The following is a 55,698-nucleotide window of genomic DNA, read 5'->3' on the forward strand; positions in this document are numbered from 1 at the left end:
TTTGTTCTGACGGTTCTTGACGAGGTCGTCGACCACGCCGGGATCGGCCAGGGTCGAGGTGTCGCCCAGGCTGCCCGGTTCGTCCTCGGCGATCTTGCGTAGGATGCGGCGCATGATCTTGCCGGATCGGGTCTTGGGCAGGCCGGGCGAGAACTGGATCTGGTCGGGCGCAGCGATCGGGCCGATCTCCTTGCGCACCCAGGTGACGAGCTCCTTGCGTAGATCCTCGGTTGGCTCGATGCCGGCCATCAGGGTCACATATGCGTAAATGCCCTGACCCTTGATGTCGTGCGGGTAACCGACCACGGCGGCTTCCGAGACCTTCTCATGCGCCACCAGCGCGCTTTCGACTTCGGCGGTACCCATGCGGTGGCCGGAGACGTTGATGACGTCGTCGACGCGGCCGGTGATCCAGTAATAACCGTCCGCATCGCGCCGGCAGCCGTCGCCGGTGAAGTACTTGCCCTTGTAGGTCGAGAAATAAGTCTGCTCGAAGCGGGCGTGGTCGCCATAGACCGTGCGCATCTGGCCCGGCCATGACCGCGTCAGGCACAGATTGCCTGATGTCTCGCCGTCCAGCACGTTGCCGTCGGCGTCGACGATCTCAGGCACCACGCCGAAGAACGGCTGCGTCGCCGAGCCCGGCTTGAGCTTCGTGGCGCCGGGCAGCGGCGTGATCAAAATGCCGCCGGTCTCGGTCTGCCACCACGTATCGACGATCGGGCAGCGGTCGTCGCCGACGACGCGGTGATACCACTCCCAGGCTTCCGGATTGATCGGCTCGCCTACCGAGCCGAGCAGGCGCAGGCTGGCGCGCGAGGTCTTCTTCACGGGCGCGTCGCCGCTCCGCATCAGCGCGCGGATCGCGGTCGGCGCGGTGTAGAAGATGTTGACCTTGTGCTTGTCGATGACGTTCCAGAATCGCGAATTATCCGGGTAATTCGGCACGCCTTCGAACATCAGCGTGGTCGCGCCGTTGGCGAGCGGTCCGTAGAGAATGTAGCTGTGGCCGGTGACCCAGCCGACGTCGGCGGTGCACCAGTAGATGTCGCCGTCGTGATAGTCGAAGACGTATTGATGCGTCATCGCGGCGAACACGAGATAGCCGGCGGAGGTGTGCAGCACGCCCTTGGGTTGGCCGGTCGAGCCCGAGGTGTAGAGGATGAACAGCGGATCCTCGGCGTGCATGTGCTCGACCGGGCACTCGGTCGTCACCATCTTGGCGGCGTCGTGGTACCAGAGGTCGCGCGAGGGATTCATTTCGACCGCGCCGCCGGTGCGCTTGACCACGACGACCCAGTCGACGCCGTCTGCCTTGGCGAGCGCCGCGTCGACATTGGCCTTCAGCGGCACCTTCTTGCCGCCGCGCAGGCCCTCATCGGCGGTGATGATCACCTTGGACTGGCAGTCGTTGATGCGCTGGGCGAGGCTGTCGGGCGAGAAGCCGGCGAACACCACGGAGTGAATCGCGCCGATCCGCGCGCAGGCCAGCATCGCGTAGGCCGCCTCCGGAATCATCGGCAGGTAGATGGTGACGCGGTCGCCCTTCTTGACGTTCCGGGTGCGCAGGATGTTGGCCATCCGGCAGACCTCGTCGTGCAGCTCCTTGTAGGTGATGTGCCGGGATTGGGAGGGATCGTCGCCTTCCCAGATGATCGCGGTCTGGTTGGCGCGATTGTGGAGATGCCGGTCGATGCAATTATGGGCGACGTTGAGAACGCCGTCCTCGAACCATTTGATGGAGATGTTGCCGGGCGCGAAGGAGACGTTCTCGATCCTGGTCGGCGCGTGCATCCAGTCGATGCGCTTGGCCTGCTCCGCCCAGAAACCGTTCGGGTCCGAGATCGAGCGGGCGTACATGTCCTTGTACTTGGCCTGGTCGACCCAGGCGCGCTTCGCCCATTCTGCGGGGACGTCGTAGATCTTCTCGGACATGTTTCCCTCCACATACGGCGAGCCGAGCACGGACCACTGGCGAGCCGACTTGATCGTTGAACCGATTATGCGTCGGGCTAACCGGACCCGACAAGGTGCACAAGCTGGACCTTCGGCGAGCAGCCTGCCATGCGGAGGATCAAGCCGTTTCGTGCGACTGTCGCAGTTTTGAAACAGGGCGACGGGCGGCTTTGGGGTCTTCACCCAGATGCTCGGAATGGGCCCGCGCAGAGCGCCATGCATTCAGCAGAGGTATTTAGAAACCGCCTCTCACTGATTCGGGACTCGCAATGCGGTTCGGAACACCCTAAATGGCCAACCCGGGTCCAACGAGACCCCTTGGAACAAAAATCAGAACAGCGGCATTGACCGACAACAGACAGGGCTAAGGCATAAGACTATGATGGATCAGCAGAATCTCGGGACGATACGGCCCGCTTCAGCCGATCCTGCAGCCATCGCGCTGGCCAAAGCCCTCGGACAATGGCCGAAACCGGCCGGTTCCGGCCGTCCCAGCCCGAAGAAAGTGTTCGACGCGGCGCCGTCGACGACGGTCGAGGCCCTCGCCAAGGAACTGGGCCTGCGGCTCGGCGACCAGAACGAGCTGACCATCCGCCGCGTCAGGCGCGGCAAGGGCTATTCGTTCGTGCGGCCTAACGGCGTCCACATCCGCGATGCCCGCACCATTCGGCGGCTGCATTCGATGGCGGTGCCGCCGGCCTATCGCGAGGTGCGCTACTCGGCCGATCCGAGCACGCATCTCCAGGCAGTGGGACGCGATGCCGCGGGCCGGCTGCAATATCGCTATCACGCCGATTGGGAGAAGGTCCGCGAGCAACGCAAGGCGCATCGCCTGGAAAAGCTCGTCGGCGCGCTGCCCAAGATCCGGCGCAAGGTCTCGGCGTTCCTGTCGGGCGACGAGCCGACCCGCGAGTTCGCGCTCTCCGCCGTCATCGAATTGATCGCGCGCACCGCGATCCGCCCCGGCAACGAATCCTATGCCCGTCTCAACGGCACCCGCGGCGCCACCACGCTGCTGAAGTCCAACGTCTCGCTGGAAGACGACAGCTTCGTGCTGACCTTCAAGGCGAAGGGCGGCAAGGCGGTGCGCAAGGAGTGCGACGCGGCCAAGCTCGTGCGCGCCATCGGGATCTTGCAGGGCGTTCCCGGCAAGCGCATGTTCCAGTATCGCGATCCCTATGGCATCGTGCGCGCGGTCAGCACCACGCAGGTGAACGCGTTTCTGCGCGAGATCGCCGGCATCAAGATCTCGCTGAAGGATTTCCGCACGCTGATGGCCTCTGCCGTCGTCGTGGAATCGCTGTCGCGGATCACGCCGGCGACCAGCCAGCGCGGCCGCAAGAAGCAGGTGCTGGAGGCGATCCGCGGCGCTGCCGACCAGCTCTCCAACACGCCGGCGATCTGCCGCAAGAGCTATGTTCACGATACCATCGTCACCGCGTTCGAGGACGGCATCCTGGAACGCTTCGCCGCGACCATGAAGGGCCAGCGCTCGCAGGCCAGGCGCGAGCAGCTTTTGCAGCAGGTGGTGGCGACCGCGGCGGTCTGACCTCGGCGTCGTTACGCCTTGTTGGAAACGCCGTTGTCGGGACCGGGATCGCCGCCCGCGGCTGCCGCCGTGAGCCGTCCCAGATAGTGCGCCCATCCCGTCGCGTGGGCGGCCGCCTGTTCCTCGGTCGGCAGCCCGCTATGGGTCATGCGCAGCAATGTGCCGCCGTCGCGTTCGATCAGGTCGATCTCGATCAGGCTTGAGCCGGGCGGCACTTCCTGGCCGCCCTCCCATCCAAACGTGTAGGCGAGCCGATGCACCGGCACGACTTCGCGGAATGCGCCGCGGGCAACGCCGCCGCGGGGGCCGATGCCTTTGAGCAGATACAGCCCGCCGGGATGTGGCTCCGTGGTCGCGTCGGAACCCATCCAGCTCAAAATCTTCTCGGGGTCGGTCAGGTAGGCGAAAACGGTGGCGCGTGGGGCCGCGATCTGGGTCTCGCGTCGCACTATGAACGGTTCGGTCATCGACGATCACCCCTGGGCTGACACTGGGACATGGCGGCGCTCGAGCGGCCCGTCAAGGATTGCCCGTGACAAAGACCGCCTGCCTTCGTCATGATCGGGCCATGCACCTCTCGCCGACACTCGCCTGGCTTGTCGATGCCGCCGCCGATAGCGCCGGCGCCGACCGCCTGCTCGCGGACCTTGGCGCACATCTGGTCGCCGATGGCGTGCCGCTTGCGGCGGGCAGCCTGACGCTGGAGGTGCCACATCCGCTGATCGCGAAACGGACCTGGTTGTGGCGCGCGGAGAACGGCCGGGTGATCGAAGCGCTCGGCTTCGCACCAGGCGGCCTCGCGCCCGACCCGCCCAACGATGCCGGCCGCCGCTGGCTGCGCGACATCGCGGAGGGTGAAGTGCACGAAGATTTGGTCGGACGGCCCGACGGGCCGTTGCTCGGCTGGATCGGGCCGCGTCCGTTCACCGCGGACGAGACCGAGCAATTGCGCCAGGCCGCGCGCTTTGCCGCCACACCCCTTGCCGTACTTGCCGCGCGTGCAACGTTGCGCGCGACGCTGGATGCCTATCTCGGCAAGCGCAGTGCGGAGCGGGTGCTGGCGGCACCCCTGCGGCGCGACCTCGGCGAGACCATACAGGCCGCGCTGCTCTATGCCGATTTGCGCAACTTCACGCTCCTGTCGGAAACCAATCCGCCTGCCGAGGTCATCGCGGCGCTCGATGCCTGGTTCGATCGCATCGCCGGCGCGGTCCACGCCTTCGGCGGCGAGGTGCTGAAATTCATCGGCGACGGTGTGCTCGCGATCTTTCCGGTGGTCAGGCCGTCACCGCGCCAAGCGTCCGATGCAGCTCTGCGTGCCGCGCGCGCAGCCGAAGCCGGGATGGTGTATCTCAACGCGGAGCGCCGTGCTCAAGGTCTGCCGCCGCTCGCGTTCGGCGCGGCGCTGCATCTCGGCGAGATGCTATGGGGCAATATCGGTGCCGCCAATCGGCTGGATTTCACCGCAATCGGTCCCGCCGTCAATCTCGCCAGCCGGCTCGAAGGATTGTGCAAGCCGCTCGGCAGAACCGTGCTGGTGTCGGGCGCGCTCGCCGCGGAAACCGACATGCCTCTGATCGCGCTCGGATCGCATTCGCTGCGGGGCATCGCCGCGCCATGCGAGATATTTGCGCTGCCGGAGAAACAAGCTCCGATGTCGTAGCCCGGATGAGCGTAGCGACATGCGGGATCGCAGCAGTAGTCCCGGATATCGCTTCGCTCATCCGGGCTACAGCACCCAAGCCTACATCCCGCCCATCTTGCAGACGAGCTTCCATTCCTCGGCCGTCACCGGCTGCACCGAAAGGCGCGAATATTTCACCAGCGCCATGTCGGCGAGTTTCTTCTCGGCCTTGATCGCGGCCATCGTCACCGGAATCTTCAACGGCTTGTCGGCCTTGATGTCGACGCAGACGAATTTCTCGGTCTTGTCGGTCGGATCGGGGTAGGCTTCCTTGATAATCTCCGCGATGCCGACGATCTCCTTGCCCTCGTTGGAATGATAGAAGAACGCCTTGTCGCCCTTCTTCATGGCGACGAGGTTCTGGCGCGCGGTGTAATTGCGCACGCCGGTCCAGGCTTCGCCCTTGGCGCCTTTCGCCACCTGCTGGTCCCAGGACCACACCGATGGTTCGGATTTCACCAGCCAGTACGCCATGTTCATTCCTCCGCCTTGAAAGGTCGCGTCATGAGCCCCGAGATCGCGGCGTCGATCGTGCTTCTGCCGGTCAGGATCGATGCGACGGCTTCCGATACTGGCATTTCGATGTTTTGCGAAGCCGCGAGCTCGATCAGTACCGGCGCGGTGAATTCGCCTTCGGCAAGCTTGCCGGCGGGCGGCTGCTCGCTGCGGCCAAGCGACAGGCCGAGCGCAAAATTGCGCGATTGTGGGCTCGAGCAGGTCAGGATCAGATCGCCGAGGCCAGACAAGCCCGTGAGTGTTTCGCTGCGTGCGCCGAGCGCGCGGCCGAGGCGTGTCAGCTCGGCAAAGGCGCGGGTGGTAAGTGCGGCCTGGGCGGAAGCGCCGAGCTTGCGCCCGACCGCGATGCCGACCGCGATCGCCAGCACGTTCTTGGCGGCGCCGCCGATCTCGACGCCGCGGACATCGGTGGAGTGATAGGGCCGGAACGTCGGCGAGCCCAGCGCCTGCACCAGGTGGCTCGCCAAGGCGTCGTCCTTTGCGGCCAGCGTCACCGCCGTCGGCAGGCCACGCGCGACATCGTCGGCAAAGCTCGGGCCCGACAGGATCGCCGGCTGCGCGTGAGGCGCGGCCTCGGCGATCACGTCGGTCATGAATTTATGGGTGCCGTGCTCGATGCCCTTGGCGCAGGCAATGATCGGCACCGGCTTTTCCAGGTGCGAGGCGAGCATGTTGACAGCACCGCGCAGATGCTGCGCGGGCACTGCGATCAGCAGCATGTCCGCGCGTGCGGCGAGGGCCAGGTCGCTCGTGACGATGATCTCCGGCGCAAGCCGCACGCCCGGCAGCCGCGGATTGTCGCGGCTCGATGCGATTCGCGTCGCGTGCTCGGAATTGCGCGCACACAGCGTCACGTTCCGTCCGGCCCGCGCCGCCACCATCGCCAGCGCCGTGCCCCAGGCGCCCGCGCCGATCACCGCGACAGATCGGAACGCTGTCATTGCTAGAATCCCGCGCGTGTCTTGCCGTATCCGGCCGGTGCCGTCGCGTTCGCATCGAGCAGCCAGCGCGCGCGAGGCTGTGCTTCCATCGTGTCGGTCATGCCGAGCGCGAGACGTTCCGCGCCGGCCCAGGCGATCATTGCACCATTGTCGGTGCAGAGCGCCGGCGGCGGCATGATCAATTGTGTTCCGGCTTTCCTCGCAACGTCATGCAGCGCGCCGCGGATCGCCTGATTGGCGGCGACACCGCCGGCCGCCACCAGCGCACGCGGTGCACCGAACTGCTCGCGGAAGAGTTTCAGGCCGACGCTCAGCCGGTCGGCGGTGGAGTCGAGCACGGCGGCCTGGAAGCTCGCGCAGAGATCGTTGACGTCCTGCGGTGTGATCTCGGCCAACCGGCTTGCTTCGTTGCGCACCGCTGTCTTCAATCCCGAGAGTGAGAAGTTGGCGTCGGGGCGTCCCTGCAGCGGCCGCGGAAACGCAAATCGCGCGGCATCGCCGTTGGCTGCCGCGCGCTCGACCTGCGGGCCGCCCGGATAGGGCAGCCCCAGCATCTTCGCCACCTTGTCGAAGGCTTCGCCGATCGCATCGTCGACGGTGGTGCCGAGCCGCACATACTGTCCGACGCCGGTGACGGCAACGATCTGGGTATGGCCGCCCGAGGCGAGAAACAGGCAATAGGGAAATTCGAGTGCGTCGGTCAGGCGCGGTGTCAGCGCATGCGCTTCCAGATGGTTCACCGCGACCAGCGGCGTGTCGTGCACCATCGCGATCGCCTTCGCGGTGGTGAGCCCGACGATGACGCCGCCGATCAGTCCCGGGCCCGCGGCGGCCGCGACACCGTCGAGCTGGGCGAAGTCGATGCCGGCCTCAGTCATGGCGCGGTCGATGATGCCGTCGAGCAGGTCGACATGGGCGCGGGCCGCGATCTCCGGTACCACGCCGCCGAAACGGGCATGCTCCTCGACCTGCGACCACACGATATTGGACAGGATCTTGCCGCTGCCGTCAGGCGCACGCTCGATCACCGCCGCGGCGGTCTCGTCGCAGGTGGTTTCGATGCCCAGTACCAGCATTGGCGAATTGTTATCCAATTTGCGCCCTTCCCGCCCCCTTGCGCTCATCCGCAAAGCAGAGTTCTGGTACGTCCGGTAGCATTCCGGGGTCGGCCAACGCAATCGTCACGCGCTGCCGTTCCTCGTGAAAGCGCCACCGCCACGTGGTTCGGGAACACAAGCGATGTCCATTCTTGTCACACGGCCGCATCCCGACAATGAGGCGACGTCGGAAAATCTGCGTGCACGGGGTCATGTGGTGCTGCTCGCGCCGGTGCTCAAGTTCGAGCCGGTCGCCTTCCATGACGAGAGTGAAACGAGCTACAGCGCCGTCATTGTCACATCGGCCAATGCGATCCGTGGGGTCGCATCGCAATTACCGGACCTTGGTCTCCTGCAGCTGCCGCTGTTCGCGGTCGGCGAGCACACGGCTGCCGCCGGGCGCGATGCCGGTTTTGCCGAGGTGATCGTCGCCGGTGGCGATGCCGCTGCCCTGCGCGACAAGGTGATGCAGAGCGCGCGCGACAAGCGGCTGAAGAAAAAGAGCACGTTGCTCTATCTCGCGGGCGCGGATCTGTCGCGCGACCTCGGCGGGGAGCTGGGCGCCGAAGGCTTCATCGTCATCACGCAGACGACCTATCGCATGGCGCCAGTCAAGCTGTTGCCGCGCGATGTCTGTGAAGGCTTTGCCGCCCATGGGATCGAGGCGGTGCTGCACTACTCCCGGCGCAGCGCGCGGGCTTTCCTGGAGGCCGCGCGGGCGGAAGGTGTCGAAATCTCGGCTCTGGCGATCCCGCAGTGCTGCCTGTCCGAGCCGGTCGCCGGCGTACTGCGCGAGGCCGGTGCCTCGCAGGTTCTGGTTGCGGCGACGCCGGACGAAAATGCCTTATTTGACACCTTGGAGCGTGCTTTGCGCACCCGTTTGGCGTAAGAGGTCGGGCCGAATCCGACGCAATCGGGTCCGTTCGTTCAGGGCAGGTAAGTGTGAGGAACCGTCACGATGGCCGACGACAAGCCTGAAGACGCAGGATTGGCTCCCGAGTCCGGCCGCGCCAAGCGCATCCCGCCCACCATCGACCTCGAGGCGACGGAAGTCTCGACTCAGCCGCAGCAGGTGACGGGCGAGCCTGAGGCTGGGGCAGCGACCGAACAGGCCGCGCATGAGCAAGCCAAATCTGAAGAGGGCAAGTCTCAAGAGGAAAAGTCTCAAGAGGTAAGGTCCGAAGAAGCTATTGCCGCGCCGCAGCCCGAACCTGCCGAAGAAGAGTCTTCCGTTGCGTCCGCGTCGGTATCGCCGTCGATTTCACCCTGGGTTATCGCTGCGTTCTCCGGCGCCGTCGCAGCCGCAATCGTGATCGCGGTCGGCTGGATGCTGGGCTGGCCTGCCGTGCAGGCGCCGCCGGCTGCTCCGCAAGTGACGGGCGCAACCGTCGAGGCGCTGAGCGGGCGCGTGGCCGCGGTCGAAGCCAAGACGGGCAAGCCGGCCGCCGATCCGGCCATGGTGGCGCGGATCGATGCGCTGGAGAAATCCGCAACGAGCCTGCGCAGCGAGATCGCCAATCTGCGCGCACAATCCGACAAGACTGCCAGCGCCCTAAACGACGCGACATCGGCGCCGCGCGCTGCCGCGCCCGATCTTGCCGCTCTCAACGACCGCCTCGCTCAGCTCGAACGTGCCAGCAAGACCGAACGTGCGGAACTCGCACAGCAAAGCGAGAAGATCGCCGACGCGAAAACGATGGACGACAAGCCGCTGCGCCATGTGGTGGCGGCGGCCCTGCTCGACGTCGCCGTTCGCCATGGCGATGCCTACGAGTCGCAGCTCGCCGCCGCGCGGTCGCTGGCAGCAAAGCCGGAGATGCTGAAGCCGCTCGACACCTTTGCGTCGTCAGGCATTCCGACGCCGGTCGCCTTGAGTCGCGAGCTCCTCAACATCGTGCCAAAATTGTCGCCGCCGGCGGAAGCTCCGGCCAGCGGCACCGGAATCGTCGAGCGCCTTCAGGCGGGGGCGTCGAAACTCGTCCGCATCGAGCGTACCGACGGGGTCGGCAACGATCGCGGCGCGATCGTCGCGCGGGTGACGGCGGCTGCGTTGCGCAACGATTTCGTCGAGGCGCGGCGCGAGTTGAAAACGCTGCCCGAGGCCGATCGTGCACCGGCGCAAGCTTGGCTCGACAAGACCGATGCCCGTGACGCCGCGCTCGCCGCGTCACGCAAATTCGCCGACGCCGCCATGGCGGATCTCGTCAAGCCTGGTCAATAAAGGTTCGCGCAACAATCAGCGCGTATAGGGATCGTCATGCTTCGCATCGTCCTCTTCCTCGTTCTGATCGCACTGGCGGCGGCCGGCGCGGCCTGGGTTGCCGATCAGCCCGGCGACCTCGTCCTGACTGCGGGCGCTTTCCGCGCCACAACGACGCTTCCCCGCTTCGTGTTCTTGCTTGGTCTCTTTGCCGCGGCAGTCGTGCTGGTCTGGAGCCTGCTGACGATGGCCTGGCGCGCTCCGGGGCGTCTGCGCCGCCGTCGTCACGAAAAGCGCCATGCTCGCGGCCGCCACGCCATCACCCACGGCCTGCTTGCGATCGGCCATGGCGACACCGCGCTTGCCCGTCGCCACGCCGATACCGCGCGGCGGCTGGCTGCAAACGATCCGCTCGCGCTTCTCTTGCATGCGCAATCGGCGCAGCTCGAGGGCAATCGCGACGAGGCCCAGCGCGTCTTCCGTGCCATGGCCGAGCGCGAGGACACGCGCCTGCTCGGCCTGCGCGGCCTGTTCATCGAGGCGCAGCGCGCCGACGATGCGGTCGGCGCCGTGATGATCGCCGAGGAAGCGATCAAGCTGTCGCCGTCCTCGACCTGGGCCTCGCATGCGGTGCTCGGCTTCCGCTGCGCGCGCGGCGACTGGAGCGGCGCGCTCGCGATCCTCGATTCGAATCTGTCCGCGGGCCTGATCGACAAGCAGGCCTATCGCCGCCAGCGCGGCGTGCTGCTCGCCGCCCGCGCGCTGGAATTGGAAACAATGGACCGCGACGTCGCGCGCGAGAGCGTGATGCAGGCGGTCAAGCTCGCGCCGACCCTGGTTCCGGCCGCAGTGCTCGCTGCAAAATTCGAGAGCGAGGCGCATCAGGTGCGCCGCGCCATGAAGCTGGTGGAAACCGCCTGGCTCGCCAATCCGCATCCTGATCTTGCGGATGCCTATGCGCATGTGAAGCTCGGCGATTCCGCGCGGCAGCGCCTGCAGCGGGTCGAGACGCTTGCGGCCAAGATTTCTGCCGACAATGCTGGCTATATCGAGGGCCAGCTGGCGATCGCGCGCGCCGCGATCGATGCGTCCGAGTTTGCCCGTGCGCGCGCGGTGCTGGCGCCTTACGTCAACGATCCCACCCAGCGCGTGGCGATGCTGATGGCCGAGATCGAGCGGACCGAGCATGGTGACGGCGGCCGGGCCCGCGCCTGGACCTTGCGCGCGGTGCGCGCCCGCCATGATCCGGCCTGGACTGCGGACGGTTATGTCAGCGACCGCTGGCGTCCGGTTTCCCCGGTCACCGGCCGTCTTGACGCCTTCCAGTGGCAAACGCCAGTCGCGAGTCTTCCTTCCGACAAAGGCGCCATGATCGAATCCTCGGCCTTCGAGGAAGCGATGCTGGCGGCTCCGCCGCCGAAGCGGGTGACGGCGGCCCCGAGCGAGAGCCCGGTGGAACCGGCTGTCATGGCGCCGGATCCGGTGCCCGCTCCGCAGGACAATTCGCCGCCCCTTGAAGCCCAGGAAATCTTAAAGGAAGCCGTCGAGGAGACCGCCAAAGAAACCGTCAAGGAAGAGCCGGTCGTCACGCCTGCCGAGCCGCTCAAACCGGCCCCTGAGATCGCCGAATCATCGTCCGCGGCGGCAACGCCGGTGTTCCGGACCCGCGCCGACCTTGGCAAGCCGGCACCAGCGCCTATTCCCGCCGTCATCCCGATCGTCCGCGCGCCTGATGATCCCGGGATCGATGACGAGGGTCCGAGCGATGAATTTACGGAACAAATCGGCACGCCCAGGGACCACGCAAAGGCCCAGGCCGGCGGCTGGCGCGGATTCTGGTCTCGCTGGGGCGGGTGAGCGGCATTTGGGAGCCGGCGCCACCTTGCCAATTCGGGCCATGCCCGATATCAGGAGCGCGCGTAACGGGACCGGCCTCGCGCGGGCCCCGGCAAGGTTCGCCGCAATAGCTCAGTTGGTAGAGCACGTCATTCGTAATGACGGGGTCGGGGGTTCGAATCCCTCTTGCGGCACCAGCGCCCCAGTGTCCGGCCCGAAGACATGGGTAACGGAACGTACCTAAGACATGGGTGACAGCCTCGCGCCGAACGGGTGTCGAGAGGTTGCAGGCGTCTGCTTCAGGTGCAGCGCGTCTCGCGCGGCGGTTATTAGCTTGCGGTCATCATCCGTCGCCATTGCATCGATCCTCGCTATCACCGCCGGGCATGCACTATCGCTGCGGATGAATTTCAAAGAACGCGTGCAGGCGCTCGGCAGGATCGGCTTTCATTGAGTACGGCCGACGGCCTGCCTTTGATACAGCTTCGTCCAATTGGGCAAACCGTGTTGCCCGCGCTTCAAGGTGATGCTTTTGACTATCTTGGTCGAGATTTGCGGGCAGAGAGATCATGGATCGAACGTTTGCAGCAAACGCTTTTCCGGCTGTCCTTTCACCGGCTCGGGCAATAACTTCTAGATCGACATGTATGTCGGCCAAGTTATAGGCGCTGATCTTTCCCCCGACGTTATCAGCAATTCTTTCGATTGTTTCTGCGCAGGTCTGCGCGATGTCGGGCCAGCCTTTGTCGAGCGCATCGAGTCCAAAGACCGCAAGATTGGCCGTCGCGTCGGACAAGTGGTGTCCCTTTGCAGGACGATCAGCAGGAAAAAATCCTCCCACCCAAGTTATGAGTGGCTTTAGGTCATCCACAACCGTCGAGATAAATTCCTCTGCACCTGAAGGTGGATGCGCGATCTGGCGCATGAGCACTTTCAGAATCGCATCGAGGGAGTCCAGCACCCATTTGGCCAATAGGGTGCCTTGAAAATCGATACTCGACAGGCGTCGGTAATGCCCGCGGACTTCTTCCGCGGCCTCAGATAGATCGGCGAAGGGATCGTTCCATGGCCGCTCTGGATCAACCTTGATCTTTGCCGCGATGCTTTCGACCAGCGCCGGGATGCTAGCTTCAAAGCCGAGTGCGTAAGCCGGGAAAACGTGTAAACGGCGTTTACCTGCGGCGTCAGCCAATATCTCGGACGGAATTAGTTCGGAAATTTGGTCTAACGTCGATTTTAGCGACCCTACTTCGAACAAGTCGTTCTCGATTTCAAAACGGACCGCGAAAAGAATGGCTTCAAACGAGCGGAACACCGAAATCTGATCCGACTTACCGTATCCATCCACAGCAATGTCAAAGAGCGCCTCGTTCGCCTCCATTGTTGTTTCCGTAGAGCCCACATCAGTCGAGCGGTTTTGAAGCACGGCTCCGAAACTGGAAATAGCACGCAATTTTGCGTCGGGCATGTTGGCCGCAAGCACCAAACGCGCCGCGCGGTGAAGGTAAAAGCAAGCACTATAGGCCAGCGGCGCTACTCTCTGCTCTGCCGCGCCGGGCGCGACAACAGACATAGCCTGCAATGTCATCCGGCCCATTGACGAGATTGAATGTTGCACAACTCGCTCGTTCTTGGCGGCAATCGCGTCCTCTATGATGTGCAGTATGCTCTCGTAGATGGGATTCAATACGTCCGATACGTCGCTCAGGTATCCAGCAAATGGAAATTTGGGATCTACATGAAGCGTTATGCTCTTCTTTCGTAGGTCTGAGTATTCGGTAGCGATAGTTTCAAGCGCGCCGAGGGTTTCGATGGTCGCATTCGAGTCGCGGCGAGCAATGAAACGGTGCGCAAATTCCTCAAGTTGCGCAATCGAGTGTTGGAGTCCTTGAGGTAAGCGCGTGCGCACAATTGTTTGTGCGTGGAGTGTCTGATCCATCTTACTCGGCGCGCCGTTAGCAACGACTTGAATTGCGACCACCTTCTCAGCAGCTCGTCCTATCCTGCGAATCTGCGCGCTGCTGACCCGTACGATTTGTCGGATGGCCGACTCTGGTGCAAGCAGGTTAAGTGTTGAAACGTAGAAGCGGCGCAGAGCATCGAATGATATTCCAAGAAGAAGGAATTGCAGCACCAGGGACATCTTCGGATCGAGCCGGACGGACCACCGCGTCCCCAGCAAGAGCGAGAGCATCGTAGTCGCCACCAAAATCAAAAAAACGCCGAGAAGAGCACGATCCTTAGCGAACTGCTGCAAAACAGAGATAGAAAATAATTCGGCGGCGCGTTGCGCAGGAATAATTGAAAGAGACAAAACTAGCGCAAGCGCAGCGCCAATTATTTGGGCGGCGGCTAAGTGCATCTCACTTGCTTTGATATCCGTGCTGTCAGCGATGGTGTAGAAGAGCACCGAGATTATCACGGACACAATTGTCGCGAGGAGCGTTGATCCTTTGGAGGCGACTTGCTGGATCGTTCGTTGCAGGCGCAGGTCTGTAGACAGTAGCGCTTTGATGTACGTCGCATGGGCGCGACGGCGGTACCCAAGGGCGACGCGGCCGAATTTGTGCCATCGCGACTCGCTAATTGGGTCGCTCAGCTTTGTGGGTGGTTCAGAGGTTCGCCCTAGCGGACTAGAGCGGGGTGCTTCCGCACGATGACCATCCCGAGCGGCAGTTGACTGCGGGCGAGACGGTGTAGACTCGCCTTCCTTCATATGTGGAAAGACCTTATACATTAGACAATTCGAAGATCAGCGAGGACGGCCAACTATAGTTGTCGTTCGCAGCGTCCACAACTATCGCACAGAGAGCTGCCGTTCCATCGCAACGGACGCGTTCGGGATCGAGCGCCACCCTGAGTGATCGTGATCACATAAACTCGCAATCGGCTCCCCTAGTGTCCAGCTCACGCCAAACACGGGGAGATTTCATATGCGCAAGATCATTTTGGTGACCGCCATGGTGCTGGTCTCTGCCTCTGCCCAGGCCGGAGGCCCGCGCAGCCTGTCGCTGTCCGCGGTGAGCGAGCCGGCTTCGGTTCAGCAAACGACGCCGGCGCTTGCCGCCGCGCCGACGCAGGTGAGCGAAGCAGCGCCTGCCGCCGAAGCTCCGAAATATCTCGATCGCCCGCCGGCGGTGTCGCTCAATGCGCCCGCGGCGGTTGCCACACCCACGACCACGACGGCCTCAGCGCCCGCGACGACGACGCAACCCGCCGCGAAGACAACGGCCAAGGCAGACAAGCCGAAGCACAAGCGCAGCTGGACCGAAGGCCGCATCATCAGCGAGCTGCATCGCCATGGCATCTACTGGTAAGATGCCCGCTCTCAAAAGGATATGGCCGGGACAAGCCCGGCCATCACGCGAGAGTTTTGAATCTGATCGGGCGCGTTACTGCGAAACCGTCTGCACCACGCTCCCGATCGGACGCGCGCTCGAGGTCGGCACCTTTAGGTCCTTCAGCAGCGCCTCGTCATATTCCGGCAGCGACTGGAGGGTCGTCTTGGCCTTCATCTGCACGATCTTGTAGCCGCCGGCCTTCAGCCGCGCGAGCAGCGCGGGCATGGCTTCGCCGGTGTGCTTCTGGAAGTCGTGCATCAGGATGATGCCCTTGCCGAGCTTGTCGAGCCTGGTCATCACGGTCTCGATGATCTTCTCCGGCGTGGCGCCCTTCCTGAAATCGAAGGAGTCGATGTCGGTCGAGAACATCGCGACGTTTCGGGTGCCGAAATAGCTCACGATCGCCGGATTGTGCTGGAGCTGCGGGAAGCGGAAGAACGGCGCCGGGTTGGTGCCGAGCGCGTATTTCACCGCGCTAATGCCCTTTTCGACCTCGTCCTTGGCCATCTGCTCGGTCATCTTCTTGCCGTTCAGATTGACGTGCGACCAGGTGTGCGTGCCGACCGTATGGCCTTGGGCCAGCACCTGGCGCAGGATCTCCGGGTGGTAGGTCGCATGCTTGCCGACCGAGAAGAACAGGCCCTTGGCGCATTCGTCCGCGAGCGCCTTCAGTACGGCGGGCGTGTTGACCGGCCAGGGGCCGTCGTCGAACGTCAGCACGACCTCCTTGTCGGTGAGGAAGTCGAACTGCTTGAAATGATCGAAGCCGAAGCCCGGACCGCCGGTGGTGTCGATCTCGACCACGCGGGAGACGCCGAGCGCGTTGGGATTGGCGCAGGTCGATTTCTGCTGAACCGGCATCGGCGCGGGTGCGGGCGCCGAGGCGGCTGCCGCCGGCTTGGCCGCAATCGCGGCCGTGATCGCGACGTCGTCCTTGGCGGCGAGCTTCGCCTGTGCCGGCAATGGATCGGCGGCACGGGCGGCAATCGTCTTGGGAGCGGCCTGGTCGGCGCGCGAGGAATAATAAAACCAACCGCCGGCGGCAATCACGACCGCCGCAACTACACTGGCCAGCATCAGGCCCAACGCATTACGCATCGCCATTCTTTCCAATTACGCAACCAAACCGGCGGAATTTCCCGCTCGACGAGCCATTAATGCGAAGGAACAGTTAACGTGACACCAACACGACAGCGGATATGGAGGAATTTCAGCGAGGTGCGCCAGCGTGACCGAGGTCACAGAGGGTGAGCCTCCCGTGACCGTCATCACAGTCGGAACTGTTTTGCTGGAGCATGGTCAATCCCATCAACAACGGCGGGCCCGCTTCCGCGGTGCCAATGGGAGCTTCAAATGACCAACTCGCTGAACATCAAGTCCTTAAGTAGCAAGATCCGCGACGTCAGCCTGGCTCTGGGCTTTGCCGCCATCCTCTCGATCGCCTCGACCGGCTCGAGCTTCGCCTTCTCGTCCGAAGCGCAGCAGCAGTGCACCGGCGACGCTTTCCGCCTGTGCTCGTCGGAAATCCCGAACATCCCGAAGATCACGGCGTGCATGATGAAGCATCGTTCGGATCTGAGCGCCGGTTGCCGTGCGGTGATGGACAAGGATCTCGCCAAGGGCGGCGCGTCACGCAAGGTCGCTGACGCCCAGGACAGTCAATAAGAGTCGATCAGTAACAGCAACGATAGCGTCGTTGCGTCGGTTAGCTCCCCTCGCGATGTGCCCCGGCGTGATGCCGGAGCGCCGCGGCGGCGCAAGCCCGTCTGCCAATAAAGCCGTTGCGGCTTCGGGATCGTCGCTCTAGCTTCGCCCGCACATCTTCCGGGTAAGAGGCATTACGCGATGACCAGATTTCTTTGCATCATTCCATTGATCCTGTTTGCATCGACTGCGTCAGCGCAGCAGCCCGGTCACGACGCCTGCGCGCGCGACGTCACGCGCTTCTGCCGTCCGGTGATGAACAATGGCGATGGCGCCGTGCTCGCCTGCCTCAAGCAGAACCGTACGCGGCTCACCAAGGGCTGCGACAAGGTGCTGACGGATCACGGGCAGTAAGACGTCGCTACGGACTCGCAAAACCTAAGTGCTGCTTCCCGCCGCAGTGGCGACCACGGGCAGCACCTCACTTGCTGCCTGGTCCGGCGTCTCCTCTTTCCAGCGCACCGAGCCGAACGGACGCTCGAGCATGCGGCGGATCCGCACCGGATCCGGGCCGATGTGGAAATCGATCGCCTCCTGATGCAGCGCGCGTTCGGACTGGGTCGAGCGGTTGCGCTGGCGCAGATAGTCGAGCCAGGTCGGGCAATGATAGCGCTCGGTCCACAATTCGGGATCGGCGATGTCGCGCGCGATCGACCAGCCATAGGCGCCGTTGCGCTGGCGAGAGAGCTGCACGTCCTGCATCACGTTGTGAAAGGCGCGGGCGTTCTCTTGGGCGACGCGGTATTCGATCTCGACCACCAGCGGCCCGCTGCGCGCCGTGAGCGACAATTTGACTTCCGGATCGGCCAGCAGATCGGCGTCTTCGTTGCGGGCGCCGACGCGCGGCATCGTGAGCCAGATTCCGAGCACCGGCGAGATCAGCATCAGGCCGGCGGCCGTCAGCAGCGCTACCTCGACGCCGGCATAGTCGGTGAGATGGCCCCAGCCCCAGGCGCCGATCGCGATGCCGCCGGAAATCGAAGCCTGAAACGCCGCGAGCGAGCGGCCGGCGACCCAGCGCGGCGCCGAGAGCTGCACGCCGATATTGAACAGCGCGATGGCGGCCATCCAGACCGCGCCGGCGAGCACCAGCGCAGCCGCGGTCAGCACCGGCTCGGTGCTCACGGCGAGAGCGGCCATCGCAAACGCCATCGAGATGGTGCAGGCGCGGATCGCGGCTTCGCCGCTCATGCGCTTGCGCAATTCGTGGATGTTGAGCGCGCCGATCACAGCGCCCATTCCGAAGGCGCCGAGCATGATGCCGTAGGTTTGCGCGCCGCCATGCAGCAGATCACGTGCGACCAGCGGCATCAACGCCATGATGGCACCGCCAATCAGGCCCATCACCAGCGTGCGCAACAGCACGATCTTGATCGGCGGCGAATTGGTGATGTAGCGGAAGCCCGATACCATGGCGCGGTTGAGCTTCTCCCGCGGCAGGCGCGAGGGTTCGGTGTTGCGCCGCCAGAGCAGCAGCACCACCAACAGCGGCAAATAGAGGATCGCGTTACACGCGAACGCCGCGACAGCACCGAGTGCGGCGACGATGACACCGCCGACCGCAGGGCCGAAGCTGCGGGCGATGTTGTAGCTGATGCCGTTCAGCGCGACGGCTGACGGCAGTGCATCGGGCGGCACCTGCTCGCTGACCGAGGACTGCCAGGCCGGACCGAACAGTGCGTTGCCGCTGCCAACCACGAAGCAGAAGGCGAGCAGCGTTTCCGGGGAAATGAAGTTGAGCCAGGCCAGGACCGTGAGTGCGGTCGCGCCAGTCAGCGCGATCATGAGCGCGATCAGGGTGACGATACGGCGGTCATACATGTCGGCGATGGCGCCCGCCGGCATCGAGATCAGCATGATCGGCAGCATCAGGGCGGTCTGTACCAGCGCCACCTTGTCCGCCGAGGCCGCCATCTGCGTCATCGCCCAGGCGGCGCCCACGCCCTGGATCAGCAGGCCGAGATTGGAGAGCAGGCTGGCGAGCCAGATGCGCCGGAACACGGTGTACCGTAGCGGCGCCATGATGCCGTCGGCGTCAATTTTCTGACGGTTCGTCTGCTCGGTCATATCCCCTTCCAAATGGGCTGGCAGAAGTGGCGTCGGCGTGGTCTTTGGGCGATTTCGGCAAGTTCAGTGATGCCCGCGAAAGTCCTTCGCTGTCCAGTGGTTAGGCCGGTATAAGCGGTGCACAGAGATGCTTTTGCCGGGGAGGAACAGATGAAGCTGTCACGACGGATGATCTTGCAAGGTGCCGGCAGCTTGCCCTTCGCAATTGCGAGCTTGCGCACGGGCGCATTGGCTCAATCCGCACCCACTGCGCCGAGCGAGGTGCCGCCAATCCTGTTCGTCCACGGCAATGGCGACTACGACGCGCTCTGGATGACGACCTTGTGGCGGATGGAATCCAACGGCATTGCGCGCGATCGCATGCATGCGATCAATTTCAACGATCCCAATGCGCGAAGTGACGACAAGGTCGAGCAGGCGGGCCGCTCCTCGACCGAGGACCAGCGCCGCGAGCTCGCCGCCGCCATAGCCGAATTGAAGCGCAGCACCGGCGCCGCCCGCGTGGCGCTGGTCGGCAGCTCGCGCGGCGGCTATGCCATCCGCAACGTCATCAAGAACGGCGGCGCCGGCGATGTCAGCCACGCCGTGCTGTGCGGCACGCCCAATCACGGCGTGTTCGCGACTGACGACCAGCCCAACAGCGAGTTCAACGGCCGCGGCGCGTTCCTGCTCGGCCTGAACGAGGGCGAGAGTGAGGTGACGCCGGGTGTTGCCTTCCTGACCTTGCGCAGCGACGGCATGGACAAATACGCGCAGGCCGATGGCCGCTTCATCGGCAAGCCCGGCACGCCGACCGGCGTCAGCGTCGAAGGTCCGGAGTTGAAGGGGGCCACCAACCTCGTGCTGGGCGCACTCGATCATCGCGAGGTGGCGTTTCACCCCCGAGCCTTCCGCGAGATCTATAAGTTCATTGCCGGCCGCGAGCCCGCGCGAATCTCGATTGTGCCGGAGCAGAGCGTCAGGCTGAGCGGCCTCGTGACGGGCACACCGGGCGGTGCGCCGACCAATCGGCCGGTGGCCGGTGCAACCGTCGATATCTTTCGGGTTGATCCTGAAACCGGTGAGCGCAAGGGCAGCGCCGTGCACAGCGCGAAGACCGGTGCCGACGGCCGCTGGGGACCGGCGCAGGTCGAACCTTCCTGGTCGCTCGAATTCGCCCTCGCAGCGCCGGATGCGCCGACGACGCACATCTACCGCTCGCCCTTCCCGCGCTCGTCCGACGTCGTTCACCTGCGCGCCGCGCGCCCGCTCGGTCCCGCGGACAAGGACGCCGGGGCCGTCGTGATCATGTCGCGTCCGCGCGGCTATTTCGGCCTGCCGCGGGACGTGGTGCTGCTCGACGGCAAGGAGCCGGCGGACGTCAAATCGGGTGTGCCCACGGATTCGACAGCAACACTGCGCCTTCCGGCCGGCGAGGTCGGGCGTAACATCGTGGCCGAATTCAACGAAGAACGAATTGTGGCACGCGCCTGGCCTGCCTCCGAGAACAGGATTGCGATTGCCGAGCTGACTTACTAGCTAACTGCCTGCGCCACCCCTCCGGGAGAGAGCCATGAACATCGCCAGCGTGCGTCGGCCCATCGTCCCTCCGACGCCGCCGCGAGCGCCCGACGACATGTCGTTCCTCGGCCGGCTTGCCGTGATCAAGCGGAATATGATCGCGACCTGGGGGCAGCGCGCCTATGAGGAAGACGTCATTGAAGGCCGCTTCTTCTTCCGCAACAGCTTCATCCTGAACCGGCCGGATGCGATCCGGCATGTCCTGCTCAGCAATTACGAGAATTATTCGCGTACTCCGGCGGGCATCCGCATGCTTCGTCCCGTGCTCGGCGACGGTCTTCTGATTGCGGAGGGCCATTCGTGGACGTTTCAGCGCCGCACCCTCGCGCCGGCGTTCACGCCGCGTGCGACAGCAAATCTCGTTCCGCACATGACGGCGGTGCTCGACGAGACCATCGCAAAGCTCGACGGGCGAACGAGCGAGCCGGTCGATCTGCGCGAGATCATGCAGCGCATGACGCTGGAGATCGCCGGCCGCACCATGTTCTCGTTCGGCATGGACCGGCATGGTCTGACCTTGCGCAACTTCGTCATGGAGTATGGAGCCCGACTCGGACGGCCGTACTTGCTCGACATGGTGCTGCCGCTGTCCTGGCCGAGTCCGATGGATTTTGCCCGCGCCCGTTTCCGCAAGCGCTGGACCGAATTCGTCGCGATGCTGATCGCCGAGCGGCGTGAGATGGGCAAGAAAGACGGCGCGCCGCCGCGCGATCTTTTCGATCTCATGGACGAGGCGCGTGACCCTGAAACCGGCAAGGGCTTTTCGGACGAACAACTGGTCGACGAAGTCGCGACTATGATCCTCGCGGGTCACGAGACCACGGCGACCGCGCTGTTCTGGGCGCTCTATCTGCTCGCGCTCGATCCCGATACGCAGGAGGAGATCGCCTCCGAGACCCGCGGCGAGCACCTCGACAGCATGGCCGACATCGATCGGCAGAAGTTCACCCGCGCCGTGATCGAGGAGACCATGCGGCTTTATCCGCCGGCCTTCCTGATCGCCCGGGCCGCGCGCGAGAAGGACAACGCGGCCGGCGTCGCCATCGGCAAGGGCGACATCATCATGATCGCACCGTGGCTGCTGCACCGGCACGAGAAGCTGTGGGATCAGCCGAACGCGTTCATTCCAAAACGCTTCATGTCCACGGAAGCGCCCGATCGATTCGCGTATCTGCCCTTTGGCGCGGGTCCGCGCGTCTGCGTCGGCGCCCCCTTCGCGCAAGCCGAATCCGTGCTGGCGCTGGCCCGGCTGATCGGTGCGTTCCGTGTCGAGCTTGCCGATACCAGCCCTGTCATTCCGCTCGGCGTCGTCACGACCCAGCCGGACCGGTCGCCGCTGTTCCGCATCACGCGTCGGTGACAGGCGTTCGCCTGGCCGACGGCGTGATCCACTCCAGATAGAGTTGCGCCATGAGCGATATCCAGGCCCAGTTTTCCGTTCTGAAGCAGACCGCCGATGCGAAAGTGGTCGACGCGATCGCGCGCCTCATCGAGGACGGCGAAGATCACGAGCTCAACCGCGTCAATGTACTCGATTTCGCGAAGCAGCACGGTCTCGATGAAGAGCACGCGATCTCGGCATTCCTGCATTCGGCGCGGCTCGGCCTGTTCGATCTGGGCTGGAATGTGCTGTGCCCGGGCTGCGGCGGCGTGTTGGGTGCGCACTCGACCCTGAAGGCGCTCAAGCCAGACAATTATCATTGTGCGCTGTGCGCCTGCGGCTACAAGGCCTCCGTCGATGATCAGGTCGAAGTCTCCTTCACCGTCAATTCACGTGTCCGGCGCATTGCGGCGCATGATCCCGATACGCTTCCGGTGTGGGAGTACTTCAAGCAGGTGTTCTGGAGTTCCGGCGTCGACTTCAACAAGGAATCGTTTGCGACGCTCGCCAACGAGGTGACGCTGGACACGATGGAGCTCCCGGCCGGCGAGAAGGCGACCATGTCGCTGCAACTGCCGGACGATTTCATCATCATCTTCGAACCGGTGACGCACGCGGCGCATTTCATCGACGTGCAGGGCGAGCCCACCAAGGACCGTCAGCAGCTCGCCATCATGTACAACAGGGTGCAGGCGCCGACGGGAACCACGACCATGCGGCCGGGCCCGCTGCGGCTGTCGCTGGAGAACCAGGCCGGCGTACGCGTGCTGCCGTCGGTGTTCATCGCGGCCGAGGCGCTCCATCACCTCATCGGCAAGCGCAAGCCGTTCCTGACCGCCAAGCGGATGCTGTCGAACCAGACGTTTCGTGATGTGTTCAAGGCGGACAATCTCAGTCTCGACCAGCGGCTCCAGATCACCTCGCTGACCTTCCTGTTCACCGATCTGAAGGGATCGACCGCGCTCTATGAGCGCGTCGGCGATCTTGCCGCCTTCGACCTCGTGCGCGCGCATTTCCATGCGCTGCTCGAGATCATCTCCTCCGAGAAAGGCGCGGTGGTGAAGACCATCGGCGACGCCGTGATGGCGACCTTCGTCCGTCCCGAGCATGCGATCGCAGCGGGTTTGCGGATGCGCGCGGCGATGGACGAGCTCAACAAAAAGCGCGGTACTGCCGATCTCATCGTCAAGATCGGCATCCACGAAGGTCCGTGCCTCGCGGTGATGCTGAACGAGCGGCAGGATTATTTCGGCCAGACCGTCAACATCGCCGCCCGCGTGCAGAGCCTCTCGACCGCGCAGGAGATTCACATCACCGGCCCGGTGCTGGATGCGCCGGCGGTTGCCGAAGTCCTCAAGCAGCGCGAAATCAGGCCGATCCAGAAGCAGGCCGCACTGCGCGGCATCGCCGACAAGATGGTGGTGTACGAGATACCGTGACTGGTGTCGTCCCGGCGAAGGCCGGGACCATACCGCGTGATTTCCGAAACAGGCTGGATGGTCGTTACCAAAGCCTTCGCCAAACCGCAGCCTGTGGTTATGGGTCCCGGCCTTCGCCGGGACCACATGTGCGCACTTGCCTTGCCCTACTCCAAAATCACAGACTCAGATTGCCGAAACGTAATGCGACGCGCGGAACTGACGCACGTTGCGCCGGTTGAATTTCCTACTCATATAATGCTGGTAGCGGTCGCGCTCCGCGGCTTCATCGATTTCGGTAGGACCTTATGCTCGACGGCCTGCGCCAATTCATCGCCGACATTGTTGCTCCCCGTGCCCAGGACCGCGCTTTCGGTGACGGTGATTACCGGCTGGCGGCGACCGCGCTGCTGGTTCACGTGATCTCGCTGGACGGCCAGCCGACGGCTGCCGAGCAGCGCAAATTGCACAGCCTGATCGAAAGCCACTTTGGGCTCGATCGCGGCACCGCGGATCGTCTGATCGCGGATGCGACGGAGGTCGAGGGCGAGGCGGTCGACCTCTATCACTTCACCAGCATCATGATGCGCTCGCTCGACGAAGAGGGCCGCAAGCGGGTCGTCCAGATGATGTGGGAGCTGGTCTATGCCGATGGCCAGGTTACCGAGTTCGAGGATAATGTGGTCTGGCGTGCCTCCGACCTGCTCGGGATTTCGCAACGCGACCGGATCGACCTGAAGCACGCGGTCGCAGATCGTGCCGGTGGTCAGGTCAAGGACAGCGCGGTCGGCGGGTGATCACTGCCAATACCGCCAATTGGCGGTTGTGCGGACCACATGACGAAACTTTAATGTAGCCTCGGGGCTGCCCTGGTTCCGGTTTTCTCCTGTAAAAACGGGGTTTTCCTGCTTCCCCCGTTTCCCGCTCAGGTGGCTATGCGGTGGACGCCGCTTGCCTGTCGCGCACGGCCTATGCTCTCGTTCCAGCATTGCGGCGCCAAAAAAACTTCAATTCAAGAGATCTCGATCGTGACTGAGCGGGTAACGTTGATCACCGGTGCCTCGGCGGGCATCGGCACGGAGCTAGCGCGTGTGTTCGCCGCGAACGGACACCGTCTTGCGCTGACGGCGCGACGCGCGGACCGGCTCGAGGCGCTCGCAAACGAGCTCGCTGCCAAGGGTGGCAAAAAGCCGATCGTGATCGCCTGCGATCTTGAGGATGCGGATGCCGGCGAGAAGATCGCCGCCGCACTCGCTGCCGAAGGCGTCGAGCTCGATCATCTCGTCAACAATGCCGGCTTCGGCGTGTTCGGCGACGCAATTGAGCGCGACCGCGTCGAGCAGGTCGGCATAGTGGATGTCAATGTCCGGGCTCTGACGGATCTGTCGCTGCGCTTTGCCGATCAGCTGATCAGGAACAAGGGTGGCCTTCTCAACGTCGGATCGGTCGCCGGCTATCTGCCCGGCCCCGGCATGGCGGTCTATTACGCGTCCAAGGCCTATGTCATTTCCTTCACCGAGGCCTTGCGGGCGGAGCTTGCACCGCACGGCGTTCGCGTCACCGTACTTTGCCCGGGCCCGGTGCCCACCGAATTCCAGGCGCGCGCCGGCGTTGGGTCCGGACATGATACGGCCCTTCTCAATGTTCCTGCCGCTGAGGTCGCACGACAGGCCTATCGCGGCCTGATGGCCAACAAGCGGGCCGTGCTCCCCGGTCTGGGCATCAAGATTGTGCCATTCGCGCTGCGCTTCTTCCCGCGCGGCTTCATCCTGTCCGCCACCAGCCGGTTTCAGAGACAAAGACGCTAGAGGGAGCTCTCGGTCGGTCGTGGCCCGGAGCTTGCTTTCTATCGGGAGTGTGTGTGCGCAAACTCACACGAAATTAACGATCGCTTAGTTATGCTGGCGGTCAGAACCGATAGCAGTCGCAAAGACCATGTCGTTCCGGACGGACAGATTTGGTGGCGCAGATGTGGTGCCCTTCCCCAGAAGGACGCCTGATGTCGCCGCCTTCGAAACCCGGTTGCCGGTTCTGATCATCCTGCATCAGGAATCCTCGACGCCCGGCCGCGTCGGCAATGCGCTGCGCGCCCTTGGCCACCGCCTCGACATCCGCCGTCCCCGCCTCGGCGATCCGCTGCCTGAGACCCTCGACCAGCATGCCGGCGCTGTGGTCTTCGGCGGTCCGATGAGCGCCAATGATCCCGACGACTACATCCGCCGCGAGATCGACTGGATCGAAATTCCGCTCCGCGAACAGCGGCCGTTCCTCGGCATCTGCCTCGGCGCGCAGATGCTCGCGAAGCAGTTAGGAGCCCGCGTCGCGCCGCATGCCGATGCGCTGACCCAGATCGGCTACTACCCGATCCGCCCGACACCCGCGGGACACGGGCTCTGCCCGAATTGGCCGGCACGGGTCTATCACTGGCATCGCGAAGGCTTCGAGCTGCCGGTTGGCGCTGAACTGCTTGCCGAAGGCGATGATTTTCCGGTGCAGGCGTTCCGCACCGGCAACGCTTTCGGCGTGCAGTTTCATCCTGACGTGACCTACGCCATGATGCATTGCTGGACCACGCGCGGCTATGACGGTCTCAGCGCGCCCGGCGCGCGGCAGCGGCATCATCACTTCGCGGACCGTGCCGTCTACGATGCCGCGGAACGGGCCTGGCTTGATCAATTCATCGACGGCTGGCTGGCGCGTCGGCCGTTGCTGGCGCAAGCCGCCGAGTGATCGCGCCCTCCCAGGCCGTTGGCACAAGCCCTTGTCTCATCCCTTGATATGCTAGGCTCATGTCAACGAGCGCGCGCGAAACTGCGCCGGCAAACAAAGGGAGAGCACCATGGCTTACGAACACATTCTCTATGAGGTCAGCGACAAGGTCGCGACCATCACGCTCAACCGTCCCGATCGCATGAATGCGTGGACGCCGATCATGGAGCGCGACGTGCGCCATGCGATGGAAGCATCGAGCGCCGATGACAATGTCCGCGTCATCGTGATCACCGGCGCGGGCCGCGCCTTCTGCGCCGGTGCCGACATGGACGCATTGAAGGGGCTCGACCCCGATGATGTCAGGCGCGCGTCGAACCTGCCGCCCTTCGACATGAACCGGCGGCCGGACTGGCAGACGCGCCATGGCTTCTACCCGTCGATCGGAAAGCCTGTCATCGCCATGCTCAATGGCGCGACCGCCGGCATCGGCCTCGTCCACGCGCTCTATTGCGACCTGCGCTTTGCCGCCGACAACACCGTGTTCACCACCGCCTTCGCCCGGCGTGGTCTGATCGCCGAGCACGGCATCAGCTGGATGCTGCCGCGAATCGTCGGCCACGCCAACGCGATGGATCTGTTGCTCTCGGCGCGCCGCGTTTCGAGTGACGAGGCGCTGCGGATCGGGCTGGTGAACCGGCTCTGCTCGCCCGAGAAGCTGCGCGAGGAGACCTATGCCTATGCGCGCGACCTCGCCGATTTCGTCTCGCCGAGCGCGATGGCCGTGATCAAGCGGCAGCTCTACGAGGTGCCGTTCCAGACGCTGGCGGAGGCGACGATCGAAGCCAACCGGGACATGATGGTGGCGCTGAACGGCAGCGATTTCCGGGAGGGGGTCGCGAGCTTCATGGAGAAGCGGCCGCCGAGGTTTACGGGGAAGTAGGGAAGCTTAAGGGGCAGTCCGTCTTCGCCCTGCGGGCTACGCCGGACACCACGCTTCGCCCCTCGAGCTCCGCGCGGCTGCGCCACGCGTAGCCCGAAGGGCGAAGCGTGGTGGAGCCAGGCGGGATCGAACCGCCGACCTCGTCATTGCGAACGACGCGCTCTCCCAGCTGAGCTATGGCCCCTTTTGTAGGCCGCTCTGGTCAATGCGGCCGACAACCGGGCGCCATTTAAGTCCCCGCCAAGGTCAAGTCAAGGACGGGTGTAACCCGGTTTTAGCCATCCCGGCACCGACTTCCCTTGTTTGGACCGGGGGGAACCGATATCTAGCAGCAGGCGTCAATCCCGACCGCAGCCAGAATTTTCAAAAGTCAGAGTCTTCAAAAGCCATGCGTGCCGTTCTCGACATCGTCATCATCGTGCTCGACCTCTACGTCTGGCTGCTGATCGCGTCCGCGATCCTGTCCTGGCTGATCGCCTTCAACGTCGTGAACACCCGCAACCAGTTCGTTTCGGCGGTGGCGGAGTTCCTGTACCGAATCACCGAGCCGGTCCTGGCTCCGATTCGCAATTTCCTGCCCAGCCTCGGCGGCCTCGACATCTCGCCGATCATCCTGATCCTGCTCATCATGTTCATCGAGCGGGTGATCCTGTATTACATCTACCCGAACGTGATCTAAGCAAGCTGGAGCGCCCTGGGTTGCCAAAGAACCTTGTCATCAAGGAACCTTGGCGTTACGGGGCCGCAGGTATCAGCATCGCGCTGCGGGTGACGCCGCGCGGCGTCCGCGACGACATCGACGGGATCGAGCAGCTCTCCGATGGCCGCAGCGTGCTCAAGGTGCGGGTGCGCGCTATCGCAGATGGCGGCGAGGCCAACAAGGCCGTTCTGGTGCTGCTGGCGAAATCGTTGGGCGTGCCCAAGGCCAGCGTCAAACTCCTGTCGGGAGCGACCTCGCGGCTGAAGCAGATCGCGGTCGACGGCGATCCGGCGCGGCTCGGCGAAGCCCTGCGCCAGCTCGCATCAGCCAAATCGACAGACTGAGGGAACTGACATGACCGCCAAGATCATCGACGGAAAAGTCATCGCCGCAGAACTTCGCGCCCGCGTCGCCGACGAGGTCGCACGCGTCAAGCGCGAGCACAATCTGGTTCCGGGCCTTGCGGTGGTCCTGGTCGGAAGCGACCCGGCGAGCGAGGTCTATGTCCGGTCGAAACACACCCAGACCCAGGCCGCCGGCATGGCCTCGTTCGAGCACAAGCTGCCGGCCGACGTCTCGCAAGCAGATCTCCTGGCGCTGGTCGCAAAACTCAACCGCGATCCCGCCGTGCACGGTATTCTGGTGCAACTACCGCTGCCCAAGGGCCTCAATACCGAGGCGGTCGTCAATGCCATCGACCCCGCCAAGGATGTCGACGGGCTGCATCCGAACAATGCCGGCCGCCTCGCCGGCGGTTTCGAGGCGCTGTCGCCCTGCACGCCGCTCGGCTGCATCATTTTGACCAAGAGCGTGCATGCTTCGCTTGAAGGCATGAACGCCATCGTCATCGGCCGCTCCAACCTCGTCGGCCGACCGCTGGTGCAGCTGTTGCTGAACGAGAACGCCACGGTGACCATCGCGCATTCGCGCTCGCGTGACCTGCCCGGGCTCGTGAGGCGCGCAGACCTCGTCTATGCCGCCGTCGGAAAGTGCGAGATGGTGCGCGGCGACTGGCTGAAGCCGGGGGCGACCGTGATCGACGTCGGCATCAACCGGATTCCGAGGGACGACGGCAAGACGCGTCTCGTCGGCGATGTTGCCTATCAGGAAGCGCTCGCCGTGGCTGGCGCCATCACGCCGGTACCGGGCGGCGTCGGTCAGATGACAGTCGCCTGCCTGCTCGTGAACACGTTGCGCGCGGCCTGCGCGATTGCAGGGCTGCCGAAGCCGGCGGTGTAGTTCACCTCGCCCCGCAAGCGGGGCGAGGGAGCAGAGCTCAGGCCTTCTTCTTTTTCTCGCGATCGATGCCTTCGAGGATCAGCTTGTGCGCATCTTCGGGGCCGCCCCAGCGCAGGATCTTCACCCACTTGCCGGGTTCGAGATCCTTGTAGTGCTCGAAGAAGTGCTGGATCTGCTGGAGCGTGATGTCCGGCAGGTCGGAATACGACTTCACCTTGTCATAGCGCTGCGTCAGCTTCGACGACGGCACCGCAAGAATCTTCTCGTCGCCGCCGGCTTCGTCTTCCATGAACAGCACGCCGACCGGGCGCACGCTCATGACCGCGCCGGGAATGATGGCGCGGGTGTTGATGATGAGGACGTCGCAGGGATCGCCGTCGTCGGACAGCGTGTGCGGAATGAAGCCGTAGTTCCCGGGGTAACGCATCGGCGTGTAGAGGAAGCGGTCAACCACCAGCGTGCCGGCTTCCTTGTCCATCTCGTACTTGATCGGTTCGCCGCCCACGGGGACTTCGATGATGACGTTGACGTCGTGAGGGACGTTTTTCCCGATCGAGACCGCATCGATACGCATTCAAGGCTCCGTTGTTGCCGAGGTTAAATCGCACCCGGCAGCGATTTTGGCGCTGTCATACGCGGGCTTGGCCCGCTGATCCATCGCGTTTTTGTGAAATAATGAATCCGGCGATCACCGGCTCAAGGCAGCGGTATCGACGGAAGGAAAACGCTGCCGGCGGGACTTCAGCAGCTCAATTGGTCCAAGCGAAGGCAACCTTGTCGAGCGACTTCGGCCCGAAACGCTCCGAGGACCGCGCCACCATGCGGCCGCCCAAGGCGCGGTAGAACTCGGTGGCCGGATCGTTGTCCGAGAGCGCCCACACCACCATGCTCTTCAGGCCGCTCTGCATCAGGTCGCGGCGGGCCGCGGTGAACAGGCGGCGACCAAAGCCCAGGCCCTGGAATTCGGGACGCAGATAGAGCTCGTAGACCTCACCGTCGAAATGCAGGCTGCGGGCGCGGTTGCGGCCGTAATTGGCGTAGCCTGCGATCTTGTCGCCGAACACCAGCACGCTGACGCGGCTGCCCTTGCGGATCGCGCTGTCCCACCATTGCGGACCGCGGCGGTTGATCAACTTCTCCAGTTCGGCGCCGGGAATGATGCCCTGATAGGCGGAGCGCCAGGCTTCGTCATGGGTGGACGCCACCGCAGTTGCATCTGCGGCTTTGGCCGGCCGGACCTCGATCAGGGTTGTGCTCATGGACGTGATCAAACCAAGTCGCCGCGCCGGCGGCAAGACCTATCGTTAATTATCGGTTAACGTGTGGACTTTCTGCATCAGTATTTGAACCATGTTGTACCGAAAAAAGACAAGACGCCGATTCGAATGGCACCGGGGTGCTCTGCGCCGGTGCAAAACTGCTTTGCGGCAACGAATGAACGGCAATGGCAACGCAGAAAGTCTGCCGATATTGATTCGTTCCTACTAGTCTAACTGTCGCTGTTCTCGCCTCCGGCAATTCATGCGGATCCCCAACATCCTCGTGCCTTTGGCTCTGCTGGCCTTGCTGGCTGCGCCGCCGGTGTGCGCTCAGGTTTTTGGTTCGTCCGGAGCGGAGGGCGATCCGTTTCGCCGTCAGCAATGGCGCGTGCCGTCGCCGGATACCGACATCGCCGCTCATGCCCGGCTGTTTCGCCCGCCGGGTGCCGGCCCGTTCCGGCTTGCGGTGATCGCGCATGCTTCGACGCAAAATGGCTTGCGGCGCGCGCAAATGTCTCAGCCGGAATACCGCGCACTCACGGCATTCCTCATCGCGCGCGGCTTCGCCGTGCTGGTGCCCGAACGGCTCGGCCATGGTGCGACCGGTGGCCGCTATGTCGAGGACCAGGGTGGCTGCGACGAGGCGGACTACGTGCGCTCGGGCCGCGCAACGGCCGACGAAATCGCGCTCGCGCTGGACTATGTGCGAAAGCAGGATTTTATCCGCAAGGACGCCGCGATCGTGATCGGCCATTCCGCCGGCGGTTGGGGCGCGCTGGCGCTCGCGAATGCCGATCCGAAGGCGATCTCCGCCATCATCGCCATTGCGCCGGGCCGCGGCGGCCATGCCAATGACGAGCCGAACCGGATCTGCGCGCCGCATACGCTTCTCGCCGCGGCGGCTGAATTCGGCAAGGCCGCGCGCATCCCCATCACATGGCTCGTTGCCGCCAATGACAGCTACTTTGCACCGGCATTTTCGCTTGCGTTGGTCGATGCGTTTCGCGGCGGCGGTGGCAAGGTCGACTTCCGAACGACGCCGGCCGTCGGTAGCGAGGGCCACTGGATGATCGAAACCGAGGCAGGCGTCAAAGCCGCGAGTGCCGAGCTTGCGCGTGGGTTGAAGCCGGCGGCTGCCAAAAAGCCATGACGCCGTATTCCTGGTCACGCACCTGATATTGGACAATCGCTAATGCCCAAATGGCCCGACGATGACGTCATCCTGTTCGACGGCGTCTGCATCTTCTGCTCGCGCTGGGTCCGCTTCGTCGCCAAAAGGGACCCGGCGAAGCGGTTTCGCTTCACGCCGATTCAATCTGACTATGGCGCCCGGCTCGCGCGCACGTTCGGCATCGATCCCGCTGATCCCGACACCAATGCCGTGGTTCACGGCGGCGCGGTGTTCATGAAGTCGGACGCTGCGCTGACGGTGCTGTCGCAGCTCCCCGGCTGGGGCTGGGTGCGCGCGTTGTTCGCTGTGCCCAAGCCGCTACGGGACCCGCTCTACAATCTCGTCGCGCGCAACCGATACCGCATCTTCGGCAAGTATGATTCGTGCTTCGTACCGGATGCCGACTTGCGGGCGCGGGTGATCGAGTAGGACGTGGTCAGCGTTGGATTTTCTCTACAAGAGCCACAAATTCTTGCAGGTCCAAAAGGGCTCTTTGTTGAGTCGACTTGTACGTTTCGTGAAGCTTTTTTGGCAAGACAAGTTGCAACGATTTGGTGCGCATTTCGGATGTTTGATTTTCTGAAATTCCGGGCTCTAACGTCAAGAGATGCTTCGTCTTGATCCGGTTCGCTTCAGCTAACACTTGACGCCACCGATCCTTGCAGGTCGATTTTGCGCCGAGCATTACAAGGCGATTTTCTGAAAACGCTGACGAATTGTATTCCTTCGCCCCCGGGAACAGGAAATCCGGTCTATTGTTATTTTCGGTTCGCGCCCCTCTCTCGAACCTTAGCTTGCGGGCAGAAAAAATTGCAGCGAGATGATGCTCAAGAGCCGATCCGGCGCGCGACTTGCGGCGATTCTGGACGCTCAGCGAATGAAGCCTTCAACGTCAGCCTTCTTGCTGAGCATGAAACCGTCGGCCAGCCTTTTCGAGACAATGTGCCGCTCTAGGGTACGGAACAACCTTTCCTCAAATTCGATCCATGTCATGAGCGCGTGATCAGGATCGTCTCTAACACTCGTCTCGGGAGCATGCTTCCTAGCAAACTCAGAGAAGATGCCCGTTGCGGGGAATTCTGCACCAAATTTCTTTAGGAGCGCGTCGAGCCACTCATCCTCAGTAACGATAGCTTCGATTTCGATGAGCTCAAGAATATAGCGAGCCGTGAAAGAAAGTTCCTGACCGCGCTCTCGGCGAAAGTCTCGCTTATTGTCGTCGAAACGGTCTCCGGTTGCACGCAGACCGAATAGCCAAAAGAGTTGCTGCTCAATTGCGCTGCCCGCGGTGCAACTCATCGCAAGCAGTGGACCAGATTTTGGCTTGCAGAAAAACAGCGTGTCGCCAGCGCGCGCCTTCCGAACGACTTCTTCGGCAGCCGCCGGATAATATAATCGATACTCAGGCTCCCTATGGGGTTGGTTCTTTCGACTGTTGTACCATGTGCCGTCGAGTTCGAGTCGGAGCGGTAGCTCGTCATCCTCAAGTCGGATATAAGTAACGTCAATCTTCTTCTTGGTCTCGGGTGAACCAAGGAACTCGCGGAAAGCGTCAACGCCCTGATACTCGTGACCCCGCGACGTGTTGGGATCGACCTCGGTCGCGGCCAGTGTCTTGGCGGCAACTCCTATGAAATACTCTGAGAGATATCCCCGTTTCATCTTTTCGGTGTCCCGCGCAACTCGGTTGAAGGTCGATTTGAGCGAAGCCAACTTGAACATCTGTCCAAGAGCGAGTGGATGGGAATAGCCCCACGTCCCTTGAGGCTGCATTCCCAAATGATGCAACAACGCCAGCCGGCTTCCTTGAGGGCAACAAGGGCTTTGCGATCGACCTCTCTATTGCGGTTGATCTTCTTGCGCCAGAAATCTGTACGTGTCGTCGGCCATCTGAATAAGTGACAATCATGGCCGTGCCAGAAGCAACCGTGGACGAAGATTGCGGCCCGATATTTGGGAAAGACAAGATCTGGCTTACCTGGCAGGCGCTTGTCGTGCAGGACGTAGCGGAAAGCCCTTGCATGTAGCCCTCGCCGGATAATTAATTCAGGCTTCGTATTCTTCCCTCGGATGCCCGCCATCATCCGGCTTCGAACCTCGACCGATACGACGTCAGCCATAGACGAAGGCCCGGTCAGGCTCCATCGCAAAAGGCAGTTCGGGATGCTTTTGCAGCTTCCTTACGGCGCGGTTTTCGACGGCGCTGATAATATGCGGCTTCATCAACTCTGCGACCGAAGCCACTACTGGAACGACAACCGCATTTCCAAACTGTCTGTAGGCCTGCGTGTCCGAGACGGGGATACGAAAGTCCGATCCGTCAACATGCCTGAAGCCCATAAGCCTTGCACATTCGCGAGGTGTCAGACGTCGTGGCCTCTTGCGCGGCTGTGCGATCAGAACTTCCGATCCATCCTTGAAGTATCGAGCCGAAAGTGTACGGGCTACGTCATCTGGGCCAAACAGGCTATAACCAAAGCCGTTACCTTTGGCGGCATGCTTGTCTTTGTAGTTCTTGAGGTAATTCCAGAGGTGGGCCGTGAGCGTATATTTCGGATCGACGCTTTCGTGCGAATCCAGAATTGATCCAAGCTTCGGGCTATTCTCCGGAACAACAAGGCGGTCGAAATCGAAGCTACTTTCCTTCTTGAATCCTACGATGAAAATTCGCTCGCGCTTTTGTGGGACCCAGGGCGCCGAATTGATGACGCGATGATGAATCTCGTAACCAAGCTCGTTGCGTAGAACGTTGATGATGGTCGCGAATGTCCGTCCCTTGTCATGTCGCTGGAGGTTTTTCACATTCTCCAGCAGGAATGCAGAGGGTTGATGATGTGCGATAATTTGCGCGAGATCGAAAAACAACGTGCCTTGCGTGTCGCAGAGAAATCCGTGAGGTCGCCCGAGCGCGTTCTTCTTCGAGACACCTGCAATCGAAAAAGGCTGGCACGGAAAGCCTGCAAGAAGAACATCATGCGCAGGGATCATTGAAGGATCTTTCGAGTATTCCCTGATGTCCCCGGCAATGGGGTGGTCGTTCCCGAAGTTCTCGCGATAGGTAGCTTGCGAATACTTATCCCACTCGGACGTGAAAACGCACTGTCCGCCGATGGCATCGAAGCCAATTCTCAGACCCCCGATACCAGCAAATAAATCGATAAATCGGAAAGCGGCGGGCTTGAGGCGCTTCTCGGGTAATCGGGCCAAATGCTCTTGGAGCCATTTGATAGCAATCGGGGACGGTCGTGAGTCACCGTTCTCATATCGAATGACAGTGCGCTCTGTAACGCCCAGGAGATTGGCAGCTTCGGAGCGCGACAACCCCGTTTTCAGCCGAAGGGCTTCGAATTCGACCGAGTGGGGCGAGCGGGTCATATGCGAACTTTCGCTGGGACAAGAATTGGCAAGTTGTCCTTGATTCTTCCCAGAAAGCATAGTTGTTCATGGTATGTTCCGTCAAGCCAAGTCGCTAGGACGTCGCCGTCCCCAGCACTTCCCTCGCCGCCCGCTCCCCTGAGTCCCGCGCCCCATGCGCCGTCGAGAAAAAGTTCGGCGACGTCGCTTCTCCCGCAAAGAACAGCCGCCCATCGGTCGGTGCCGCCAGCACGGCGCGGTCACCGGCGTGGCCGGGCAGGGCGTGCGAGTAGGAGCCTCTCGCGAAGGGGTCGTGGGCCCAGCGCGACTCGTAGAGCGGCTTCAGCTTTCGCCTGATGTCGTTGCCGAGGAAGCCTGCGATCTCCTCGATGCTTTGGGCGGCAATGGCGCCGTCGCCCGCGTCTTCCAGTTCGCGTGCAAAGCTGCCGCCGAAAAAGCCTTCGATGCAGGGCTGGCCGAACGGGCGGATATGATAGGTGCCCATGTCAGTGCGCATCGTGGCGCCGCGCAAATTACCTTCCTTCGGGAAGGCTTCGGCATCGTCGAGCGCCAGCGTCACCTTGTCATCGACACCGAGCGGCAGGCCGGCCGCGGCGTCGACCTTGGCGGGGAGAGGTGGCGAGAAGCGGATCGCCTCATTGGCGATCAGATTGGTCGGCACGGTGACGATCACCTTGTCCGCGGTCAGCGTGCCCTGCGATGTCTCGATGCGGATGCGCTGGTCGGAATGATCGATCAGCGTGACGTTGCAGTTCAGCGCCACCGGGCATGGCGCGCCATAGGCCGCGATCAGCGCGCCGTAGCCGCGGCGGACGCGCCAGTTGAGGTCGCTGTCCTCATACGCGTCCCAGTCCAGCGTCGACATGTCCTTCAGTTCGCAGCCGTTGATGTAGGTCGAGATCGCGTCGATCATGGGATTCCAGCGATTGCCGGGCTCCAGGCTGAAGCTCGCGGGGACATCCTGGCCCTTCTGGGCGGTCTCCCACAGCCGCTGATAGAAGGCGTCCATGGCGTGCATGAAATCATCGCGCTCGGCTTTCGGAAACGCGTCGCCATAGGCGCGCTCGCGCCAGGGCGGGAGGTCCTTGTTGACCTCGAAATCGAGCTGCTTTGCAATCGCGACGAAGGAGTTGTTGTCCGCCGAATGCAGCCAACCGCAGCCGACGTCGAAGGTGACTTCGGGCGAGGCCTGCACCGTCCAGGCCCGGCCACCGAGCCGGTTACGCGCCTCGAGCACGATCACGGAGAGGCCGGAGCCTGCCAGCGCATGCGCCGCGCCGAGACCGGCGGCGCCCGCACCGATGATCGCGACGTCGACGGAGGAGGGGAGGGACATAGCGGTCAATTTCATCGTCATGCCCGGGCTTGTCCCGGGCATCCACGTCATTGACACCAGTATCGAAGACGTGGATGGCCGGGACAAGCCCGGCCATGACGCATTCGTCGTGTGTCCGAGTGGCCTTAAGCCACCGCTTCCTTGGATTTTTCCGCGCGCTTGCGCTCGTTCGGGTCGAGGTGCCGCTTGCGCAGGCGGATCGACTTCGGCGTGATCTCCACCAGCTCGTCGTCCTCGATATAGGCCAGCGCCTTTTCCAGCGTCATGCGGATCGGCGGGGTCAGGCGCACCGCTTCGTCCTTCGACGTGGTTCGGATGTTGGTGAGCTGCTTGCCCTTGAGCACGTTGATCTCGAGGTCGTTGTCGCGGGTATGCTCGCCGACGATCATGCCCTTGTAGACCTTCCAGCCCGGCTCGATCATCATCGGGCCGCGATCTTCCAGCTTGAACATGGCGTAAGCCACCGCTTCGCCCTGGTCGTTGGAGATCAGCACGCCGTTGCGGCGGCCCTGGATCTCGCCCTTGTACGGCGCGTAGCCGTGGAACAGACGGTTCATGATCGCGGTGCCGCGGGTATCGGTGAGCAGCTCGCCCTGGTAGCCGATCAGGCCGCGGGTCGGCGCGTAGAACACCAGCCGCAGACGGTTGCCGCCGGACGGCTTCATCTCGATCAGCTCGGACTTGCGCTCGCTCATCTTCTGCACGACGACACCGGAATGCTCCTCGTCGACGTCGATGACGACTTCCTCGATCGGCTCGAGGGTGGCGCCGGTGGCCTCGTCCTTCTGAAATACGACACGCGGACGCGACACCGAAAGCTCGAAGCCCTCGCGGCGCATGGTCTCGATCAGGATCGCGAGCTGCAATTCGCCACGGCCTGAAACTTCCATCGCGTCCTTGTCGGAGGCTTCGACGACCCGCAGCGCAACGTTGCCCTCGGACTCGCGCAGCAGGCGGTCGCGGATCATGCGGCTGGTGACCTTGTCGCCTTCGGTGCCGGCGAGCGGCGAGTTGTTGACGATGAAGGACATCGACACGGTCGGGGGGTCGATCGGCTGCGCCACCAGCGGGGTGTCGACCGACGGATCGCAGAAGGTGTCGGCGACGGTGCCCTTGGTCAGGCCGGCGATGGCGACGATGTCGCCTGCCTCGGCTTCGTCGAGAGGAGTGCGCTCGATGCCGCGGAAGGCGAGGATCTTGGTGATGCGGCCCTGCTCGATCGTCTTGCCGTCGGCGCCCAGCACCTTCACGGCCTGGTTCGGCTTGATCGAGCCTGAGGAAATACGGCCGGTGATGATGCGGCCGAGATAGGGGTTGGCTTCCAGAATGGTGCCGATCATGCGGAACGGGCCTTCCTCGACGGCCGGCGGCGCGACATGGCGCACGATCAGGTCGAACAGCGGCTGCATGCCGGCTTCCTGCGACCCGTCCGGGCTCTCGGCCATCCAGCCTTGCTTGGCCGACCCGTAGAGGATCGGGAAGTCGAGCTGCTCCTCGCTGGCGTCGAGCGCCGCGAACAGGTCGAACACCTCGTTGATGACTTCGGTTGCCCGCGCGTCGGGACGGTCAACCTTGTTGATCACGACGATCGGCTTCAAACCGACCTTGAGCGCCTTGGAGACCACGAATTTGGTCTGCGGCAGCGGCCCCTCGGCGGCGTCGACCAGCACCAGCGCGCCGTCCACCATGTTGAGGATGCGCTCGACCTCGCCGCCGAAATCGGCGTGGCCTGGGGTATCGACGATGTTGATGCGGGTGTCCTTCCACTGCACCGAGGCCGCCTTGGCCAGAATGGTGATGCCGCGCTCGCGCTCCAGATCGTTGGAGTCCATGGCGCGCTCAGTCACCTTCTGGTTCTCGCGATAGGTGCCGGATTGCTGGAGGAGGCGGTCGACCAGGGTCGTCTTGCCGTGGTCGACGTGGGCGATGATGGCGATGTTGCGAAGATTCATGAGTGGGCTTCTTTGCGGTCGGACAATGGGTTAAGCGCGATCTCGCCGGTCAGACCGGGACCTCTTCTCGAAACAACGCTTGAAGACTGGAAACGGGGCGCTTTCCGCCCAAAAGGGAAAGCCCGGCATATCGACCGGGCACCCTACGCGTTGCGGCGCAATATAGGCAAAAACCGCCAAAAAACAATGTGTTCTTTGGCCGTTGGTTGATTGAATTTTGTCCGGGAATTCCCGGGGGTTAGGCGAAAAGCCGGGCTCAGCCGCGCCGGCCCTTGATCGCGGCCCAGATCAGGGCGACCCCGCCCAGCCCCACGACCAGGCCTACGAACACCAGCGGTGCCACGTCGGAACCCATCCGGCCGCCCTCGATCACCGACATTCCGCCGAACAGCAATGCGCAGGCACCGGGTAGCAGCATGAGGATCCCGAAGATCGCCATGATCGCGGTCAGGCAGCCGCCGCGCTTGTTCGGCGGGGCAGGAGGCGGTCCCGGAGGGGCTGGCGGCGGCGTGTCGCTGATGCTCATGCCTGCAGGACTCCTGCGGTTGACTGCGCCGCCAGTTCGGCGCGGATGCCGTCGATCTTTCCGTTTCGGTAGAACAGATTGTAGGTGTCGAACGGGATGATCGCGCCGTTCTCGGTGACGAAATGGATGCAGCTGCGCTTGACGTTGCCGACGCAGAAATTGAAGCGATCGAGAAACTGCACGATGGTGACGCGGAATACGTTCTCGTACGTGATTCCCTGCGGCACCTCGAAGCTCGGCAGGCAGCACAGCAATTCGCAGACGCGCTCGCTCGTGTTCAGCGGTCCCGAGGACAGCGAGAACAGATCGATGAATTTCTCCCTCAGCGCCGGATGCTTCTCCGGGCTTATCGTATTGGGCAACAATGCGACGAGTTGCTCCTGCGGGATCAGCGAGGTCAGCGGCAGCACTTTCTTGCCGTTGCGCAGGCCGTAACCGATCGAGATGCTTTCGGGATTGCAGGGCAGCGGGATCATGTCCTTGTCGCCGAACACGCCGGTTTCGACCACGCGCTTGCGGATCTCCGACAGCATGATGCGATCGGTGTTCTTGTCGAAATTTTCGTTGCGGCCGGCGTCCTGCACCGGCTGCAGCGTGACGCCGCGAACGCACTTCCAGGTCAGCGCGTGGCGGACGATGTCGCCGATCTCGGCATCGTTGACACCGCGCTTGATGGTCGCCACCAGCGTGGTCGATACGCCGTAATGCTCGAGATTCTCCAGCGCCTGCTGACGGATCTTGCGCAAATCCGCGCCGCGCAGATTGATCAAAGCGTCGCGTTCGAGCGAGTCGAACTGGAGATAGACCTCGAGCCCGCGCTTGTTCTCGGCGAGCCGCGCCACGAAATCCTTTTCGCGGGCGATACGCAGGCCGTTGGTGTTGATCATGACATGGCGGATCGGGCGGGCGCGCACCGCATCGAGGATCGCGAAGAAGTCGGGATGCAGCGTCGGCTCGCCGCCGGAGATCTGCACCAAATCAGGCTCGCCCTCGCTCGCGACCAGCGCGTCCAGCATTCGCTCGACCTTGGCCAGCGGCGTGAAGCTGGTCCGCGCCGGCGAGGAATCGGCAAAGCACACCGGGCAGGTCAGATTGCAATGCTCGGTGATCTCGATCAGCGCGAGGCAGGAATGCTGCTCGTGGTCGGGGCACAGGCCGCAATCATAGGGGCAGCCGAATTCGGTATGCCGTTGAAAGGCCAGCGGCCGGTCGCCCGGCTTGATGAAATCCTTGCACAGGCGCCAATACGCGGCGTCCGTCGACACGAGCGTGGACTGGACGCCATGCTCCTTGCAGCGCTTCTCGTACCAAACCTCGTTGTCGAGGATCTGGATCTTGGCCGGCACCAGCTTCAGGCAGGTCTCGCAGAGAGATTGGGTCTGGCCCCAGAAGATATAGGGACGCGACTTACGCAACGGCGCGTTCATGCATGGGTCTCGCATTGGGCGCCCTCGCCAGCATGACGACGGCGTAGAGCAGGATGGACAGCGACAGCAGGTGAAACAGCGTGAAGGGGCCGATCAGCGTGCCGTAGGGCTTGAGGAATTCCCACAGGAAGCGCTGTGCTCCATAGTAGACGAGGACGAGGTAGAAACCATTGGTGATCACAAACGCGCTCCGGTTCAAGACCGCCACCACGTAGAGCAGCGCGAACACCCCCATCGCGGCGCTTTCGTAGAGCTGCACGGGATGGCGCGGGATGCCGTCGCCGAAATCATGGCCCCAGGGCCATGCCGTCGGCGTGCCGTAGGTGAAATCGTCGAGGCCCGCGAAAAAGCAGCCGAGCCGGCCGATCGCGATGCCGAGCGCCAGCGGCAGCGCAAAACGGGCGCCGGTTCGGACCGTGATCCCTGCGGACCATTTGTAGAGCTCGATCGCCAAGATGCCGCCGACCAGCGCTCCTTCCACGGAGCGCGCGATGCCGCTCTGGCCCGACAGCCACAGATTGGCGGAGCCGAACAGATAGGCGCCGAGCCCCGCGCCGAACACCAAAGCGGCGAGGTAGGACCGCTCAAAGGATTGCGCCGGAAACCGCAAGCCCTGTCGCGACAGCCCGTAGAGCGCCACGGCCGCAGCCAGCCACGCCGCGATGTCGAAGAGAGTGTGAAGGAAAGCCCCGCTCATGCGGGGACATTAGCCCAGGTTCCCCCGCGGCGGGATAGTGCGGCCGCTTCTTATCCCCGAAGAGGAGCGAGTCAGGCGGCTAGCCGGCCTGCCTCTCGTCGGTCGGATAGACGCCGCGCAGCACCTCCTCGAAGTGCATCTTCACGGCCTCGTTGCACAGGCAGGAGCGCAGGCGCAGGCCCTCGCGGTTGCGGACCAGGATCGATCCGCGTCGCGTGTCGAGCACGCCCTCCGCCTTGAACGACTGGAGCACGCGGCTGGCATAGCTGCGGCCGACGCCGAGCAGTGTCGCGAGTTGCTCGTGCGTCAGAGGCACGCTGCTCTCGTCGCCGGTCCGCTCCATAGCGGCCAGCATCCATTTGGCGGTGCGCTGCTCGATCGAGTGAATGGCGTTGCAGGCGGTGGACTGGAAGATCTGAGCCAGCATGCAGTCGGCGTAACGAGCGAAGACATGGCGCAACGAGGGCGAGCGCTGCTTGGCGGCCTCCAGCTTGCTGACGTGAATTCGCGCAAACGGCCCGCCGAATTTCACGCAGATCCGGGTATAGGCCGGCAGATAACCCTCGCTGACGATGCCGCCCACCGCGCCTTCGCGGCCGACCAGGATGGTCTCGACATCGCGGCCGTCCTCATTGGGAACGAGGAAGGTTGCAAGCGACGGTCCGCAGGGGAAGTGGACGACCTGGACGTCGTCGCCGGGGTTGTAGAGCAGCTCATTCGCTGCGGCGCTTTCGAGCATGACATGCGGCGCAAGCAGGGCGAAGTCGGCCGGGCTCAAGCGCCGCAGCAGATTGTTGGTCGGCCGGCTATCGATCTCGGTGGCGTTGCTGGTCCGCGCGTCCATCTTAAACTCCCATCCGCCTCCACATTTAGCGAGTTCCGACGAGGTCCTGTGTGCACAAGTAGACAGACCTAACAACTGTGATGTGGTGGTTTCGTTCCGGGAACCTCCGCGCCGGGTACAGGCGTCGTGACGCGGTATCCCAGTCAGAGAAACCTCATGCTCCAAGTTACGATGATGGCACCCGCTGTTTCCGATGGTTCAAACTGTCCCGCCGATGTGCTCATTGTCGAGGACGATCCGATCATCGCGATCGACTTCGAAGATCGCCTGCTCGGATTTGGCGTGAAGAGCGTCCGCACGGTAGGTTCAGTGGCGCAGGCGCTGACCGCAATCGCGGCGCACGCCCCCGAATTCGCCTTGCTCGACGTCGGTTTGAGTCGCGAGAACAGCTTTGCGGTCGCCGAACGGCTCGCGGCGCTGAAAATTCCCTTTGTGTTCGTCACCGGCTACGGCGCTGACGCGCGCATCCCGCCCGAATTCGCCGGCCAGCCGCGATTGCAGAAGCCGTGTTCGAGCGACGCGCTGGAGGCGGCGCTCCAGGTCCGCGCGGCGAACTAGCGATACGGCGTCAGGCCGGCTTCGGATCGAGCGTGGTTGACCACAGCGCGACGTCGGCGCGGTCGCGCAAGGTCACCGTCATCTGGCCGGAAGCGCCGTCGATCTTGACGTGACCGAAGAACTGCATGCCGGCGGATGGCGGCAGGTTCTGGTTGTCTTTCCCGGGCGCCTTGACGAAACGCACCTCCGGCCCAAACGTATTGTCGAGCGCGTTCGGACCGAATGTGCCCGCGTGAAGCGGGCCCGACACGAACTCCCAGAACGGCTCGAAATCCTGGAATTGCGCCTTGTTCGGATCGTAATAATGCGCGGCCGCGTAATGCACGTCCCCCGTGAGCCACACGGTGTTGCTGACCGGCGCCATCTTGATGAAACGCAGGATGTCGGCGATCTCGAACTCGCGGCCGCGCACCGGGCCGTCGCCCTGCGCAATGGCTTCCGATCCCCCCTTCGGCGTGTCTGACACGACGAGGCTGAGCGGCATGTCGGAGGCGATCACTTTCCAGGTCGCGCGAGAATTCAACAGGCCGCGCTTGAGCCAGGCGATCTGGTCCGGGCCGAGGAAATAGCTGGCCGGGTCGTAAACGGTTTCGAGGTTGGGGCCGTTCGGGCCGCGATAGCTGCGCTCGTCGAGCACGAACACGTCGAGATGGGGACCATAGGAGATCTGGCGATAGACGCGGCCGGGCTCGACGATGCTCTCGCGCATCGGATACATCTCGTGGAAGGCACGGCTTGCGCGGGCCGCAAGCAGTGCGATGTCGCGCTCCTTGTAGGTCGCCGGCAGCTCCTTCGACAGCGACCAGTTGTTGGTCACCTCATGGTCGTCCCACTGCACGAAGATCGGCACTTCGGCATTGAAGGCGCGAAGATTGTCGTCGGTGAAATTGTATTTGTGCGCGGCGCGGTACTCGTCCAGCGTCTCGGCGACCTTGGCCTTCTCGGGAATCGTGACGTTCTTCCAGATCTTGCCGTCCGCGAGCTTCACCTCGGACTGGATAGGGCCGTCGGCATAGATGGTGTCACCGGAGTGCAGGAAGAAATCCGGACGGTGCTTGCGCATCGCCGAGAAGGTGAACATGCCGCCGTCATCAGGGTTGATGCCCCAGCCTTGTCCTGCGACGTCGCCGCCCCAGACGAAGCTGACGTCGCGACGGTCGGCGGGTGCGGTGCGGAAGCGGCCGGTCACCGGCTCGCCCTCCACCGCGGTGTGCGAAAGATCGCGGAAGCGGACGCGATAAAAAATGTCCTGTCCGCCCGGCAGGTTTTCGATCAGCATCTTCGCGGTGAAGTCGCTGTCGGGCAGCGCCGCGATCGGCGGCAGCGCGCGGGCATCCCTGAACGACTCCGTCGTCGCCACCTCGACCAGCATCTGTGCGGGCCGGTCGGTGCGCGCCCAGACCACGCCGCTGTCGACGGTGACGTCGCCCGACTGCACGCCATGGGTCACCGCCGGCCGGTCGGCCGCGCGGGAGAGATGGGGCATTGCGACCGCGCCGAGCGCGCCGGCGCTGGTCGTCAGGAAACGGCGGCGGGAGAATTTGATGTTCATGAAGACGGTCTCGATATCGCGTGAGGCGATCGCCCAGGGCGGTCGCCATGGTGAAGCAGACGCTATATTGAGACAATGTGACGCGGCGATAACGCGCGAGCGCTTACGCGTTGCCAGCGGCCCGGAATTGGGCACCGGCGCGCTGCAGGTTCTGCGGCAGGCTGAACAGCACCGCCTTGCGGTCGGCAACCGCCGCATGGAACTGGTCGAGCGCGATGTTGAAGGCGGTGAGCGCACCTTCCTCGATCGCGCCGTGGTCGTAGCAGCGCAGCGTATCGCGCAGGATCTCGTCGGCCTCGGTCTGCATCTGATCGAGATCTTCGGTCGTTTCGCTCTTTCGAGCGGCGGTGATCATGTCGAGCAGCCGCTCGCGCAGATGGCTGTTGTTGTCGCGCTCGTCCTTCTTCAGATAGCCCGCAAACCAGGCGCCGATCGAGCCCATGGCCGAGAGCGCCATCAGGGTCCACCAGATGTAATCGCTGTATCTGTCGAGGAAGGTCTTTTCTTCGCCGTCGACGAAAGCGGCGGCGCCGGGATGCACGGGAATCACCGCATCCTTGTCGGTGTCGGGCGTTTCGATCTTCGCCGCCAGCGGGAATTCCGTCACCAATTGCTGGCGTACGGAGAAAAGCTGGCGCGTGAACGCCGCGATGGTGGTTTCGGACACTGCTTTGCGCGCCACGATGTGGTGCGAGAAGCTGATGGTCTTGACCTCGTCATCGGGACGATCGGGCGAGCCGCCGTAAGTGCCCGCGGGAATCTCGGCCGCTTCATAGACCGGATGGTTCTGGGCGATCGCATCCGCGGAATCGATCGCGAGAAAGGTCGGCGTGCCGAAATCCTTGGTGGAAGCGGCGATCGCCTCCGCCGTGATCTTGCTGTTGACGGGACCGGCCGCGAGATAGGCATCAGCCCTCTGCGCCTTGATCGCTTCGACGGCTTCGGTTGCCGGGTATTGCACGATCTCGACCTTGGCGGGATCGACACCGTATTGCTGCAGGATCACCTTGAGCAAATTGACGTTGGCCTGGGTGCGGCCGACCACGCCGACCCGATGTCCGGCGAGCTGCGCGATCTTGGTGATCTTCGCGCCCTTCTTCTTGCCCTTGCCGGACACGGACCATAGCGCCACGACGTTCTTGCGCAGGGTCGCAACCGCTTGCGCGTTCTTCGGTACGTCGACGTCGCCGCGCACAATGGCAAGATCGGCCTTGCCTTCCGCGAGCAGATTGGCGCTGGCGGTGGCGCCGTCGGTCTGGATCGGGCGCAACCGCACAGAACTCTTATGCTGCGCGAAGGCCTGGGTCAGTGCCTGCACGACCTTGACGTCATCGCTGTTGGCGGGGCCGACCGCGATCTTCAGCGTCACCGGCCGCATGGCAAAGTAATAGCCGCCGGCGAGCGCGCCAACGATCGCGAGCACCAGCGCGAGAGTCACGAGCGCCGTCTTCCGCGCCGATGATCGCGGCGAGGGCGGGGTGGGCGCTTCGGCCAGGTCCAATCCCCCGGTCATCGATCTCCCGAACATTCGCTTGAGGCTCAGTTTCATCTTGGCCGGCGGTTTACGCCTGCAAGTGTAGCAAATTTCTTGTCCGGCAGGGTTACATCTCCGTCATGGTTAGCGGATGGGGTCCAATCCCGTATGAACCCGGGGCGTCAGTGCGGTGTTAGGGTAAAGTTCCCCTGAAAGGACGGAGGCGAGGATGACAGAACGGCTCTCGGCGGAGGCACGCAGGCAGGCGCTGGGCGAACTACCTGGCTGGACCGAGGCTCAAGGACGCGAGGCGATCGGGAAAACCTTTGTCTTCAAGGATTTCAACGAGGCGTTCGGCTTCATGACCCGCGCGGCACTGGTCGCCGAGAAGATGGACCACCACCCCGAATGGCGCAATGTCTACAAAACGGTGGAGGTGGTGCTGTCGACCCATGACGCCGGCGGCGTCACCGCGCTCGACATCGAGCTCGCCAAGGCGATGAACGCCATCGCCAAGCTGACACCAGGCTGACGTCTTGCAGGGGAAGGCCGCGTCCCCATCTTGTGATCAGCACGGGATGCGGCGATCTGCCACCCAGGCTGGAACGGGGAGTTTGTCGAACATGGCTGCCGAACACAGCGTCGGTTTCGAGCCCGCCGACCGGCTCGCGGAAGATCGTGAGAGCGTGCGCCGCCGCTTCTGGCGCAAGCTGAAGCGTGTCGCCGCGCATCTGCCGTTCGCGGAGGATCTGCTCGCGGCCTATTACTGCGCGTTCGACCGCCAGACGCCACGCCATGTCCAGGCCTCGCTGCTCGGGGCGATCGCCTATTTCATCCTGCCGTTTGATTTCGTTCCCGACGTGATGCCGATCCTCGGCTTCACCGATGACGCCGCCGTACTCGCCACCGCGATCCGCATGGTTGCCAGCCACATCACGAACGAGCATCGCGAAGCCGCCCGCGCCGCGCTGAAGCGCGGGGTGGATGAGGTGGAGCCGGAAGCCGCGCAATAGCTGTCGCCGCATACTCCGCTGTCATTCCTCGCGATGGTGCGGAATCCAGCACGCCGCGGCCTTCCGATTGAACCATAACCGTCTCGGAATGCTGGATCGCCGCCTTCGCGGGCGATGACAGCTGTATGTGTGGATGACTGCTCGCTACTTCTTCTCCGCCTGCGCCTGGGCCTGGGCCTTTTCGGCGTCCCACGCCTGGAATTGCTTGAACAGCGTTTCCTTGTCCGCGTCGGACACTTTTGCGGCCGAGGGGCTCTGTCGCAGGAACGCCTCGAAGCGTTGCCGCGTCACCGGTTCGACGCCGTGGCGGTCGAGCCATTGCTGCGCCACCGGCAATCTGTTCCAGCCCGCCAGGGGCGCCGCGAGCGAGACCTCCTTCCACTTTGGATGGAAGGGCGGGTTCTGCAGCGTCGGGAATTTCGTGAAGAACGCGTCCACGTACAGTGCAAGCTTGCGGTAGCGCTCGGTGTTGGGCGCCCAGTTGTAGGCCGCGAGCACGGCCGGCACCGCGATGGTGTCCACGCTCTCGCCCTCCTTGACCAGGTTCGGATAGTCCTTGGCGGTCAGCGTCGCCGGCAGATAGTCGCTCTGGAGGGGCTTTGCATAATCCACGGTCGCAAGGTGGAAGCGGCCGTCATTGCCGAAGGTCGAAACGGACTTGTACGGTTTGCCGCCGACCACGATGACGGCGTCGATCTCGCCGGCCTTCAGTTTCTCCATCGCGATGCGCTGCTCGACATAAACGAATTTCGCCTTGATCCCGAGCCGCTCGAACACGGTGAGCGCGGTGACGAAGGTGCCGCCGTTGGGCAGATCGACGCTTACAGTTTTGCCTTCCAGATCCTTGAGTGTCGCGACCGATTTTGGCGCGATCACCTGCATCTCTTCGTTGTAGAGCTTCGTCACATAGGTGAATTGCTTCTTGATGTCCTTGGCAAAACCTTTGCGCTCGAGATAGTCGAGCGTATCCGCGCGGACGATTCCGAGATCGACGCCTTGCAGGAACAGGATGTCGGCAACGCTCTGCACCGAACCTCGGCCGACGATTGGCAACACACGAATCCTGTTGCCGTCGTCGAGCACGGAGGCGAGGTCGGCGCCGAATTGCACATAGGTGCCGCCGATCGTGCCGGTGATCAACGTCACGGTGTTGGCGTTCAGCGACTGCTTGGTCGAGGTCGAACCGAACTGGAAGATGGCTTTCAGGCTGTCAGAGACCTTGGCCGGATCATATTCGGTCTGCTCCGCGCGTGCCGCGAAGGCATAGATCATCATGATGGCGGCAAGCGCCATTCTCAAAGCATTACGCATGATATCCCCTAAAGAGTTCTAGTTCTGAAGCTGGGCGAGGCGTTGCCGCGCCTCCGCCGATCCAAGGCCTGCGGCCTTTTGGTACCAGTCGCGCGCGGCGGTCGCGTCGGCAGCAACGCGCCGCGCGTCGCTCGTGCCCAGCACCGCCGGGTCATAGGTTTGCGCGAGCAGAAATGCAGCCGTTGCATCCTGTGCATTGGCGGCCCGTTCGAGCAGCAGGCGCGCCGCGGCAATGTCGCCGACCGCCAACAGACCGTTCGCGCGCGCCATCAGCCCAGCCAGTGTGTCGGCATCGAGCGTCTTAGCGGGCGGTGGGGGCGCAAGCGGCGCCGCGACTGGCCCGGGCGCCTGGGCTTGCAGCGCGGTTTGATAGGCAGTCGCAATCGCTTCGCGGCTCGGAGCTGAGGCTGCGGGGAGATCCTGCGCGTCAGCGCTCGCCAGCCTTGTGTTGCTCAAGCGCGCCGGGTCCTTGTACGCGGTCTGAGGCCTGTCCGGCACGTTGGCCGACGCCATGGCCTGGTCCAGCTCGGCACCCGTCGGGCCGGCAGCGTCGGCGGCGAAGAGATTGCGGAGACTGGGCTGATACAGCGCGGCCGCAACGGCCAGCGTGGATGCGATGAGAACCGCCGCGAGAACACGCGGGACAATTCTGAGCCGGGGACCCAACGCCCGCGCCGTATATTCGCCTGACTCCGGCACACCGAGCGGATCGGACAGGAACAGTGGAATTGGATCTTCCGGTGACAGATCGAGCCGCGCGGCGCGCGCACGGATATAGGACGCGACGGCCGGATGTGATGCAGCTTGATCGGAATCGAACGATCTCGATTCCCTGGACGGGCGGTACGCCGTCGTCTCCATGGTGATGCTCCCCACTACTAACGCAACGCTGGGGCATCCCGGCTTCAGTCTTTTTGTTGTTGTCCAGAAATGCCCCGCAAACTGGAGCCGGTAAATCGCCGTCTGAATCAGCCCAAAAAACGTCGGCGGCTTGCGCGAATCGGGAGATATTTGGGTTTGATTGAGGCGAGGCGGAGGAATGCCCCGCAATTTTGTCGACAATGGTTGACGGGGATTGACCCGGCGGCGGCGCGGACACTGCCTGTCCCGCGCTCGCGGTCATTCCCCGCGAAGGCGGGAAACCAGTACGCCGCGGCTTCTCGATTCAATGACTGACGTCTCGGAGTACTGGTCGCCCGGTCAAGCCGGGCGATGACAGTTGAGCTCGTGGCGAGCGGCCGTACCGACACACGTCGTGCCGCATAGCCTCACGGATGCAGGATCACTTTGCCCATCGCCTGGCGTCCGGCGAGCACCTTGAGCGCATCCGCCGTCTGCGCCAGCGGGAAGACGCGATCGACATGCGAGGAGATCTTTCCTTCCGCTGTCCACTTCACGAGCTTCTCGAGATTGGCGCGGTTCTTTTCCGGGTTGAGCCGGGTCCAGGCGCCCCAGAACACGCCGCGGATATCGCAGCCCTTCAGCAGCGCGAGGTTCAGCGGCATCTTCGGAATGTCGCCGGCGGCGAAGCCGATCACGAGGAAGCGGCCTTCCCAGGCAATCGAGCGCAGGGCCTGCTCGGCATAGGTGCCACCAACCGGATCGAAGATGATGTCGACGCCCTTGCCGCCCGTAAGCTTTCGCAGGCCTTCCTTCAAATCTTCCTTGCCGTAATTGAGCGCGAGTTCTGCGCCGTGCGCCTTCGCGAATTCGAGCTTCTCGTCCGACGAGGCGCAGGCGATCACCTTCAGGCCCATCAGCTTGCCGAGCTCGCACGCGGCAAGTCCGGTGCCGCCGGCGGCGCCGAGCACCGCGAGCGTCTCGCCCGGCTTCGGGCTCGCGCGATCTTCCAGCGCATGCAGCGCGGTGCCGTAGATGATGATGATGCCGGCCGCGCGGTCATAATCGAGATTGTCGGGGATCTTCACGATCGATGCCGCCGGCAGCGCGATCTTTTCGCGCGCGCCGTTGTGGCCGCAGGAGGCGACGACGCGATCGCCGATCTTCAGATCAGTCACGCCGGGACCGATGCTCTCGATCACCCCAGCCACTTCGGCGGCCGGCGAGAACGGGAATGGCGGCTTGATCTGGTACTTGCCTTGAATCATCAGGATGTCGAAGAAGTTCAGCGCCGCAGCCTTGATCGCGATCACGGCTTCGCCGGGACCGGCCACCGGATCCGGCACGTCGGCCAGAACGAGATCGTCGGGCTGGCAATATTGCGAGCAGAGGATGGCTTTCATGGCGGCACCTTCTTGAGAAGTGAAGTACTGGGCGTTTCGAGTGGATTTATAGTTTGCCCGTTTCTGCCGGATTTAGGTGCGGGCGACAATCCGGTTTCTTTGTCAGTTGGAACGCAGGAGCCTATCCTCCCGTCATTGGGAGCGTAGCGAAGCCTATTTCCGCGGTACGGTTTCCCGCTGCGCGCGCAACGACGAAACAAGAAGGATTCAAACCATGTTTGAAACAGGCCTGCTCAAGGACAAGCGCATCCTCGTCACCGGCGGCGGTTCGGGCCTCGGTGCTGCAATGGCGCACCGTTTCCTCGCGCTCGGCGCCGAGCTCGTGATCTGCGGCCGCAAGCTCGATCGGCTCGAGGCGGCGGCGAGCAAGATGCGCGAAGAGAACGGCGGCAAGGTCACCACGATCGCCTGCGATATCCGAGACGGCACCGCCGTCGAGAGCATGATGGACGCGATCTGGCGCGGGGCGCCGCTCGATATTCTCGTCAACAATGCGGCTGCGACTTTCATCGCGCAGAGTGAGCATCTCTCATTCCGCGCCGCGGATGCGATTCTCGCGCCGACCCTGCATGGTGCGATGTATTGCACGCTTGCCGCCGGCAAGCGCTGGATCGACGGCAAGCATGGCGGCGTCGTGCTCTCGATCCTCTCGACCTCGACCATCACCGGTCGCGCCTTCACCGTGCCGTCGGCGATGGCGAAGTCGGCCGTGTTGGCGATGACCAAAAGTCTCGCCGTGGAATGGGGCCCGAAGGGAATCCGCACCGTCGCGATCGCGCCGGGACCGTTCCCGACCGCCGGCGCCTCGGGCCAGCTCCGCCCCGAGGGTCGCGACGAAGGGTGGGCCGCGCGCAACCCGATGGGACGAGCCGGCGAGCACCCCGAGCTTGCCGACCTCGCCAGCTTCCTAGTCTCCGACCGTGCCGGCTACATCAACGGCGAGATGGTGGTGATCGACGGTGGCGCGCATTTGCGCAGCTCCGGCGTCGAGGATTTGTTGCGCTGGACCGATGCGCAATGGGCGGAGCAACGCGCGGCGCGATCCAGGGCCTAGTCGCCGCGACCTTCGCTAACTGCCTTCCCAAATTGGACTTTCCCGGCTATCCCTGCCCCGGGGACAATGCGCGACCGGGCCATCTTCCAGTCACAATATTGAGGGAACCACTCCAGCATGTGGCGGGTGCTGATTTTAGCTTTGATGACGGGCGTGGCGGCCTGTGGAATCATCGATTCCGCGCGGGCGCAGACGGCGCAGCCTGCGCCCAAGACTGCACCGAAAGAGGCCGCGCCGAAACCGGCCGCGCCGGCGGCCAATACGACCGGAAAGACGGCTGCAAAGCCCGAGAGCAAGCCGGCGGCCCCGCACGCGGCGGTTGCCGGCGGCGCGGAGCCAACCCTGATCGGTCAGTTCGGCACCTGGGGCGCCTATTCGGCCGCGCCCAACGGCAAAAAGGTCTGCTTCGCGCTGGCCAAGCCGTCGTCGTCGAAGACCAACCCGCCGAATCGGCCGCGCGATCCTGCCTATGCCTTCGTCTCCACCCGCCCGGCGGAGAAGGTCAACAACGAAGTCTCGGTCATGATCGGCTATGCGCTGAAGCCGGGCTCTGAATCCTCGGTCGAGGTGGGCGGCGCCGCTTTCGCCATGTACTCGCAGGGCGACGGTCTCTGGATCAAGAACGCGGCCGAGGAAGAGCGGATGGTCGAGGCCATGCGCAAATCCGCCGATCTCGTGGTCAAGGGCATGTCGTCCAAGGGGACCGAGACCACCGACACCTTTTCGCTGAAGGGCCTTGCCCAGGCGCTTGACAAGATCGCGCAGGATTGCAGGCGTTAAGCCTGCGGTCGATAAGGTCGCAATCGGCCGTTCCGGTTGCTATATAGGGCGCGTTCCAGATTTTCTCCCGTCATTCCGGGGCGATGCGTAGCATCGAACTCGGAATCTCGAGGTTCCGGGTTTAGTCCTTTGGACCATCCCAGAACGACCACCTAAATCAGGCCATTCCATGCAACCGACGACCGAGCCGCACAACGCAACACTGGTGGAGAAGACTCCGCTCGAGACCTATGTGCCGCCGGCGAGGCCCTCGCTGATCGGCCTGTCGCGCACCGAGCTTGCCGATCGCCTCGGCGAGATCGGCGTTGCACCGGCGCAGCGCAAGATGCGCGTGCAGCAGCTGTGGCACTGGATGTATTTCCGTGGCGCCCAGAATTTCGAAGAGATGACGTCGGTCTCGAAGGGCATTCGTGCCGAGCTCGCGCAACATTTCACCGTCGACCGGCCCGAAGTCGTGGCCGAGCAGATCTCCAACGACGGCACCCGCAAATGGCTGCTGCGGCTGCCGAGCGGCGACAATGTCGAGCGGGCGCATGAAGTCGAGTGCGTCTACATCCCCGAAACCGATCGCGGCACGTTGTGTGTGTCCTCCCAGGTCGGCTGCACGCTGAACTGCTCGTTCTGCCACACCGGCACGCAGCGCCTGGTGCGCAATCTCACCGCCGGGGAGATCGTCGGACAGGTGATGGTGGCGCGCGATCGTCTGAATGATTGGGCCGATCGCGAAGACGGTACGCGCCGCGTCACCAACATCGTGATGATGGGCATGGGCGAGCCGCTCTACAATTTCGACGCGGTGCGCGACGCGCTGCTGATCGTCGGCGACAACGAAGGCATCGGCATCTCCCGCCGCCGCATCACGCTGTCGACCTCGGGTGTGGTCCCGAATATCGTGCGCGCGGGCGAGGAGATTGGAGTGATGCTCGCGATCTCGCTGCATGCGGTGCGCGACGAGCTGCGTAACGAGCTGGTGCCGCTCAACCGCAAATATCCGATCAAGGAATTGCTGCAGGCCTGCCGCGACTATCCCGGCGCCTCGAACGCGCGCCGCATCACCTTCGAATATGTGATGCTCAAGGGCGTCAACGATTCGCTCGACGATGCCAAGCTGCTGGTGAAGATGCTCAAGGGCATTCACGCCAAGATCAATCTGATCCCGTTCAACCCCTGGCCCGGCACCGCCTATGAGTGCTCGGACTGGGACCAGATCGAAAAATTCTCCGAATACGTCTTCAACGCCGGCTATTCCTCGCCGGTGCGCACTCCGCGCGGCCGCGACATCCTCGCCGCCTGCGGCCAGCTCAAGTCGGAGACGGAAAAGCTCTCGGCCCGTGAACGCCAGACGCTGCGGGCCATGGCGATGACGGATTGATATTGATGATGGCGACGCTCTCAACGCCCGTCATGGCCGGGCTTGACCCGGCCATCCACGTCGAGCCACGAGAGAGCAAGTCGTGGATGCCCGGGTCAAGCCCGGGCATGACGATTGTGGATGTGGCGACGCCGTCAGTCACCAATTCGTTCCCATCATGTCCCTGATCGGCCGCCTCGTCGTCATCTTCATCGGCTTCCTCGCCGCCTGTTTCGTCGGCGGCATGATCGTTGTCGTCGCGCTGTTGTTTCCGGAGTTCGCCGATCTCGGCGCCGGTCCCGTCGATCAGGGCACGATCGATATCCTGCTCGGGTTCGGCTTCATCTTCGTCTCGGGCTTTGCGCTGGTGCCGGCGGCGGTGATCGTGGCGATCACCGAGGCGCTCTACATCCGCAGCGCGCTCGCCTATGCCGTGGGCGGAGGCGTCGTGGGGCTCGCCTGCTATCTCGGCCTGGTCCCGTTTCATTCCGACACGCTGCAATTCGAAGGCATTGTGCGGCGGCATCTGGAGATCATGACCGGCGCGGGCATCGTCGCCGGCGTCGTCTACTGGCTGATCGCCGGCCGCAATGCCGGCGCTTGGCGCAATCCGCCGCCTGCGCGCCAACCGCCTCCGCCGCTGCCGTCGAATTCGCGGCCGGATGCGCGGTGACTTTCTGACTTGTCACGGGGTTTTCATCCCTTTCCCACTGGGCTAAACCGCGCGCCATGAACCGGACTGGACTCTTCATCGCCCTGGCGCTGTGGCTCGTGATCGGCGTCGTTTTCGGCCTCTATCCCGAGCTTGATCTCAAGCTCGCCGCGCTGTTCTTCGACCCTGAGACGAAAACGTTTCCGCTCAAGCTGAACGGTTGGGCCGGCTTCGCGCGCGACGCCGCGATGTGGGTCGCCTGGGCGTTCGTGCTGCCTGCGCTGATCGCGCTCGTGGTCAAGATGGTCCGGCCCGACCGCCCGCTGATGGTATCCGGTCGCGCGATCGTCTTCCTGCTGGTCACGATCATCATGTCGGCCGGCATCCTCACCAATCTCGCCTTCAAGTCCTATTGGGGCCGGCCGCGCCCGGTGGTGGTGACGCAGTTCGCCGGCGACCAGCAATTCGTGCCGTGGTGGGATCCGCGCGGGGGCTGCGCGCGCAACTGCTCGTTCTTCTCGGGCGAGGGCGCGACCGCGTTCTGGACGCTGGCGCCGGCCGCACTGGCACCGCCGGCGTGGCGACCGCTCGCTTATGCCGGAGCCGTGGTGTTCGGCCTCGTGACCAGCGGGCTGCGGATGGCCTTTGGCGGCCATTTCTTCACCGACGTGTCGATCGCCGGCCTCGTCACCTTCGTCGTGATCTGGTTTGCCTACGCGCTGATTTACCGCTGGCCGCGGACCCGGTTTTCCGACGAGGCGGTCGATGCCGCCCTGACTCGGCTGAACATGCCCGCTTACCGGCTCCGCCAGCGCCTGTTCGGACGCAAGACGGGTGCCGAGCCGTCAGTTTGAGCCATTAAAGGGGTGCCGAGCCCCGCGAAATTTGATATTCGCGCGGTCAACCCGTGAAACGACATCAGCCCTTCGAGACCGATTGGAAGCCCCATGACCACGATCCTGAAAAGCCTGCCCAAGGGGGAGAAAGTCGGCATCGCTTTTTCGGGCGGCCTCGATACCAGCGCGGCGCTGCTCTGGATGAAGCAGAAGGGCGCGCGCTGCTACGCCTATACCGCCAATCTCGGCCAGCCGGATGAGGCCGATTACAACGAGATCCCGCGCAAGGCGATGGAGTTCGGCGCGGAGAAAGCGCTGCTGGTCGATTGCCGCACGCAGCTCGTCCACGAAGGCATCGCCGCTATCCAGTCCGGCGCCTTTCATATCTCGACCGGCGGCATCACCTATTTCAACACCACGCCGCTCGGGCGCGCCGTCACCGGCACGATGCTGGTCGCGGCGATGAAGGAGGACGGCGTCAACATCTGGGGCGACGGCTCGACCTTCAAGGGCAACGACATCGAGCGCTTCTATCGCTACGGCCTCCTGACCAATCCGGGCCTGCGCATCTACAAGCCCTGGCTCGACCAGCAGTTCATTGACGAGCTCGGCGGCCGCGCCGAGATGTCGGCGTTCATGACGGCGCAGGGCTTTGCCTACAAGATGAGCGCCGAGAAGGCGTATTCGACCGACAGCAATCTGCTCGGCGCGACGCACGAGGCCAAGGATCTTGAAAGTCTCGACAGCGGCATCAAGATCGTCAACCCGATCATGGGCGTGCCGTTCTGGCGTGACGACTGCAACGTCAAGGCCGAGAAGGTTGTGGTGCGTTTCGAGGAAGGCCAGCCGGTCGCGCTGAACGGCCAGACCTTCTCTGATCCCGTCGCGCTGTTCCTCGAAGCTAACGCCATCGGCGGCCGCCACGGCCTCGGCATGAGCGACCAGATCGAGAACCGCATCATCGAGGCCAAGAGCCGCGGCATCTATGAAGCGCCCGGTATGGCGCTGCTGCACATCGCCTATGAGCGCCTCGTCACCGGCATCCACAACGAAGACACCATCGAGCAGTACCGCATCAGCGGCATGCGCCTCGGACGCCTGCTCTACCAGGGCCGCTGGTTCGATTCGCAGGCCCTGATGTTGCGCGAGACCGCGCAGCGCTGGGTCGCGCGCGCCGTCACCGGCGAGGTCTCGCTCGAGCTGCGCCGTGGCAACGACTACTCGATCCTCAACACCGAAAGCCCGAACCTCACCTATGCGCCGGAGCGGCTCAGCATGGAGAAGGTCGAGGACGCGGCGTTCACGCCGGCCGATCGCATCGGTCAGCTCACCATGCGCAACCTCGACATCAACGATACCCGCGCCAAGCTGAAGCTCTACAGCGACACGGGCCTGCTCTCGGGCAGCGAAGGCTCGCAGATCTTCCGGCTGGAGAGCGACAAGAGC

At 63.5% G+C, this 55,698-nt stretch carries 54 protein-coding genes and 2 tRNA genes (2 of these 56 running past the window's edge); 30 read left to right on the top strand and 26 right to left on the bottom strand.

Annotated features, from left to right (window positions below; genetic code table 11):
* Positions 1-1,935 carry the 5' portion of an acetate--CoA ligase gene (gene acs / locus IVB07_RS00270; RefSeq protein WP_247295805.1) on the bottom strand. The gene continues 12 nt to the left of window position 1, outside the view, so 1,935 of the gene's 1,947 nt are visible here — the first part of the coding sequence; it begins with the start codon at positions 1,933-1,935; its stop codon lies off the left edge, out of view.
* Between the two features lie 400 nt (positions 1,936-2,335).
* On the opposite strand from acs, the gene IVB07_RS00275 reads away from it, so the two are divergent.
* Complete coding sequence (locus IVB07_RS00275; RefSeq protein WP_018459695.1) at positions 2,336-3,505, top strand: DNA topoisomerase IB; 1,170 nt, start codon at positions 2,336-2,338, stop codon at positions 3,503-3,505.
* Positions 3,506-3,516: 11 nt separating this feature from the next.
* Here the strand turns inward: IVB07_RS00275 and IVB07_RS00280 are convergent, their stop codons facing one another.
* A complete protein-coding gene (locus IVB07_RS00280; RefSeq protein WP_018459696.1) occupies positions 3,517-3,972 on the bottom strand; it encodes an SRPBCC family protein in 456 nt (151 codons plus the stop codon).
* Positions 3,973-4,073: 101 nt separating this feature from the next.
* Here IVB07_RS00280 and IVB07_RS00285 point away from each other — a divergent pair, with 101 nt between their 5' ends.
* Entirely contained in the window at positions 4,074-5,168 is a 1,095-nt protein-coding gene (locus IVB07_RS00285; RefSeq protein WP_018459697.1) for an adenylate/guanylate cyclase domain-containing protein, read from the top strand.
* An 81-nt stretch (positions 5,169-5,249) separates the two neighbouring features.
* Here the strand turns inward: IVB07_RS00285 and IVB07_RS00290 are convergent, their stop codons facing one another.
* Genes IVB07_RS00290 through tsaD form a run of 3 tightly spaced genes read right to left on the bottom strand, consistent with a single transcriptional unit; the run spans position 5,250 to position 7,722 of the window.
* Entirely contained in the window at positions 5,250-5,663 is a 414-nt protein-coding gene (locus tag IVB07_RS00290; protein ID WP_026233864.1) for an EVE domain-containing protein, read from the bottom strand.
* A 2-nt stretch (positions 5,664-5,665) separates the two neighbouring features.
* Positions 5,666-6,646: an NAD(P)H-dependent glycerol-3-phosphate dehydrogenase gene (locus tag IVB07_RS00295; RefSeq protein WP_018459699.1), complete on the bottom strand. Its 981-nt coding sequence runs from the start codon at positions 6,644-6,646 to the stop codon at positions 5,666-5,668.
* A 2-nt stretch (positions 6,647-6,648) separates the two neighbouring features.
* A complete protein-coding gene (tsaD, locus tag IVB07_RS00300; RefSeq protein WP_018459700.1) occupies positions 6,649-7,722 on the bottom strand; it encodes a tRNA (adenosine(37)-N6)-threonylcarbamoyltransferase complex transferase subunit TsaD in 1,074 nt (357 codons plus the stop codon).
* A gap of 163 nt (positions 7,723-7,885) precedes the next feature.
* On the opposite strand from tsaD, the gene IVB07_RS00305 reads away from it, so the two are divergent.
* The 4 genes from IVB07_RS00305 (at position 7,886) to IVB07_RS00320 (ending at position 11,976) form a co-directional block, all read left to right on the top strand.
* Positions 7,886-8,632: a uroporphyrinogen-III synthase gene (locus tag IVB07_RS00305; protein WP_018459701.1), complete on the top strand. Its 747-nt coding sequence runs from the start codon at positions 7,886-7,888 to the stop codon at positions 8,630-8,632.
* Positions 8,633-8,701: 69 nt separating this feature from the next.
* Complete coding sequence (locus IVB07_RS00310) at positions 8,702-9,964, top strand: hypothetical protein (RefSeq protein WP_018459702.1); 1,263 nt, start codon at positions 8,702-8,704, stop codon at positions 9,962-9,964.
* A gap of 36 nt (positions 9,965-10,000) precedes the next feature.
* Positions 10,001-11,800 carry a heme biosynthesis HemY N-terminal domain-containing protein gene (locus IVB07_RS00315; protein ID WP_018459703.1) on the top strand — a complete coding sequence of 600 codons (1,800 nt, stop codon included), beginning with the start codon at positions 10,001-10,003 and terminating at the stop codon, positions 11,798-11,800.
* Positions 11,801-11,900: 100 nt separating this feature from the next.
* Positions 11,901-11,976 (top strand) — tRNA-Thr (locus IVB07_RS00320).
* 194 nt (positions 11,977-12,170) lie between these two features.
* Here IVB07_RS00320 and IVB07_RS00325 read toward each other — a convergent pair.
* Positions 12,171-14,189, bottom strand: a complete 2,019-nt coding sequence (locus tag IVB07_RS00325) for a hypothetical protein (RefSeq protein WP_157643122.1) — start codon at positions 14,187-14,189, stop codon at positions 12,171-12,173.
* A 523-nt stretch (positions 14,190-14,712) separates the two neighbouring features.
* Here IVB07_RS00325 and IVB07_RS00330 point away from each other — a divergent pair.
* Positions 14,713-15,096, top strand: a complete 384-nt coding sequence (locus IVB07_RS00330) for a hypothetical protein (protein ID WP_018459732.1) — start codon at positions 14,713-14,715, stop codon at positions 15,094-15,096.
* A gap of 75 nt (positions 15,097-15,171) precedes the next feature.
* On the opposite strand, the gene IVB07_RS00335 is transcribed toward IVB07_RS00330, so the two are convergent.
* Positions 15,172-16,218: a polysaccharide deacetylase family protein gene (locus IVB07_RS00335; protein ID WP_247295801.1), complete on the bottom strand. Its 1,047-nt coding sequence runs from the start codon at positions 16,216-16,218 to the stop codon at positions 15,172-15,174.
* A 255-nt stretch (positions 16,219-16,473) separates the two neighbouring features.
* Between IVB07_RS00335 and IVB07_RS00340 the strand changes: the two genes are divergently transcribed.
* Positions 16,474-16,785 carry a hypothetical protein gene (locus IVB07_RS00340; RefSeq protein WP_018459734.1) on the top strand — a complete coding sequence of 104 codons (312 nt, stop codon included), beginning with the start codon at positions 16,474-16,476 and terminating at the stop codon, positions 16,783-16,785.
* A 180-nt stretch (positions 16,786-16,965) separates the two neighbouring features.
* Positions 16,966-17,178 carry a hypothetical protein gene (locus IVB07_RS00345; protein WP_018459735.1) on the top strand — a complete coding sequence of 71 codons (213 nt, stop codon included), beginning with the start codon at positions 16,966-16,968 and terminating at the stop codon, positions 17,176-17,178.
* Between the two features lie 24 nt (positions 17,179-17,202).
* Here IVB07_RS00345 and IVB07_RS00350 read toward each other — a convergent pair whose 3' ends face one another.
* On the bottom strand, positions 17,203-18,891 hold the full coding sequence (locus IVB07_RS00350; RefSeq protein WP_018459736.1) for an MFS transporter: 1,689 nt from the start codon (positions 18,889-18,891) through the stop codon (positions 17,203-17,205).
* A gap of 150 nt (positions 18,892-19,041) precedes the next feature.
* On the opposite strand from IVB07_RS00350, the gene IVB07_RS00355 reads away from it, so the two are divergent.
* The 7 genes from IVB07_RS00355 (at position 19,042) to IVB07_RS00385 (ending at position 26,902) form a co-directional block, all read left to right on the top strand.
* Positions 19,042-20,409, top strand: a complete 1,368-nt coding sequence (locus IVB07_RS00355; protein WP_018459737.1) for a twin-arginine translocation pathway signal — start codon at positions 19,042-19,044, stop codon at positions 20,407-20,409.
* Positions 20,410-20,443: 34 nt separating this feature from the next.
* Positions 20,444-21,811 carry a cytochrome P450 gene (locus tag IVB07_RS00360; RefSeq protein WP_018459738.1) on the top strand — a complete coding sequence of 456 codons (1,368 nt, stop codon included), beginning with the start codon at positions 20,444-20,446 and terminating at the stop codon, positions 21,809-21,811.
* Positions 21,812-21,861: 50 nt separating this feature from the next.
* Positions 21,862-23,271: an adenylate/guanylate cyclase domain-containing protein gene (locus tag IVB07_RS00365; protein WP_018459739.1), complete on the top strand. Its 1,410-nt coding sequence runs from the start codon at positions 21,862-21,864 to the stop codon at positions 23,269-23,271.
* 287 nt (positions 23,272-23,558) lie between these two features.
* A complete protein-coding gene (locus IVB07_RS00370; RefSeq protein WP_247767435.1) occupies positions 23,559-24,047 on the top strand; it encodes a TerB family tellurite resistance protein in 489 nt (162 codons plus the stop codon).
* Positions 24,048-24,278: 231 nt separating this feature from the next.
* Positions 24,279-25,058, top strand: coding sequence for an SDR family oxidoreductase (locus tag IVB07_RS00375; protein WP_026233870.1), 780 nt, complete (start codon positions 24,279-24,281; stop codon positions 25,056-25,058).
* 127 nt (positions 25,059-25,185) lie between these two features.
* Positions 25,186-25,980 (top strand): glutamine amidotransferase, encoded by a 795-nt coding sequence (locus IVB07_RS00380; protein WP_026233871.1) that lies wholly within the window; start codon positions 25,186-25,188, stop codon positions 25,978-25,980.
* Between the two features lie 109 nt (positions 25,981-26,089).
* Complete coding sequence (locus IVB07_RS00385; RefSeq protein WP_018459743.1) at positions 26,090-26,902, top strand: enoyl-CoA hydratase; 813 nt, start codon at positions 26,090-26,092, stop codon at positions 26,900-26,902.
* Positions 26,903-27,010: 108 nt separating this feature from the next.
* Here IVB07_RS00385 and IVB07_RS00390 read toward each other — a convergent pair.
* Positions 27,011-27,086, bottom strand: a tRNA-Ala gene (locus tag IVB07_RS00390).
* 204 nt (positions 27,087-27,290) lie between these two features.
* Here IVB07_RS00390 and IVB07_RS00395 point away from each other — a divergent pair.
* The 3 genes from IVB07_RS00395 to folD are packed head-to-tail and all read left to right on the top strand — an operon-like array spanning position 27,291 to position 28,841.
* Positions 27,291-27,581, top strand: coding sequence for a YggT family protein (locus tag IVB07_RS00395; RefSeq protein ID WP_007598721.1), 291 nt, complete (start codon positions 27,291-27,293; stop codon positions 27,579-27,581).
* A 20-nt stretch (positions 27,582-27,601) separates the two neighbouring features.
* Positions 27,602-27,946, top strand: coding sequence for a DUF167 domain-containing protein (locus IVB07_RS00400; RefSeq protein ID WP_018459744.1), 345 nt, complete (start codon positions 27,602-27,604; stop codon positions 27,944-27,946).
* A gap of 10 nt (positions 27,947-27,956) precedes the next feature.
* Entirely contained in the window at positions 27,957-28,841 is an 885-nt protein-coding gene (gene folD, locus IVB07_RS00405; protein WP_018459745.1) for a bifunctional methylenetetrahydrofolate dehydrogenase/methenyltetrahydrofolate cyclohydrolase FolD, read from the top strand.
* Positions 28,842-28,878: 37 nt separating this feature from the next.
* On the opposite strand, the gene ppa is transcribed toward folD, so the two are convergent.
* Together ppa and IVB07_RS00415 are read right to left on the bottom strand one after the other, a co-directional pair.
* Positions 28,879-29,415, bottom strand: coding sequence for an inorganic diphosphatase (gene ppa, locus IVB07_RS00410; protein WP_007604168.1), 537 nt, complete (start codon positions 29,413-29,415; stop codon positions 28,879-28,881).
* A 175-nt stretch (positions 29,416-29,590) separates the two neighbouring features.
* The gene (locus tag IVB07_RS00415) at positions 29,591-30,100 is read right to left on the bottom strand and encodes a GNAT family N-acetyltransferase (RefSeq protein WP_007598725.1); all 510 of its coding nucleotides are present in this window, start codon (positions 30,098-30,100) and stop codon (positions 29,591-29,593) included.
* 262 nt (positions 30,101-30,362) lie between these two features.
* On the opposite strand from IVB07_RS00415, the gene IVB07_RS00420 reads away from it, so the two are divergent.
* Both IVB07_RS00420 and IVB07_RS00425 read left to right on the top strand, forming a co-directional pair.
* Entirely contained in the window at positions 30,363-31,250 is an 888-nt protein-coding gene (locus IVB07_RS00420) for an alpha/beta fold hydrolase (RefSeq protein WP_018459747.1), read from the top strand.
* 42 nt (positions 31,251-31,292) lie between these two features.
* Positions 31,293-31,700, top strand: coding sequence for a thiol-disulfide oxidoreductase DCC family protein (locus tag IVB07_RS00425; RefSeq protein WP_018459748.1), 408 nt, complete (start codon positions 31,293-31,295; stop codon positions 31,698-31,700).
* A 7-nt stretch (positions 31,701-31,707) separates the two neighbouring features.
* Here the strand turns inward: IVB07_RS00425 and IVB07_RS00430 are convergent, their stop codons facing one another.
* The 10 genes from IVB07_RS00430 to IVB07_RS00475 all read right to left on the bottom strand — a co-directional run bounded on the left by IVB07_RS00430 (position 31,708) and on the right by IVB07_RS00475 (position 41,428).
* Positions 31,708-32,145, bottom strand: a complete 438-nt coding sequence (locus IVB07_RS00430) for a type II restriction endonuclease (protein WP_247767838.1) — start codon at positions 32,143-32,145, stop codon at positions 31,708-31,710.
* Positions 32,142-32,984: a hypothetical protein gene (locus IVB07_RS00435; protein WP_247767846.1), complete on the bottom strand. Its 843-nt coding sequence runs from the start codon at positions 32,982-32,984 to the stop codon at positions 32,142-32,144. Before IVB07_RS00435 ends, IVB07_RS00430 begins: the two co-directional genes overlap by 4 nt.
* Positions 32,930-33,391: a very short patch repair endonuclease gene (locus IVB07_RS00440; protein WP_346658287.1), complete on the bottom strand. Its 462-nt coding sequence runs from the start codon at positions 33,389-33,391 to the stop codon at positions 32,930-32,932. The genes IVB07_RS00435 and IVB07_RS00440 overlap by 55 nt, the downstream gene beginning before the upstream one ends.
* Entirely contained in the window at positions 33,384-34,646 is a 1,263-nt protein-coding gene (gene dcm / locus IVB07_RS00445; protein ID WP_247360614.1) for a DNA (cytosine-5-)-methyltransferase, read from the bottom strand. The genes IVB07_RS00440 and dcm overlap by 8 nt, the downstream gene beginning before the upstream one ends.
* 94 nt (positions 34,647-34,740) lie before the next feature.
* Complete coding sequence (locus IVB07_RS00450; protein ID WP_247364509.1) at positions 34,741-35,982, bottom strand: NAD(P)/FAD-dependent oxidoreductase; 1,242 nt, start codon at positions 35,980-35,982, stop codon at positions 34,741-34,743.
* A gap of 125 nt (positions 35,983-36,107) precedes the next feature.
* Positions 36,108-37,934 carry a translational GTPase TypA gene (gene typA, locus IVB07_RS00455; protein WP_247767436.1) on the bottom strand — a complete coding sequence of 609 codons (1,827 nt, stop codon included), beginning with the start codon at positions 37,932-37,934 and terminating at the stop codon, positions 36,108-36,110.
* A gap of 256 nt (positions 37,935-38,190) precedes the next feature.
* Complete coding sequence (locus IVB07_RS00460; RefSeq protein ID WP_018459752.1) at positions 38,191-38,460, bottom strand: hypothetical protein; 270 nt, start codon at positions 38,458-38,460, stop codon at positions 38,191-38,193.
* Positions 38,457-39,887 carry a radical SAM protein gene (locus IVB07_RS00465; protein WP_018459753.1) on the bottom strand — a complete coding sequence of 477 codons (1,431 nt, stop codon included), beginning with the start codon at positions 39,885-39,887 and terminating at the stop codon, positions 38,457-38,459. Before IVB07_RS00465 ends, IVB07_RS00460 begins: the two co-directional genes overlap by 4 nt.
* Positions 39,868-40,584, bottom strand: a complete 717-nt coding sequence (locus IVB07_RS00470) for a prolipoprotein diacylglyceryl transferase family protein (RefSeq protein ID WP_018459754.1) — start codon at positions 40,582-40,584, stop codon at positions 39,868-39,870. Before IVB07_RS00470 ends, IVB07_RS00465 begins: the two co-directional genes overlap by 20 nt.
* 79 nt (positions 40,585-40,663) lie before the next feature.
* Complete coding sequence (locus IVB07_RS00475) at positions 40,664-41,428, bottom strand: Crp/Fnr family transcriptional regulator (RefSeq protein WP_247767437.1); 765 nt, start codon at positions 41,426-41,428, stop codon at positions 40,664-40,666.
* A 156-nt stretch (positions 41,429-41,584) separates the two neighbouring features.
* Between IVB07_RS00475 and IVB07_RS00480 the strand changes: the two genes are divergently transcribed.
* On the top strand, positions 41,585-41,986 hold the full coding sequence (locus IVB07_RS00480) for a response regulator (RefSeq protein WP_026233873.1): 402 nt from the start codon (positions 41,585-41,587) through the stop codon (positions 41,984-41,986).
* A 10-nt stretch (positions 41,987-41,996) separates the two neighbouring features.
* Here IVB07_RS00480 and IVB07_RS00485 read toward each other — a convergent pair whose 3' ends face one another.
* Together IVB07_RS00485 and IVB07_RS00490 are read right to left on the bottom strand one after the other, a co-directional pair.
* Positions 41,997-43,538, bottom strand: a complete 1,542-nt coding sequence (locus IVB07_RS00485; protein ID WP_247767438.1) for an alkaline phosphatase D family protein — start codon at positions 43,536-43,538, stop codon at positions 41,997-41,999.
* A 103-nt stretch (positions 43,539-43,641) separates the two neighbouring features.
* Positions 43,642-45,087, bottom strand: a complete 1,446-nt coding sequence (locus IVB07_RS00490; RefSeq protein WP_018459758.1) for a TAXI family TRAP transporter solute-binding subunit — start codon at positions 45,085-45,087, stop codon at positions 43,642-43,644.
* Between the two features lie 154 nt (positions 45,088-45,241).
* On the opposite strand from IVB07_RS00490, the gene IVB07_RS00495 reads away from it, so the two are divergent.
* Both IVB07_RS00495 and IVB07_RS00500 read left to right on the top strand, forming a co-directional pair.
* The gene (locus IVB07_RS00495; protein ID WP_018459759.1) at positions 45,242-45,544 is read left to right on the top strand and encodes a 4a-hydroxytetrahydrobiopterin dehydratase; all 303 of its coding nucleotides are present in this window, start codon (positions 45,242-45,244) and stop codon (positions 45,542-45,544) included.
* 91 nt (positions 45,545-45,635) lie between these two features.
* Positions 45,636-46,025 carry a YkvA family protein gene (locus tag IVB07_RS00500; protein ID WP_018459760.1) on the top strand — a complete coding sequence of 130 codons (390 nt, stop codon included), beginning with the start codon at positions 45,636-45,638 and terminating at the stop codon, positions 46,023-46,025.
* 144 nt (positions 46,026-46,169) lie between these two features.
* On the opposite strand, the gene IVB07_RS00505 is transcribed toward IVB07_RS00500, so the two are convergent.
* From IVB07_RS00505 to IVB07_RS00515, 3 genes are all read right to left on the bottom strand, one after another.
* Complete coding sequence (locus tag IVB07_RS00505; RefSeq protein ID WP_247338184.1) at positions 46,170-47,336, bottom strand: TAXI family TRAP transporter solute-binding subunit; 1,167 nt, start codon at positions 47,334-47,336, stop codon at positions 46,170-46,172.
* A gap of 18 nt (positions 47,337-47,354) precedes the next feature.
* Positions 47,355-48,386, bottom strand: a complete 1,032-nt coding sequence (locus IVB07_RS00510) for a hypothetical protein (protein ID WP_247767439.1) — start codon at positions 48,384-48,386, stop codon at positions 47,355-47,357.
* A gap of 218 nt (positions 48,387-48,604) precedes the next feature.
* Complete coding sequence (locus IVB07_RS00515) at positions 48,605-49,579, bottom strand: NADPH:quinone oxidoreductase family protein (protein WP_018459762.1); 975 nt, start codon at positions 49,577-49,579, stop codon at positions 48,605-48,607.
* 214 nt (positions 49,580-49,793) lie between these two features.
* Here IVB07_RS00515 and IVB07_RS00520 point away from each other — a divergent pair, with 214 nt between their 5' ends.
* From IVB07_RS00520 to argG, 6 genes are all read left to right on the top strand, one after another.
* Positions 49,794-50,633 (top strand): SDR family oxidoreductase, encoded by an 840-nt coding sequence (locus IVB07_RS00520; RefSeq protein WP_018459763.1) that lies wholly within the window; start codon positions 49,794-49,796, stop codon positions 50,631-50,633.
* Positions 50,634-50,750: 117 nt separating this feature from the next.
* Complete coding sequence (locus IVB07_RS00525; protein ID WP_018459765.1) at positions 50,751-51,413, top strand: invasion associated locus B family protein; 663 nt, start codon at positions 50,751-50,753, stop codon at positions 51,411-51,413.
* A gap of 169 nt (positions 51,414-51,582) precedes the next feature.
* Complete coding sequence (gene rlmN, locus IVB07_RS00530) at positions 51,583-52,785, top strand: 23S rRNA (adenine(2503)-C(2))-methyltransferase RlmN (protein WP_018459766.1); 1,203 nt, start codon at positions 51,583-51,585, stop codon at positions 52,783-52,785.
* A 157-nt stretch (positions 52,786-52,942) separates the two neighbouring features.
* Positions 52,943-53,437, top strand: a complete 495-nt coding sequence (locus IVB07_RS00535) for a hypothetical protein (protein ID WP_018459767.1) — start codon at positions 52,943-52,945, stop codon at positions 53,435-53,437.
* Between the two features lie 56 nt (positions 53,438-53,493).
* Positions 53,494-54,270: a phosphatase PAP2 family protein gene (locus IVB07_RS00540; RefSeq protein WP_018459768.1), complete on the top strand. Its 777-nt coding sequence runs from the start codon at positions 53,494-53,496 to the stop codon at positions 54,268-54,270.
* Positions 54,271-54,363: 93 nt separating this feature from the next.
* Positions 54,364-55,698: the 5' portion of an argininosuccinate synthase gene (gene argG, locus IVB07_RS00545; RefSeq protein WP_018459769.1), read on the top strand. 3 nt of this gene lie beyond the right edge of the window; only the first 1,335 of its 1,338 coding nucleotides appear in the window; it begins with the start codon at positions 54,364-54,366; its stop codon lies off the right edge, out of view.

This window comes from Bradyrhizobium sp. 172 (assembly GCF_023101065.1).
In the GTDB taxonomy this organism is placed as follows: domain Bacteria; phylum Pseudomonadota; class Alphaproteobacteria; order Rhizobiales; family Xanthobacteraceae; genus Bradyrhizobium; species Bradyrhizobium canariense_D.

Coding starts and splice junctions, on each gene's coding strand:
- IVB07_RS00505 (WP_247338184.1), bottom strand. CDS start 47,336: ATGCGTAATGCTTTGAGAATGGCGCTTGCCGCCATCATGATGATCTAT.
- IVB07_RS00520 (WP_018459763.1), top strand. CDS start 49,794: ATGTTTGAAACAGGCCTGCTCAAGGACAAGCGCATCCTCGTCACCGGC.
- IVB07_RS00525 (WP_018459765.1), top strand. CDS start 50,751: ATGTGGCGGGTGCTGATTTTAGCTTTGATGACGGGCGTGGCGGCCTGT.
- IVB07_RS00515 (WP_018459762.1), bottom strand. CDS start 49,579: ATGAAAGCCATCCTCTGCTCGCAATATTGCCAGCCCGACGATCTCGTT.
- IVB07_RS00315 (WP_018459703.1), top strand. CDS start 10,001: ATGCTTCGCATCGTCCTCTTCCTCGTTCTGATCGCACTGGCGGCGGCC.
- ppa (WP_007604168.1), bottom strand. CDS start 29,415: ATGCGTATCGATGCGGTCTCGATCGGGAAAAACGTCCCTCACGACGTC.
- IVB07_RS00450 (WP_247364509.1), bottom strand. CDS start 35,982: ATGTCCCTCCCCTCCTCCGTCGACGTCGCGATCATCGGTGCGGGCGCC.
- IVB07_RS00490 (WP_018459758.1), bottom strand. CDS start 45,087: ATGAAACTGAGCCTCAAGCGAATGTTCGGGAGATCGATGACCGGGGGA.
- IVB07_RS00470 (WP_018459754.1), bottom strand. CDS start 40,584: ATGAGCGGGGCTTTCCTTCACACTCTCTTCGACATCGCGGCGTGGCTG.
- IVB07_RS00285 (WP_018459697.1), top strand. CDS start 4,074: ATGCACCTCTCGCCGACACTCGCCTGGCTTGTCGATGCCGCCGCCGAT.
- typA (WP_247767436.1), bottom strand. CDS start 37,934: ATGAATCTTCGCAACATCGCCATCATCGCCCACGTCGACCACGGCAAG.
- IVB07_RS00385 (WP_018459743.1), top strand. CDS start 26,090: ATGGCTTACGAACACATTCTCTATGAGGTCAGCGACAAGGTCGCGACC.
- IVB07_RS00425 (WP_018459748.1), top strand. CDS start 31,293: ATGCCCAAATGGCCCGACGATGACGTCATCCTGTTCGACGGCGTCTGC.
- IVB07_RS00500 (WP_018459760.1), top strand. CDS start 45,636: ATGGCTGCCGAACACAGCGTCGGTTTCGAGCCCGCCGACCGGCTCGCG.
- IVB07_RS00420 (WP_018459747.1), top strand. CDS start 30,363: ATGCGGATCCCCAACATCCTCGTGCCTTTGGCTCTGCTGGCCTTGCTG.
- IVB07_RS00465 (WP_018459753.1), bottom strand. CDS start 39,887: ATGAACGCGCCGTTGCGTAAGTCGCGTCCCTATATCTTCTGGGGCCAG.
- IVB07_RS00495 (WP_018459759.1), top strand. CDS start 45,242: ATGACAGAACGGCTCTCGGCGGAGGCACGCAGGCAGGCGCTGGGCGAA.
- IVB07_RS00330 (WP_018459732.1), top strand. CDS start 14,713: ATGCGCAAGATCATTTTGGTGACCGCCATGGTGCTGGTCTCTGCCTCT.
- IVB07_RS00355 (WP_018459737.1), top strand. CDS start 19,042: ATGAAGCTGTCACGACGGATGATCTTGCAAGGTGCCGGCAGCTTGCCC.
- IVB07_RS00475 (WP_247767437.1), bottom strand. CDS start 41,428: ATGGACGCGCGGACCAGCAACGCCACCGAGATCGATAGCCGGCCGACC.
- IVB07_RS00480 (WP_026233873.1), top strand. CDS start 41,585: ATGCTCCAAGTTACGATGATGGCACCCGCTGTTTCCGATGGTTCAAAC.
- IVB07_RS00350 (WP_018459736.1), bottom strand. CDS start 18,891: ATGACCGAGCAGACGAACCGTCAGAAAATTGACGCCGACGGCATCATG.
- rlmN (WP_018459766.1), top strand. CDS start 51,583: ATGCAACCGACGACCGAGCCGCACAACGCAACACTGGTGGAGAAGACT.
- dcm (WP_247360614.1), bottom strand. CDS start 34,646: ATGACCCGCTCGCCCCACTCGGTCGAATTCGAAGCCCTTCGGCTGAAA.
- IVB07_RS00290 (WP_026233864.1), bottom strand. CDS start 5,663: ATGGCGTACTGGCTGGTGAAATCCGAACCATCGGTGTGGTCCTGGGAC.
- IVB07_RS00460 (WP_018459752.1), bottom strand. CDS start 38,460: ATGAGCATCAGCGACACGCCGCCGCCAGCCCCTCCGGGACCGCCTCCT.
- tsaD (WP_018459700.1), bottom strand. CDS start 7,722: ATGCTGGTACTGGGCATCGAAACCACCTGCGACGAGACCGCCGCGGCG.
- IVB07_RS00535 (WP_018459767.1), top strand. CDS start 52,943: ATGTCCCTGATCGGCCGCCTCGTCGTCATCTTCATCGGCTTCCTCGCC.
- IVB07_RS00310 (WP_018459702.1), top strand. CDS start 8,702: ATGGCCGACGACAAGCCTGAAGACGCAGGATTGGCTCCCGAGTCCGGC.
- IVB07_RS00280 (WP_018459696.1), bottom strand. CDS start 3,972: ATGACCGAACCGTTCATAGTGCGACGCGAGACCCAGATCGCGGCCCCA.
- IVB07_RS00380 (WP_026233871.1), top strand. CDS start 25,186: ATGTCGTTCCGGACGGACAGATTTGGTGGCGCAGATGTGGTGCCCTTC.
- IVB07_RS00485 (WP_247767438.1), bottom strand. CDS start 43,538: ATGAACATCAAATTCTCCCGCCGCCGTTTCCTGACGACCAGCGCCGGC.
- IVB07_RS00295 (WP_018459699.1), bottom strand. CDS start 6,646: ATGACAGCGTTCCGATCTGTCGCGGTGATCGGCGCGGGCGCCTGGGGC.
- IVB07_RS00305 (WP_018459701.1), top strand. CDS start 7,886: ATGTCCATTCTTGTCACACGGCCGCATCCCGACAATGAGGCGACGTCG.
- folD (WP_018459745.1), top strand. CDS start 27,957: ATGACCGCCAAGATCATCGACGGAAAAGTCATCGCCGCAGAACTTCGC.
- IVB07_RS00360 (WP_018459738.1), top strand. CDS start 20,444: ATGAACATCGCCAGCGTGCGTCGGCCCATCGTCCCTCCGACGCCGCCG.
- IVB07_RS00440 (WP_346658287.1), bottom strand. CDS start 33,391: ATGGCTGACGTCGTATCGGTCGAGGTTCGAAGCCGGATGATGGCGGGC.
- IVB07_RS00345 (WP_018459735.1), top strand. CDS start 16,966: ATGACCAGATTTCTTTGCATCATTCCATTGATCCTGTTTGCATCGACT.
- IVB07_RS00370 (WP_247767435.1), top strand. CDS start 23,559: ATGCTCGACGGCCTGCGCCAATTCATCGCCGACATTGTTGCTCCCCGT.
- IVB07_RS00540 (WP_018459768.1), top strand. CDS start 53,494: ATGAACCGGACTGGACTCTTCATCGCCCTGGCGCTGTGGCTCGTGATC.
- IVB07_RS00365 (WP_018459739.1), top strand. CDS start 21,862: ATGAGCGATATCCAGGCCCAGTTTTCCGTTCTGAAGCAGACCGCCGAT.
- IVB07_RS00335 (WP_247295801.1), bottom strand. CDS start 16,218: ATGCGTAATGCGTTGGGCCTGATGCTGGCCAGTGTAGTTGCGGCGGTC.
- IVB07_RS00395 (WP_007598721.1), top strand. CDS start 27,291: ATGCGTGCCGTTCTCGACATCGTCATCATCGTGCTCGACCTCTACGTC.
- IVB07_RS00415 (WP_007598725.1), bottom strand. CDS start 30,100: ATGAGCACAACCCTGATCGAGGTCCGGCCGGCCAAAGCCGCAGATGCA.
- IVB07_RS00340 (WP_018459734.1), top strand. CDS start 16,474: ATGACCAACTCGCTGAACATCAAGTCCTTAAGTAGCAAGATCCGCGAC.
- IVB07_RS00275 (WP_018459695.1), top strand. CDS start 2,336: ATGATGGATCAGCAGAATCTCGGGACGATACGGCCCGCTTCAGCCGAT.